We start from the raw sequence: 46,557 nt of genomic DNA, 5'->3' as shown, positions 1-46,557 counted from the left end.
GTATTGGTCCGTTGCAGAAGATTCGCTACTACCACAACGATCTGAACGGGTTGCCCGAGCAACTGACCGAGGCCGATGGGCACAGCGTCTGGCAGGCGACTTATCGGGTGTGGGGCAACACGCTGGAGGAAGTGCGCGAGCCTTATTACATTGAAGAGCAGAACCTGCGGTTTCAGGGGCAGTATCTGGATCGAGAGACGGGGCTGCATTTCAACACGTTCAGGTTTTATGATCCGGATGTTGGACGGTTTACTACTCCGGACCCCATCGGGCTAGCCGGGGGTCACAACTTCTATCAATATGGGCCGAACCCGGTCTCATGGATCGACCCTTGGGGATGGGCCAGCTCAAATCCCGGGGTCTATGACGTATCGTACGAAGCACACATCAACAAAGAAATCTGGCGCTCCAAGGACTCCGTACATTTCGCCGAATCCAACAGACAACTGCATTACGCAATGAAGAACGATCCCGCATTGCAAGCTACTGTCGAAGCAAAACACCCAGGCATCTCAAAATGGGTTGCGCCGAAGAAAAATGGCAAGTTCAGAACAACAGCAATGAAAGGCTCGACCTGGCATCACCACCCTGTAGTAGGCGGCAATTTGCAGTTGGTCAGTCACGAGGACCATAAAAACCGTCACGGCGACTACCACCCGAAAGGCCGTAACGGAAAACGAGTAGGCGGCAGAAAAACCTGGGGTGGCGGGTCATCTTGTAGAAAATGAGGAGTCACTGATGAAAAAGATGCAAGGCATCACCAACCTGTTCAGCACCGTCAACTCCCATACCGATAACGACTGGGTCTATACCAACTTGGATAAATGGGAAGAAGAACCAAGAAATGCAATTTTCTACCTCATTTCCGAGGAGGAAATTGACGATCTCGAGGAAGACGATAAAACAGTCGAGAATTCTGCCGGCGAGCTTATCCCCAAGTCCCTAGAAAAAGAAAACGTCGAAACCTGGTTGGATGTGCAAACTCTACAAGCCATATTTGAAGTCATTCAAAAGAAGGTTAACGCGCCAGATAATGATATTTTGATCCGAGCAATCAATCACTATCGGGAATACGACGACTTCATGGAAGGCTGATTCCTATCCAACAAAAATGGGCACCCGACCCAGTCGGCGTGCCCATTTTTCATACCAACCCGCTTCCCTTCAGGCGGTACCGCTTTTACGGATTGACGCTGTCTTTGAGCGATTTACCCGGCTTGAACGCAACGGTATTGCTGGCCTTGATCTTCACCGGCTCACCGGTTTGCGGGTTTTTGCCGGTGCGGGCGCCACGGTGGCGTTGCAGGAAAGTGCCGAAGCCGACCAGGGTGACGCTGTCCTTGCGGTGCAGGGCGCCGGTGATTTCTTCGAGAACGGCGTTGAGGACGCGGTTGGCCTGTTCCTTGGTGAGATCGGCCTTTTCAGCGATGGCGGCGGCGAGTTCTGGTTTACGCATATGTGAAGCCTCTTTGACGGTTTTTTGTTGTTATGTCCGTGCTGCTCTCTGGTGGAGCAGCGCCAAGGCGCCGCAGGCTCTACTCTGCGGCAGACGGGAGTGAGGATGGCATGCCGTCGCACGCTCCGCCAGCCTAGCCGCGACCTTTCTACGGGTAAGAAGAGGCTGATTCCGACAGAACGACCGACATTTACGCCAGCAGTGGCGGAAGTTCCTTATTCAACGCCAGTTTTTCCATCACGGCGCTGCCGGTCAGCGCGTAGCCCAGCAGGCGACCGCTGGCGTCACGGCACAGGGCCTTGATGTCGGCGCCCTCGCCTTCGATACTCCATACGCCTTCGCTACCCCGTGGCGGCGGCGAGACCACCAGCGGGCAGACCGGGGTTTTCACGGTGATGGGCATCGGACCGTAGCTCACGGCCGTAGCGTTGCCGGCCAATGTCTGGGCCAAGGCGCGGGCGCAGGTCATCAGGGGCATGACGTACAGCAGGTTCAAGCCATCGACCTCGGCGCAGTCGCCCAGGGCGTAGATATTGGCGTGGGAGGTCTTGAGGTGGCGGTCCACCATGATGCCGCGGTTGATCTGCAGGCCGGCCGCCGCCGCCAGGTCGATGCGTGGGCGCAGACCGATGGCGGAGACCACCAGGTCGCACTGGACCACTGCGCCGTCCGACAGATGGGCTTCGAGGCCATCGGCGCTGCGTTGCAAGCGATTGAGCACGGGGCCCAGGTGGAAACGCGCGCCAATGCCTTCCAGCCCGGCTTGCACCGCAGCGGCCGCCGCCGGGTGCAGCAGGGTTGGCATGACCTGCTCGCACGGCGCGACCAGATCGACTTCATAGCCGCCCTGGATCAGGTCGTTGGCAAATTCGCAGCCGATCAGGCCGGCGCCGAGCAACAGCACGCGGCGTTTGCCGGCGGCGGCGGCGCGAAAGCGCGCGTAGTCTTCAAGATCGTTGATCGGGAAAATCAGCTCGGCGGCGTCACCCTCGACTGGAACGCGCACGGTCTCGGCGCCCCAGGCCAGGATCAGGTCGCGGTAGGCCACCGCCTCCTCGCCGATCCATAAGCGCTTGTGACCTGGGTCGATGCCGCTGATACGGGTGTGGGTGCGCACCTCGGCCTTGAGTTGCTCGGCCATGGCGCCAGGTTCGGCCATGCTCAGGCCGTCGGCTTCCTTGTTCTTGCCAAAGCCGGTGGAGAGCATGGGCTTGGAGTAGGAGCGCCCGTCATCCGCGGTGATCAGCAGCAAGGGGGTGTCGCTGTCGAGCTTGCGAAACTCCCGGGCTACGTTGTAACCGGCCAATCCTGTGCCGATGATCACGACAGGTGAGTTCATTCCTTTCTCCTTGTAGTACGTTTCTTAAATTGAGAGTCAGCCGATTTGGATCATTTCGAAATCCATTTTGCCCACGCCGCAGTCCGGGCACAGCCAGTCTTCCGGGACGTCCTGCCACAGGGTGCCCGGAGCGATTCCGTCATCCGGCCAGCCATCTTTTTCGTCATAGATCAGGCCACAGACTACACATTGCCACTTCTTCATTACGTACTTCCTCAGGGTCCAGGCATCTTGGCCGGCGGTCGATAGACCCGCGCTGCCGCTCGGCTCAGGGCGTTTTGTACTGATCGCAGCCGGCAGATGCAAGCACGATCGGCGCAAACGGCGGGTTCAGCGCGGCAAAAGTTCAGGACGCCATGGTAAGCTCGCCGCCTCTTTTGCCGCCAATATTGACTTGCCGTGCCGCACTCAATTGCCCCTTCCGATGCTTGCCGATGGCTGCCTCAGAGCCTGCTGAGCCCGATGCCTGCGCCCTTGATCCTCGATTGGCTGTTCGATGAAGGCTCGCTGACCCGGCGGCTGACAGGGCTGTCCGATGACGGCTTCAGCGTGACGCCGCTGCTCGAAGGCTGGCAACCGTTGCGCAACGATGAATGTGCGGCGCTGGGCCTGCCCCACGCCACGGTCGGCTGGGTGCGTGAGGTGTATTTGCGCGGGCATGGCCAACCCTGGGTGTTTGCCCGCAGTGTCGCGTCGCGTGGGGCATTGCAGGGCGACGGCTTGCATATGGATGAGTTGGGCAGCCGCTCGCTGGGCGAGTTGTTGTTCTGCGACCGTGCCTTCACCCGCCAGCCGATCGAGGTGTGCCATTACCCGGCACATTGGTTACCCGCTGCGGATCAGGCCGACGGGCTGTGGGCGCGCCGCTCGCGCTTCGACCGCGCAGCGCTGAGCGTGCTGGTGGCGGAAGTCTTCCTGCCGAGTTTCTGGCAGGCGTTGCATGACCATCCGGAGAACCGCTGATGTACCAACGTGTGCTCAAATCCTTGAATCGCCTGAACCCCAGGGCCTGGGACTTCATTCAACTGACGCGCATGGACAAGCCCATCGGCATCTACCTGCTGCTGTGGCCGACGCTGTGGGCGCTGTGGATCGCCGGCAAGGGCTCGCCGTCGCTGCTCAATATCGTGATTTTCGTGCTGGGTGTGGTGCTGACCCGTGCCGGTGGTTGCGTGATCAACGACTGGGCCGACCGCAAGGTCGACGGGCACGTGAAACGCACCGAGCAACGCCCGCTGGTCAGCGGCAAGATCAGTTCGAAAGAAGCGCTGGTGTTTTTTGCGCTGCTGATGGGCGTCAGCTTCCTGCTGGTGCTGCTGACCAACGCCAGCACCATCCTGCTGTCCCTCGGCGGTTTGGCGCTGGCGGCAAGCTATCCGTTCATGAAGCGCTACACCTATTACCCGCAGGTGGTGCTGGGCGCGGCTTTTTCGTGGGGCATGCCGATGGCGTTCACCGCCGAGACCGGCCATCTGCCGGCCGAGGCGTGGCTGCTGTACATCGCCAACCTGTTGTGGACGGTGGGTTACGACACCTATTACGCGATGACCGACCGCGACGACGACTTGAAGATCGGCGTGAAATCCACCGCGATCCTGTTCGGTGATGCTGACCGTGTGATCATCCTGACCCTGCAGGGCCTGGCGCTGGTGTGCCTGTTGCTCGCCGGCGCTCGGTTCGAGCTGGGCGGCTGGTTCCACTTGGGGTTGCTGGGGGCGGCGGGCTGTTTTGCCTGGGAATTCTGGTACACCCGGGACCGGGACCGCATGAAGTGCTTCAAGGCGTTTTTGCACAACCACTGGGCGGGGTTGGCGATATTTGTGGGGATTGTGGTGGATTACGCGGTTCGCTGAGAGGTTTGCGGTGGCTGTTGCGGCGCCATCGGGGGCAAGCCCCCTCCCACATTTGAAGGCGTTCACTCATCAACTGTGGAGGGGGCTTGCCCCCGATGATTTCAGCAGCGCCGCGCAGTCAAGGCTTGATGATATGCCAAACCCCACCCTTGCCATCCCCGGTCTTGTCACCGGCTTTCTTGTCATCCTTGTAGGTATAGACAGGCTTACCTTCATAGGCCCACTGGCTGGTCTGATCGTCGCGTGTGATAACTGTCCATTTGCCCATCGACTTGTCGGTGGACTCCGCCTTCAGCGGCGGCCAGTTGGTCGCGCACTGGTCCTTGCACACGGACGTGCCATCGGCGTCCTTGTCGAAGGTGTAGAGCGTCAGGCCTTTGTGATCAACCAAAATCCCGTCTTTCGTCATCGCAGGTTCTGCGGCAAAAGCCAGGCCCGGCAGCGTCAACGCGGCGGTTACCAGCAGGGCTTTCCAGGAAATCGTGCTGTAAGTCATCGGAACCTTCCTTTTGCGGTTGTCAGGATTCGGACCCCTAGCGTAGTCCAGAGAGGCGCAGAATGCTCTAGCGACTAAATTACTGTCACACGACTGCAATAATTCCGTTATCTAATGCGGCGCAAGACAGTTAAATGACAAAGAGGATTTTTGAGCATGGTTGGCAGGAGCATTCTGATTGTTGACGACGAAGCGCCCATTCGCGAGATGATCGCCGTTGCGTTGGAAATGGCCGGCTACGACTGCCTGGAGGCGGAGAACTCCCAGCAAGCCCATGCCATTATCGTCGACCGCAAGCCGGATCTGATCCTGCTCGACTGGATGCTGCCCGGCACCTCCGGTATCGAACTGGCCCGGCGCCTCAAGCGTGACGAGCTGACCGGGGATATCCCGATCATCATGCTCACCGCCAAGGGCGAAGAGGACAACAAGATCCAGGGCCTGGAAGTCGGTGCCGATGACTACATCACCAAGCCGTTTTCCCCTCGAGAGCTGGTAGCGCGCCTCAAAGCCGTACTGCGCCGAGCCGGCCCGACCGATGGCGAAGCCCCCATCGAAGTCGACGGCCTGATCCTGGACCCGATCAGCCACCGCGTGACCATCGACGGCAAGCCGGCCGAAATGGGCCCGACCGAATACCGTTTGCTGCAATTTTTCATGACCCACCAGGAACGCGCCTACACCCGTGGCCAGCTGCTGGACCAGGTGTGGGGCGGCAATGTGTACGTGGAGGAGCGCACCGTGGACGTGCATATCCGCCGCCTGCGCAAAGCCTTGGGCGATGCCTACGAGAATCTGGTACAAACCGTGCGCGGCACGGGCTACCGGTTTTCCACCAAGGGCTGAGCCAGCCGGTCGCAGACTCAAGCGCCTGACTTAACAGCTGACAAGGACGCATGTTCAAGTGAACCAAAACTGGCATGGCACCCTGATCCGCCACATGCTTCTGTTGATCACCGGTTGCCTGCTGGTCGGGCTGATCAGTGGTTATTACGGCTGGAGCCTGGCCATCGGCATCGCGCTGTACCTGGGCTGGACTCTCAAACAACTGCTGCGCCTGCATGAATGGCTGCGCCAGCACAAACCCGACGAAGCACCACCCGACGGCTACGGCCTGTGGGGCGAAGTGTTCGACAGCATCTACCACCTGCAGCGCCGCGACCAACGGGTGCGCGGGCGCCTGCAGGCGGTGATCGATCGGGTACAGGAATCCACCGCCGCGCTCAAGGACGCGGTGATCATGCTCGACAGCGACGGCAACCTGGAATGGTGGAACCGCGCCGCCGAAACCCTGCTGGGCCTCAAGACGCCCCAGGACAGCGGTCAGCCGGTGACCAACCTGGTACGCCACCCGCGCTTCAAGGAGTACTTCGAGCAGGACAACTACGAAGAAGCCCTGGAAATCCCCTCGCCCACCAACGACCGCGTGCGTATCCAGCTGTACCTGACGCGCTACGGCAACAATGAGCACTTGATGCTGGTGCGCGACGTGACCCGTATCCATCAGTTGGAACAGATGCGCAAGGACTTCGTCGCCAACGTCTCCCACGAGCTGCGCACGCCGCTGACGGTGATCTGCGGCTACCTGGAGACGCTGCTGGACAATGTCGAGGAGATCAACCCGCGCTGGAGCCGCGCCCTGCAGCAGATGCAGCAGCAAGGCTCACGCATGCAGACCCTGCTCAATGACTTGCTGCTGCTGGCCAAGCTTGAGGCCACCGATTACCCCTCGGATAACCACCCGGTGGCGGTGCAAAGCCTGCTGCAAACCATCAAGAACGACGCCGAGGCGCTCTCCCGCGAGCGCGGCCAGCAGATCACTCTGGAAGCCGACCAGACGGTGCTGCTCAAGGGCAGCGAGGGCGAGCTGCGCAGCGCGTTCTCCAATTTGGTGTTCAACGCGGTGAAGTACACCCAGGACAAGGGCAATATCCGCATCCGCTGGTGGGCCGACGAACAGGGCGCGCACCTGAGCGTGCAGGACTCCGGCATCGGTATCGACGCCAAGCACCTGCCGCGCCTGACCGAACGCTTCTACCGCGTCGACTCCAGCCGCAACTCCAACACCGGCGGCACCGGGTTGGGCCTGGCGATCGTCAAGCATGTGCTGCTGCGCCATCGCGCGCGCCTGGAGATCAGCAGCGTGCTGGGGCATGGCAGTACGTTTACCTGCCATTTTCCGCCAGCGCAGGCGACCCGTTCGCGGCTCGTCGGGGATGATGAATAACTCAGCCACAGCACCCATTTTTAAATGTGGGAGGGGGCTTGCTCCCGATAGCGGTGTATCAGGACCAGATGTGCTGGCTGAGACTCTGCTATCGGGGGCAAGCCCCCTCCCACATTGGTTTTGCATGAATCTGTGGAATGCATTCCAGGCTCCGCCCGGCAGCAACCACTAGGCAAGCGCCCCGTCAGCCGCTACATTGGCCGACTTGCGCCTGCCTTTCAGGCCCGCCTTCCCCCTATTGAACATACGGAACCTGCAAAACCCCATCATGGACCCTTCCCCTGGTATCACCCTCGCGACACTTTTCGCCGATTTCGGCATGATTCTTTTTGCACTGGTCCTGGTACTGCTCAACGGTTTTTTCGTTGCGGCGGAATTTGCCATGGTCAAACTGCGCTCGACCCGGGTCGAGGCCATCGCCCACACCAACGGCTGGCGCGGACAGATCCTGCGCACCGTGCACAGCCAGCTCGACGCCTACCTATCGGCCTGCCAGCTGGGCATCACCCTCGCCTCCCTCGGCCTGGGCTGGGTCGGTGAGCCGGCGTTTGCGCATATCCTCGAGCCGTTGCTGGGCGCCGCAGGCGTGGAGTCGCCGGAGGTGATCAAGGGCGTGTCGTTCTTTGCCGCCTTCTTCGTGATTTCTTACCTGCACATTGTGGTCGGCGAGCTGGCGCCCAAATCCTGGGCCATCCGCAAACCCGAACTGCTGTCACTGTGGACTGCCGTGCCGCTGTACCTGTTCTACTGGGCGATGTATCCGGCGATCTACCTGCTCAACGCCAGCGCCAACGCTATCCTGCGCATCGCAGGCCAGGGCGAGCCCGGCCCGCATCACGAACACCATTACAGCCGCGAAGAGCTCAAGCTGATCCTGCACTCCAGCCGTGGCCAGGACCCGAGCGACCAAGGCATGCGCGTACTCGCCTCCGCCGTGGAAATGGGCGAGCTGGAAGTGGTGGACTGGGCCAACTCCCGGGAAGACCTGGTCACCCTGGATTTCAACGCCCCACTCAAGGAAATCCTCGCGCTGTTCCGTCGCCACAAATTCAGCCGTTACCCGGTGTATGACGCCGTGCGCAATGAGTTCGTGGGCCTGCTGCATATCAAGGACCTGCTGCTGGAACTGGCGGCCCTGGACCATATCCCCGAGTCGTTCAACCTGGCCGAACTGACCCGCCCGCTGGAGCGCGTGTCGCGGCACATGCCGTTGTCGCAGTTGCTGGAGCAGTTCCGCAAAGGCGGCGCGCACTTTGCGCTGGTGGAGGAAGCCGATGGCAAGATCATCGGCTACCTGACCATGGAGGACGTGCTGGAAGTGCTGGTGGGCGATATCCAGGACGAACACCGCAAGGCCGAACGCGGCATCCTCGCTTACCAGCCGGGCAAGCTGCTGGTACGTGGCGACACCCCGCTGTTCAAGGTGGAACGCCTGCTCGGCATCGACCTGGACCACATCGAAGCCGAAACCCTGGCCGGCCTGATCTACGACACTTTGAAACGGGTGCCGGAAGAGGAAGAAGTGCTGGAGGTTGAAGGCTTGCGGATCATCATCAAGAAGATGAAAGGGCCGAAGATCGTGCTGGCCAAGGTGCTGATGCTGGACTGACAACCCATTGTGGGAGGGGGCTTGCCCCCGATAGCGGTGGTCCAGTCAGAATAGTTTTGACTGACATACCGCAATCGGGGGCAAGCCCCCTCCCACATTGGTCAGGCGTTGCCCTGTAAATCAAGCACCCGGCACGAAGTGCTTCTGCGCGGTACCACGGGCGATCAGGCGGGAGATGTAGTCCAGCTTCTGCGCATCCTGGTCGATAAACCGGAAGGTCAGTTGCAGCCAATCGCTGTCGGGCCTGGGCTCGTAGGCAACGATGGCGTGCAGGTAGCCATTGAGGCGTGCCACTTCAGCGTTTTCGCCCTGTTCGAGGTCGAGCACGGCACTTTCCAGGACCTGGGGCAGGACCTCACCGCGACGCACCACCAACAACGCCTCCTTGATGCTCAGCGCCTTGATCACGCACTGCTGGGTGCCGCCGGCCAGGCGCAGCTGGCCCTGGCCACGACCGCCGGCAGGCGACGCAGCCGGGGCGGCGGCCACAGGCGCGCTGTTGAGCAGGCCTTTGCTCGGGGCTGCCGCCACTGGCGCCTGCTTGACGGCTTCGGGCTTGCCACCGGTCAGCGCGCTCAGGGAGTCGTTGCCGAAGGCCGAGTTCATCTTGGTCGGCGCGCTGGCGATCAACGCATCGAGGCGGCCGATCTTGTGCAGGGCCTGCTTGACCTTGTTCAGCAACTGCTCGTTGGTGAACGGCTTGCTGACGTAACCGGACACGCCGGCCTGGATGGCCTGCACCACGTTTTCCTTGTCACCACGGCTGGTCACCATCACGAACGGCATGGCTTTCAGATGGGCCTGCTCGCGGCACCAGGTCAACAGCTCAAGCCCGGACATCTCCGGCATTTCCCAGTCGCACAGCACCAGGTCGAAGGTCTCGCGCATCAGAATGGATTGCGCCTTCTTGCCGTTCACCGCATCTTCGATCTTGATCCCCGGGAAGTAGTTGCGCAGGCACTTCTTCACCAGGTCGCGAATAAACGAGGCGTCATCCACCACCAATACACTGACTTTACTCATCGACCCTTCATCCTATAAAACCTTGGCTGGCAGTACGCCTGACTGATGGCATTTTGCCAAAACTCTGCAGTCACGTTAGGGCTTATTACGCCCCATCCGCAATGAATTCCGCTCGCCACAAACGAAAACGCCCGACCAATGGCCGGGCGTTAATTTCTCGGGCAACCTTACTTATCGTCAGATTCGCCCGGAACATTAGGGATAAGATCGGCGCTGCCTTCAACTTCGGCTTTCATGCGCTTGAGGCCCATGTGCCGAACGTCGGTGCCGCGTACCAGGTAAATCACCAATTCCGAGATATTGCGCGCGTGGTCGCCGATGCGCTCCAGCGAGCGCAGCACCCAGATGATGCTCAAGACCCGCGAGATAGAGCGCGGGTCTTCCATCATGTAGGTGGCCAGCTCACGCAGGGCGGTCTTGTATTCGCGATCAATGACCTTGTCGTACTGGGCCACCGACAGCGCCAGGTCCGCATCGAAACGCGCAAACGCGTCGAGGGCATCGCGCACCATGTTGCGCACCTGGTCGCCGATGTGGCGCACTTCCACGTAACCACGCGGCGCTTCGCCTTCTTCGCACAGCTGAATGGCGCGGCGGGCGATCTTGGTGGCTTCGTCGCCGATACGCTCGAGGTCGATCACCGATTTGGAGATGCTGATGATCAAACGCAGGTCGGAGGCCGCAGGTTGGCGACGGGCCAGGATGCGCAGGCATTCTTCGTCGATGTTGCGTTCCATCTGATTGATCTGGTCATCGATCTCGCGCACTTGCTGAGCCAGGCCCGAATCGGCCTCGATCAGCGCGGTGACTGCATCGTTGACTTGCTTCTCCACCAGGCCGCCCATCGCCAGGAGGTGGCTGCGCACTTCCTCAAGCTCGGCGTTGAACTGCGCGGAGATGTGGTGGGTAAGGCCTTCTTTGCTAATCATGTTGGCGTCCTTGGAGCGTCCGGTAAGGTGCGGAGAACCGCAGCGTCAGTGCATTCAGAACCACGGCTTCCTAGCCGTAGCGACCGGTGATGTAGTCTTCGGTCTGCTTTTTCGCCGGATTGGTGAACAGGGTATCGGTATCGCCGAACTCCACCAGCTTGCCCATGTACATGAACGCGGTGTAGTCGGACACCCGCGCCGCCTGCTGCATGTTGTGGGTCACGATGACGATGGTGAACTTGGACTTGAGCTCGTAGATCAGTTCTTCGACCTTGAGCGTCGAGATCGGGTCGAGGGCCGAGCACGGTTCGTCGAGCAACAGCACTTCAGGTTCCACGGCGATGGTACGGGCGATCACCAGACGTTGCTGCTGGCCGCCGGACAAGCCGAGGGCCGACTCGTGGAGGCGATCCTTGACCTCGTCCCACAGCGCTGCGCCCTTGAGCGCCCATTCAACCGCTTCATCGAGGATGCGCTTCTTGTTGATGCCTTGGATGCGCAGGCCATAGACCACGTTTTCATAGATGGTCTTGGGGAACGGGTTGGGCTTCTGGAACACCATGCCCACGCGGCGGCGCAACTCGGCCACGTCCTCGCCCTTGCGGTAGATGTTGGTGCCGTAGAGGTTGATGGCGCCTTCCACGCGGCAACCGTCCACCAGGTCGTTCATGCGGTTGAAGGTGCGCAGCAGCGTGGACTTGCCGCAGCCGGACGGGCCGATGAAGGCGGTCACGCGCTGCTTGGGGATGTTCATGCTGACGTCGAACAGCGCTTGCTTGTCGCCGTAGTAAAGGCTCAGGCCGGGCACTTCGATGGCCACGGTTTCCTGGGCCAGGTTCAGGCTCTGTTTGTCGCGACCCAGGACAGACATGTTGATGCCGTGGGAATGGGTGTCGTGTTGCATGGGATGCTCCCTGTGCTACCAATTCATTTCAGTGAGCCGCGGCGGTAGGCCTGCGGTTACATCATTCTTCTGTAGGAGCGAGCTTGCTCGCGAAGCTCGTTAACGATAACGCGGGGCGCCTGGATGAACGCGGTGCCCTTGCGTTTCTCGCGAGCAAGCTCGCTCCTACAGGGTTATCAGCTGTCCAGCGCTTTGTATTTCTCGCGCAGGTGGTTACGTATCCACACCGCCGACAGGTTGAGCGTGGCAATCACCATGACCAGCAACAAGGCAGTGGCGTATACCAGCGGCCGCGCCGCTTCGACGTTGGGGCTCTGGAAGCCGACGTCATAGATATGGAAGCCCAGGTGCATGATCTTCTGGTCAAGGTGCAGGTACGGGTAGTTGCCGTCCAACGGCAGCGACGGGGCCAGTTTCACCACGCCGACCAGCATCAGCGGCGCCACTTCACCGGCGGCACGGGCCACGGCGAGGATCATGCCGGTCATCATCGCCGGGCTGGCCATGGGCAGCACGATCTTCCACAGCGTTTCCGCCTTGGTGGCGCCGAGCGCCAGTGAGCCTTCACGCACAGTGCGAGGAATCCGCGCCAAGCCTTCTTCGGTGGCCACGATCACCACCGGCACCGCCAGCAGCGCCAGGGTCAGCGAGGCCCACAGCAGGCCCGGCGTGCCGAAGGTCGGCGCCGGCAGGGCTTCGGCGAAGAACAGCCGGTCCACCGAGCCACCCAGTACGTACACGAAAAAGCCCAGGCCGAACACGCCGTAGACGATGGCCGGTACGCCCGCCAGGTTGTTCACCGCGATGCGGATGATCCGCGTCAGGGTGTTCTGCTTGGCGTACTCACGCAGGTACACCGCCGCCAGCACGCCGAACGGGGTGACGATCATCGCCATGATCAGGGTCATCATCACGGTGCCGAAGATTGCCGGGAAAATCCCGCCTTCGGTGTTGGCTTCCCGTGGGTCATCGCTGAGGAATTCCCAGACCTTGCTGAAGTAGAAGCCGATCTTGGTCATCGTGCCCATGGCGTTCGGCTGGTAGGCGTGCACCACTTTGCCGATGCCGATTTCCACTTCCTTGCCGTTGCCGTCGCGGGCGGTCAGCGCGTCGCGGTTGAACTGGGCGTGCAGGTCGGCCAGGCGCGCTTCGATGTCCTGGTAGCGGGCATTCAGTTCGGCGCGGTCGGCGTCCATGTCGGCCTGGGCAGCGGCGTCGAGCTTGCCTTCGAGCTCCAGCTTGCGACCGTGCAGGCGGACGCGCTCGAGCCCTGAGTTGATCGCGCCGATATCGGTTTTTTCCAGGCTCTTGAGCTGGGCGGCGAGCGTGTTGACACGCTCCACACGCGCTTGCAACTCCGGCCACGCGGCCTCGCCTTCGGCGATGATCTTGCCATCCTGCTTGACGTTGACCAGGGTGCCGTAAAAGTTGCCCCATTCACGTCGTTCGATGGTCATCAGGTTTTTCGGCGTGGTCTGGTCCTTCAACCATTCGCCGACGATCCAGGTGAAGTCGTTGCCGTTCAAGTCGCGGTTGCCGACCTTGATCAGCTCACGGGTCATGAACTCCGGGCCCTCATCGGGCACCGGCAGGCCCGCGCTTTTAAGACGCTCGCGCGGGACTTCTTCCTTCTGCACCACTTCGCCGATGACGATATGGTTGGCCTGGCCCGGTACGTTGTAGTTGGCCTGGATCAGGTCGGCCGGCCAGAAGTGGCCCAGACCGCGCACCGCAATCACCGCCAGCAAACCAATGGTCATGATGACCGCGATGGACACCGCGCCACCGCTGATCCAGACGCCGGGGGCGCCGCTCTTGAACCATCCATTCAGGGAGTTCTGTTTCACAGACTTCTACCTTTCTTAAAGCGACGAGTATTTCTTGCGCAGACGCTGACGGATCAGCTCCGCGAGGGTGTTCATGATGAAGGTGAACAGCAGCAGCACCAGCGCCGAGAGGAACAGCACGCGGTAGTGACTGCCGCCCACTTCCGACTCGGGCATCTCCACCGCAACGTTGGCCGCCAGGGTGCGCAGGCCTTCGAACAGGTTCATCTCCATCACCGGCGTATTGCCGGTGGCCATCAGCACGATCATGGTCTCGCCCACGGCGCGGCCCATGCCGATCATCAGCGCCGAGAAGATGCCCGGGCTGGCGGTCAGGATCACCACGCGAGTCATGGTCTGCCAGGGCGTGGCGCCCAGGGCCAGGGAGCCCAGGGTCAGGCCGCGCGGCACGCTGAACACGGCGTCTTCGGCGATGGAGTAGATGTTCGGGATCACCGCAAAGCCCATGGCCAGGCCGACCACCAGGGCGTTGCGCTGGTCGTAGGTGATGCCCAGGTCATGGGAGATCCACATGCGCATGTCACCGCCAAAGAACCAGGTTTCCAGGTACGGGCTCATGTACAGCGAGAGCCAGCCCACGAACAGGATCACCGGGATCAGGATCGCGCTTTCCCAGCCATCCGGCACCCGCAGACGGATCGACTCAGGCAAACGGCTGAACACAAAACCGGCCACCAGGATGCCAATCGGCAACAGCATCAGCAGGCTGAAAATCCCCGGCAGATGCCCTTCCACATACGGCGCCAGGAACAGGCCGGCGAAGAAGCCGAGGATCACCGTCGGCATCGCTTCCATCAGCTCGATCACCGGCTTGACCTTGCGGCGCAGGCTCGGGGCCATGAAGTAGGCGGTGTAGATGGCGGCGGCCACGGCCAGCGGCGCGGCGAGCAGCATGGCGTAAAACGCGGCTTTCAGCGTACCGAAGGTCAGCGGCGCCAGGCTCATCTTGGGTTCGAAGTCGGTGTTGGCGGCGGTTGATTGCCAGACGTACTTAGGTTCGTCGTAGTTCTCGTACCAGACCTTGCTCCACAGCGCGCTCCACGAGACTTCCGGGTGCGGGTTGTCGAGCAGCAAGGGTTGCAGCTTGCCGCCGGCCTCGACGATCACGTGGTTGGCCCGTGGCGACAGGCCGAACACGCCCGGGCCGTCGACTACGGGGTCGACCAGCAAGGTGCGGTGCGCGGTGCTGTGGAACACGCCGAACTGGCCGGAAGCGTCGAGGGCAGTGAAGCCTTTGCGACGTTCTTCAGCGGTGATTTCCACGATGGGCGCAGTGCCCATCTGGAAGGTACGGATTTGCTTGAGGCGCTGCTCACCATCCGGGTCACGGGCCATGAACCATTGGGCCAGACCGCCCTTGGAGTTACCGACGATCAACGAGATGCCGCCCACCAGCTGGGTGCTGGCGGTGACTTCGGCATTGCCGTCTTCCAGCAGTTTGTAGCGACCGTTGAGGCTCTTGTCGCGCAGGCTGAACACGTCGGCCAGGGCGCGACCGTTGATCACATACAACCATTGCTGGCGCGGGTCGATGAAGATCGCCTTCACCGGTTCGGTCATTTGCGGCAGCTCGACACGCTTCTGCTCGCTGGTGACTTCGCCGGTCATCATGTTTTCTTCGCGGCTCAGGGTCAGCACGTTCAAGTGCGAACCGGCCGAACCTGCGATCACCAGCTTGGTATCCGTGGCGTTGAGCGCTACATGTTCCAGCGGGCGACCCGCGTCATCCAGGACGATCGGGGTTTCGCCGTAAGGGTATTCGATCGCCGGGCTGATGGTCTTCTTGCCGTCGGGGTAAGACACCTTATAGGTGTGGCGGAACACCATGGACTGGCCATTGGACAATCCGAGGATCACCAGCGGGCTGCCGGGCTGGTCTTCACCGATGGACGCGACGCTGGTCCCGGCCGGAAGCGGCAGGTCGACGCGTTTGAGCTCGGCGCCAGTCTCCAGATTAAAGAACAGCGCCTGACCCTTGTCGGAAACCCGCATGGCGACCTGGTTCTGTTCTTCGATGGAGATCATCAGCGGCTTGCCGGCGTCCTGGATCCAGGCCGGGGTCAGTGCGTCTTCCTTGGTCAACGATGCACCTTGGAACAAGGGCGCGACGACATAGGCCAGAAAGAAGAAGATCAGGGTAATGGCGCCGAGAACGGCGAGACCGCCGACCAGCACGTACCAACGGGTCAGGCGATCCTTGAGCGCGCGAATGCGGCGCTTGCGTTGCAGCTCAGGCGTATTGAAATCAATGCGCTTGGGGGGAGAAGTCGTCGTCATGGTGGAATTGGCCAGATCATTCATGCGCACACCCTAGCGGTCCTGTATGACAGAAAGATGACAGTGCAGTGACGCAGGAAATCCGCCGCGAAGCAGGGCTGGCAGCGGATAAAAAATTAGAAGTTTCTGTAGGAGCGAGCTTGCTCGCGAAGGTCGTCAACGATAACGCGCCGTTTCTGAATAACCGCGGCGCCCTATCGTCTTTCGCGAGCAAGCTCGCTCCTACAAAAAGGCTGGTTTACCCAGCTCAGCTACTTAGTTGCCTTCTTTCAGACCCAGGTCAGCCAGGGCCTTGGCGGCCACTTTGGCTGGCAGCGGGATGTAGCCGTCTTTCACTACAACTTCCTGGCCCTGCTTGGACAGCACCAGTTTCACGAACTCGGCTTCCAGCGGAGCCAACGGCTTGTTCGGGGCTTTGTTGACATACACGTAGAGGAAACGCGACAGCGGATACTTACCGTTCAGGGCGTTTTCTTCGCTGTCTTCGATGTAGTCGGTGCTGCCTTTCTTGGCCAGGGCCACGGTCTTCACGCTGGCGGTCTTGTAGCCGATGCCCGAATAACCGATGCCGTTCAGCGAGGAGCTGATCGACTGCACGACCGAGGCCGAGCCTGGCTGTTCATTGACGTTAGGCTTGTAGTCGCCTTTGCACAGGGCTTCTTCCTTGAAGTAGCCGTAGGTGCCGGACACCGAGTTGCGGCCGAACAGTTGAACCGGCTTGTTGGCCAGGTCGCCGGTCACGCCCAGGTCGCCCCAGGTTTTCACGTCGGCTTTGGCGCCGCACAGGCGAGTCGAGGAGAAGATCGCATCGACCTGTTCCATGGTCAGGTGCTGGATCGGGTTGTCCTTGTGCACGAATACCGCCAGGGCATCCACGGCCACCGGGATAGCGGTTGGCTTGTAACCGTACTTCTGCTCGAAGGCCGCCAGTTCCGTGTCCTTCATCTTGCGGCTCATCGGGCCCAGGTTGGAGGTGCCTTCAGTCAGCGCAGGTGGCGCGGTGGCAGAGCCGGCCGCTTGAATCTGGATGTTGACGTTCGGGTATTCCTTTTTGTAACCCTCGGCCCACAGGGTCATCAGGTTCGCCAGGGTATCGGAACCGACGCTGGACAGGTTGCCCGACACACCCGTGGTCTTGACGTAAGCCGGGATCGCCGGGTCAACGCCAGCAGCCACCGCGTTGGCGGTCGCGACGCCAGCAGCGACAAACGTCATTGCCGCCATCAAACGTTTCAGTTTCATGCCTTGCTCCTAGCAGATAGGGATAATTGGATCGGGGCCAAGTATCGAGAGGCCGTGTGACTACTCTATGTCTGGAATATGACAATTAGATGAAAGGCCAGCATTGGGTAGGGATTTGCATTTAATAAGAAAAATTTCAGAAATACAGGTTTGAGTGGGTAGATGAACGTGACGAGAGCCCTGGCTTGAAACCACTGTGCAATAGCAGATCGGAGATTTCCCACACCTTTTTAGGGTTGTCGCTCGGAACTGGCCTTATTAATAGTCTTTCCGCCCCGCTGCAAACTCAGCGACCAGGACTGCAAGCCCGAATCGTTTAGGAGCTTTTCCCGAAATTAAAGCCTGAGCGACTCACGGTGAACCTCAGGTTGACAAAATCAAACCAAAGCATAGTCTTGTCAACCTAAGGAGACCCCACATGATCAATGACCGAATTCGTCGCGCAAGGTTATTGCGTGGCATGTCGCTAGAAGCACTGGCACTGCGTCTCGGCGACATTACCAAGCAAGGCCTGAGCAAATATGAAAAAGGGTTGAGTACCCCAAACTCTCGGCGCCTTTTGCAATTGGCAAAGGCGCTGGAGGTGAGCCCGGAGTATTTTTTTCGTCCTCAAGCACTGCCACTCGCGCCGCTGGAGTTCCGCAAACTTGCGAAGATGCCTCAATACCGTCAGGTCCAGGTTGAGGAACAGATTCGAGAGCATCTGGAACGCTATATATCTCTGGAAGAGTGTTTCGATCCACAAGATATCAAGACTGCCGAAACCCCAGCACAGATGCTGCCAGTATCCTCTATAGCGGAAGCGGAACGAGCGGCGGATGAGCTCCGTAAGTATTGGGGTATAGGCGAAGATCCTATCGCTCACCTGACTGAGCAGTTGGAAGAGCACGGCATTAAAGTGGTGATGCTGGAGGGTCCGGATGATTTCGATGGCGCTTGCGCCGCCACCAATGACGGCAAACATGTGCTGATTGCTTTAAATGCTCAGAGAGCAGGCGAACGTATTCGCTTCACCGCTGCTCATGAATTGGGGCACTGGGTGATGAAGCTGCCTGAGGATATGCCCGAGCGCGATAAAGAAAACTGCTGTCACCGTTTCGCAGGCGCTTTCCTTTATCCAGCTAAAAGCGTCACCGGGGATTTTGGGAATCACCAACGCTCTCGCGTCCACCCTAGAGAACTATTGATCGCTAAACGCCAATACGGGCTCTCAATGCATGCAGCGCTGCGTCGATTAAAGGACCTTAAACTGTTAGGGGAAGGCGGCTACAAGTCCCTGACTATTCAGTTCAGTAGCAATGGCTGGCGCAAAGCAGAACCTGAGCCGCTACCTTGCAAACCACCTCAGCGTTTTGAGTCACTCGTTTTCTGGGGGTTAGCGGAAGGCCTTATCACCAAATCACGAGCGGCCGAGTTGCTGCGTCGTCCGGTGAGGGCTTTAGACCCCAACTTTCTGGGCTCACTGGAGAGTGCATGAGCCTGATCTATATCAGCGACACCAACATCTGGATTGATTTCAGAAACGCGGGATTGCTGGAGCATATGTTCAGGCTGCCATTCACCCTCTGCTGCACCGATTTCGTCATGCAGGAGCTTGAGGATTTTCCCCATGATGAACTGCTCGTCCAAGGGCTGGTTGTCGAATCATTTGACGAGGGAGGCGTGCAAAAACTCTTAGAGCTTAAGGTCGAACACAACAACAGCTCCTTGGCCGACGTTTCTTGCTACCTACTGGCACAAACAACCGGAAGACCGTTACTCACTGGCGATGGGAAGCTACGTCGTCAGGCAATTCGGGACGGACTGCAGGTACACGGTGCGCTTTGGTTACTCGACCTAATGGTCGAACATCAAGTCCTCAACGCCACTGACGCAGCAGTGGCGCTGGAACATATGCTGACTGGCGGCGCCCGTTTACCGGCATCAGAATGCCAAATAAGGATCTCCGGTTGGAGATCCACGTAGACCACTTTTCTAACAAGTACATCCGTGTACATAGCATGCCCCTGAACTGATTACCGCTTGTGCTTCCACAGATACCCGCCCACCACCATCCCCATCACACACAGGGCAGCCACGTAGTAGGCCGGCCCCATCGGGCTCTCCTTCATCAGCAGCGACACCGCCAGCGGCGTCAGCCCGCCGAACACGGCGTAGGCCACGTTGTAGGAAAACGACAAGCCGCTGAAGCGCACCACCGGCGGGAAAGCCTTGACCATCACGTAGGGCACCACACCGATGGTGCCGACAAACAAGCCGGTCAGGGCGTACAGCGGAAACAGCCAGTCCGGATGGGTCATCAGGCTGTGATACAGCGTCCACGAAGTTGCCAGCAATAATGCGCAGCCGCTGATCAACACGCGGCCGGCGCCGAAGCGGTCAGCCAGTGCGCCGGATGCGATGCACCCCAGGCTCAGGGTGACGATGGCCAGGCTGTTGGCCTGCAACGCAACCGTAGGGCTGAAGTGGTAGACGGTTTGCAATACGGTCGGGGTCATCAGGATGACCACTACTACACCGGCCGACAGCAGCCAGGTCAGCAGCATCGACAACACGATCGCGCCACGGTGATCGCGCAGTACCGCGCGCAACGGCAGCTCGGCGGCCAGGGTCTTGCGTTGCTGCATTTCGGCAAAGATCGGCGTTTCATGCAGCCAGCGACGCAGGTACACCGACAGCAAACCGAACACACCGCCAAGCAGGAACGGAATGCGCCAGGCGAAATCCGAGACCTGCTCCGGGCTGTAGATCGAGTTGATAGCCGTGGCCACCAGCGAACCCAGCAAAATGCCGGCGGTGAGGCCGCTGGTCAAGGTGCCGCAGGCGTAGCCGATATGGCGTGGTGGAACATGTTCGGAGACGAATACCCAGGCGCCCGGGACTTCACCGCCAATCGCCGCGCCCTGGATGATGCGCATCAGCAGCAACAGGAGCGGCGCCCACAGGCCGATCTGCGCGTAGGTCGGCAGCAGGCCCATGATCAGGGTCGGCACGGCCATCATGAAGATGCTCAGGGTGAACATTTTCTTGCGGCCCAGCAGGTCGCCGAAGTGCGCCATGATGATGCCGCCCAGCGGGCGTGCGAGGTAGCCGGCGGCGAAAATGCCGAAGGTCTGCATCATGCGCAGCCATTCGGGCATGTCGACGGGGAAGAACAGTTTCCCGACCACGGTGGCGAAAAACACGAAAATGATGAAGTCGTAGAACTCCAGCGCCCCGCCCAAGGCAGACAGCGACAGGGTTTTGTAGTCGTTGCGGGTCAGCGGGCGCGACGGTTGCGCGCTGCTTGCGGGCACGGAGGACATGGCAAGGCTTCTCTTATAGTAGTCATCGTAAAGGACTGCGGGCCCGGGACTTGCGGCGGGGTCTGGCAAGATAGCAAATCGCTTGAAAAAGCACAGCGCCATGAAAACAGTTGCGCGCAAAAGCCCCGATACAGCGTCTATTTACCGACCAAATGAGCCTCAGGTGGTCGTCGTCACGCCAGCGTCCCGATATACTCGCCCGTGCAAGCGCAGGAACCCCAGTCTTGACGGGCTGCTGTGCCAAAACGTTGTTGGGTGCCATCCAGCCGATTTGGCAGAGTTTCCCTTTAGTTCGCCTTACGAGAAACGCATCGAGCGGTGTATGTTGGTGCTGAAACGTTTTTCCAGAAGACGGCTATCCACTTGAAATACCCATGAAGCGTCACGGGTCAGAGGCACCCTCGGCATGATCGAACTCGAACAAGAAGATCCTATCCCGCAAGGCGATCTCGCCCTGCAAATCACCGCGCTTCCGCGTGAAACCAATGGTTTTGGCGATATCTTCGGCGGCTGGCTGGTCGCGCAGATGGACCTGGCCGGCACGGCAATGGCCAGCAAGGTGGCCGGCGGGCGCGTGGCCACCGTGGCCATAGATCGCATGGCATTCCTGGTACCGGTCGCGGTGGGCGCGCAATTGTCCTTCTATACCCAGGCCCTGGAAATTGGCCGCAGCTCGATCCAGATGATGGTCGAAGTGTGGAGCGACGACCCGCTGTCCAGCGAATGGCGCAAGGTCACCGAGGCAGTATTCGTGTTCGTCGCCATCGATGGCAGCGGGCGCACGCGCTCGGTTCCGTCGCGCGCGCGTTAAACCTCATCAGGTTTTCACGGTCAACTGCCCCATTGTCCATTGCCTGCCATTGAGAGTGCCTTGTTATGCCCACGCCTCACGTTGAAACCCTGAAAATCGACGAGCTGGACTGCTGGCGCATCCGCCACAACGGCGCCGAATTGTTGGTGGCCCAACAGGGCGCGCATCTCTTCAGTTACCAGCGCGACGGCGAGCAGCCGCTGATCTGGCCCAACCCCGAAGCGGTGTTCAAGCAGGGCAAAGGCATTCGTACCGGCGTCCCGGTGTGCTGGCCCTGGTTTGGTGTGTTCGACCGCAACCCGCAGAGCGTCAAGGCCATGCGCCAGAGCGATCAGCCGGCCGGCGCCCACGGTTTTGTGCGTACGGCGCTGTGGGAATTGGTCGCAACCGAGCTTGAAGGCCAAGCGTTGCGGGTGGACCTCGCGCTGCCCGTACCGCCAGGCGGCTTTCCTGGCTGGCCTCATCAGGTCGACTTGATGTTGAGCCTGGTGCTGGACGACCAGTTGCATATCCACCTCACCAGCCATAACCGTGGCACTGACACCGTGACCCTCAGCCAGGCACTGCACGCCTACTTCGCCGTCAGCGATGTGCGCACCGTGCAGGTCGAAGGCCTGGACGGGTCGGCCTATATCGATACCGCCGATGGCTGGGCCGAGAAGACGCAATCGGGCCTGCTGCACTTCACTGCCGAGACTGACCGTATCTACCTCGACACCCCCGCACAGCTGAATATTATCGATAAAGACTGGCAACGTCGCATCCAGCTCACCAGCCAAGGTTCGAAGTCGACCGTGATCTGGAACCCGTGGACCGAACGCGCCAAGGCCTTCGACGACATGGCCGACGATGGCTGGCAGGGGATGTTGTGCATCGAGACGGCGAATGTGCTGGATGATGTGGTGACGCTGGCGCCCGGCGAAGCCCACACCCTGGGCGTGAGCATCGGCGCTATCGCCCTGTAGATGAAGTTCAACATGTGGGAGGGGGCTTGCCCCCGATAGCGATGGTTCAGTCAGAACATTTTTGACTGGCATACCGCAATCGGGGGCAAGCCCCCTCCCACATTGTTATGTGTTGGCTTTTAGAGATCGGACTCCTTTACCACCCGCACCTTCCCTGCATCCAGCGCATACGCCGCATCCGCCAGGTCGTTATTGACCTTCTCCACTTTCAACGTGCCGGTGACCCACAGCGGCGTGTAGATATCATCCAGCTTCAAGCCCTTGGGATAGCGCACCAGCACCAGTTGGTTGGGCGGCGGTGGCGGCACATGGATGCACGCGCCGGGGTATGGCACGAGGAAAAACAGCGTGCTGCGGCCCTTGGCATCGGTTTCCAACGGCACCGGATAGCCGCCAATACGGATGTGCTTGCCGTTCATGGCGGCCACGGTCTTGGTGGAGTACATCACCGCCGGCAAGCCTTTGCTCTGCTTCAGGCCGCCCTTGTCGGTAAAGGTGCCTTGGGCTTCGGGCGAGTTGTGATCGATCTCGGGCATGGCCTCGAGGGCTTTCTGATCCGACAGCGGCATCAGCTCGAGCCAGTCGGTTTCCGGCAGTTCGCCAGCGTGGGCCAGGCCTGGGGCCAGCAAGAGGAGAGTCAACAGAAGACGGCGCATGGAGAGGCTCGGCAAGTACAAGTGCCGAGCATTCTAGCCCTCTGCGCCTGCGCAGCGCAGAGGACTTTGTCGGCTGATTACTTTCTTTTGATCAGGCCGTAGATCACCAGCAGCACGATCGCGCCAACCAGCGCACCGATAAAGCCTGCGCCTTGACCGGCCTGGTAGATCCCCAGCGCCTGGCCACCGTAGGTTGCCGCCAGGGAGCCGGCGATACCCAGCAGGATGGTCATGATCCAGCCCATGCTGTCATCGCCAGGCTTGAGGAAACGCGCCAGCAGGCCGACGATCAAGCCGATAAAGATGGTTCCGATGATACCCATGGCATTTCCCTCTGATTGGTGTGAGTCATGCCAAAGCCTAGTCAGACTTTGGCATCCTGCAATCAGAGGGACATCGGGCCTCAATGGTTCCCGCGGCGACGCGGCTTATTGTTCGGCGATCAGTGCTTCGACCTTGAGGATCTGCGCCTGAAGGGTCGCGCGGTCCTTGCAGCGCAGGTTGACGTGACCCACCTTGCGCCCTGCCTTGAACGCCTTGCCGTAGTGATGCACATGGCAATCGTCGATCGCCATGACCCGCTCGACCGGCGGCACCACGCCGATGAAGTTGAGCATGGCGCTCTCGCCAACCTTGGCCGTGGAGCCCAACGGCAAGCCCGCCACCGCCCGCAGGTGGTTTTCGAACTGGCTGCACTCGGCGCCTTCGGTGGTCCAGTGCCCGGAGTTGTGCACGCGCGGGGCGATTTCGTTGGCCTTGAGGCCACCGTCGACTTCAAAGAACTCGAACGCCATCACGCCGACGTAATCCAGCTGCTTGAGCACGCGGCTGGAATAGTCTTCCGCCAGGGCCTGCAGCGGGTGGTCAGTGCTGGCCACGGACACTTTCAGGATGCCGTTGACGTGGGTGTTGTGCACCAGTGGATAGAAGCGGGTTTCGCCATCACGGGCACGCACGGCGATCAGCGAGACTTCACCGGTGAACGGCACGAAGCCTTCCAGCAGGCAGGCGACGCTGCCCAGTTCGGCGAAAGTACCGACCACATCGGCCGCGGTGCGCAGGACTTTCTGGCCCTTGCCGTCATATCCCAGGGTGCGGGTTTTCAGCACGGCCGGCAGGCCGATGCTGGCGACGGCGGCTTCCAGGTCCGCCTGGGACTGGATATCGGCGAAGGCCGGGGTCGGAATGCCCAGGTCCTTGAACATGCTCTTCTCGAACCAGCGGTCGCGGGCGATGCGCAGGGCTTCGGCGCTCGGGTACACCGGGACGAACTGCGACAGGAAGGCCACGGTTTCGGCCGGGACGCTTTCGAATTCGAAGGTCACCAGGTCGACTTCGTCGGCCAGCTGGCGCAGGTGATCCGGGTCGCTGTAGTCCGCCCGCAGGTGTTCACCCAAGGCGGCCGCGCAAGCGTCCGGCGCCGGGTCCAGGAAAGCGAAATTCATCCCCAGCGGGGTTCCCGCCAGAGCCAGCATGCGGCCCAGTTGGCCGCCACCGATTACACCGATTTTCATCAATCAACACCCTCAGGCGATGCGTGGGTCTGGATTGTCCAGCACGCTGTCTGTCTGCTCAGCACGGAATTTTTTCAGCACCACATGGAACTGCGGGTGCTTGGCGCCCAGGATACTGGCGGACAGCAACGCGGCGTTGATCGCGCCGGCCTTGCCGATCGCCAGGGTTGCCACCGGAATGCCGGCCGGCATCTGCACGATGGACAACAGCGAATCCACGCCCGAGAGCATCGACGACTGCACCGGCACACCCAGCACGGGCAGGTGAGTCTTGGCCGCACACATGCCGGGCAAATGCGCCGCACCGCCGGCACCGGCGATGATCACCTCGATGCCACGGGATTCTGCTTCATCGGCATACTGGAACAGCAAGTCCGGAGTGCGGTGGGCGGAGACCACCTTCACTTCGTACGGAATGCCGAGTTTTTCCAGCATATCGGCGGTGTGGCTAAGGGTGGACCAATCGGACTTGGAGCCCATGATCACGCCAACCAATGCACTCATCGTCGTGCCTCTTCTCTCTGGGCGCCCGCAGGCGCGTCAAAAAACAACAAGCCACGCGGGAAATCCGGCGTGGCTTGGTGTACGAATTAAGGCCGATTGGACCGGCCGAAGGCCGCGCAGTATACCGTAATAATCCAGATAAACAGCCCCTGGGATGACCATCTGTCTTACCGCTCAAACCGGCAGTTTTATTGACTCAAGAGTCAGTCCCAAACACCGCAAAACCTGTGGGAGGAGGCTTGCCCCCGATGAGGGCGTGTCAGGCACTTATCTGTCACTGACACACCGCAATCGGGGGCAAGCCCCCTCCCACATTTGCCCTGCATTGGGCCTGAGATTGGGCCCGAGATGGGGTTCAGGTATTTTGCGCCGCGCCACCTTCCAACTTGCGCCACAACAACCGCACATTCGCCTTGCGCACCAGCGCGCAGCGATACAGGCGAATCTCCAGCGGCACATGCCATTGCGACCCGCCGCACACCACCAGCTCGCCACGGGCCAGTTCCGCCCGCACGCTCAACTGCGGCACCCAGGCGATGCCCAGCCCTTCCAGCGCCATGCTCTTGAGGCTGTCGGCCATGGCGGTTTCATAGATGGTGGTAAAACGCAGCGCGCGCTGGCGCAGCAGCAAATTCACCGAGCGTCCCAGAAACGCACCGGCACTGTAGGCCAGCAGCGGCACACTGCCCTCACCTTCCAGGTCGAACAGCGGCTTGCCATCGGCGTCGGCGGCGCACACCGGGAGCATTTCGGTGTTGCCCAGGTGCAGCGAGGGGAAGATCTCGGCGTCCATCTGCATCGCCGCGTCCGGGTCGTAGAACGCCAGCATCAGGTCGCAGCCGCCTTCGCGCAGGGCGTGTACGGCGTCACCCACGTTGGTGGCGACCAGCCGCGTGGCGATGTTCAGGCCTTCGTTGCGCAGTTGGGCGATCCAGCGCGGGAAGAACCCCAATGCCAGGGAGTGGGCCGCCGCCACCTGCATGACTTCGCCCTGCCCGCCTTCCAGATGATGCAAATGGCGCAACACTTCACCGAGCTGCTCGACCACCGTGCGCGCGGTGACCAGGAACAATTGCCCCGCCGCTGTCAGCTCCACCGGCGTGCGCGAGCGATTGACCAAGGTCAGCCCCAACGCCGCTTCCAGGCTGCGAATACGTCGGCTGAACGCCGGCTGGGTGACAAAGCGCCGCTCCGCCGCCTGGGAAAAGCTGCGCGTCGCCGCCAGGGCGCTGAAGTCTTCCAGCCATTTGCTCTCAAGGTTCATCACTGCCTCCCACGGGTATGCACCATTTTGGCACACACGCCCGTCATGGTAACCGGGTCACATCCACATTATGCCGTTTGTGCATAGGCCAGTGCTTAACAGCATTGGCCCAAAAACTTCCACAAGCCTAGCATTCGCAGCGTTCCGGCCAGTTCCGGGTCCTTATCGAGATGATTTCCGTCATGTCCTCTGCTGCATCTTTCCGTACAGAAAAAGACCTGCTTGGCGTACTCGAAGTACCGGCTCAAGCGTATTACGGCATCCAGACCCTGCGAGCGGTGAACAACTTCCGTCTCTCGGGCGTTCCGATTTCGCATTACCCGAAATTGGTGGTCGGCCTGGCAATGGTCAAGCAAGCAGCGGCGGACGCCAACCGCGAACTGGGTCAGCTCAGCGAAGCCAAGCACGCTGCCATCAGCGAAGCCTGTGCCCGGCTGATCCGTGGCGATTTCCACGAAGAGTTCGTGGTGGACATGATTCAAGGCGGCGCCGGCACTTCGACCAACATGAATGCCAACGAAGTCATCGCCAACATCGCGCTGGAGGCCATGGGCCATCAGAAGGGCGAATACCAGTACCTGCACCCCAACAACGACGTGAACATGGCGCAGTCGACCAACGACGCCTACCCGACCGCGATCCGTCTGGGTCTGCTGCTGGGCCATGACGCGCTGCTGGCCAGCCTCGACAGCCTGATCCAGGCGTTCGCCGCCAAAGGCGTCGAGTTCGGCCATGTGTTGAAAATGGGCCGTACTCAACTGCAAGACGCCGTGCCGATGACCCTCGGCCAGGAATTCCGCGCCTTCGCCACCACCCTGAGCGAAGACCTGGCCCGCCTGAAAACCCTGGCGCCGGAGCTGCTCACCGAAGTGAACCTGGGCGGCACCGCCATCGGTACCGGCATCAACGCCGACCCGCGTTACCAGGCCCTGGCCGTACAACGCCTGGCCACCATCAGCGGCCAGCCGCTGGTACCGGCGGCCGACCTGATCGAAGCCACCTCCGACATGGGCGCTTTCGTGCTGTTCTCCGGCATGCTCAAGCGTACCGCCGTAAAGCTGTCGAAGATCTGCAACGACTTGCGCCTGCTGTCCAGCGGCCCACGCACCGGCATCAACGAGATCAACCTGCCGGCACGCCAGCCAGGCAGCTCGATCATGCCCGGCAAGGTCAACCCGGTGATCCCGGAAGCCGTCAACCAGGTGGCCTTCCAGGTGATCGGCAACGATTTGGCCCTGACCATGGCGGCCGAAGGCGGCCAACTGCAGCTGAACGTGATGGAGCCGCTGATCGCCTTCAAGATCTTCGACTCGATCCGCCTGCTGCAACGCGCCATGGACATGCTGCGCGAGCACTGCATCGTCGGCATCACCGCCAACGAAGCGCGCTGCCGCGAACTGGTGGAGCACTCCATCGGCCTGGTCACCGCGCTGAACCCCTACATCGGCTATGAAAACGCCACCCGCATCGCGCGTATCGCCCTTGAAAGCGGCCGCGGCGTGCTGGAACTGGTGCGCGAAGAAGGCTTGCTCGACGACGCCATGCTCGACGACATCCTGCGCCCCGAAAACATGATCGCTCCACGCTTGGTCCCGTTGAAGGCCTAAGTGTTTGTTGCACCGCTCACCAGGTTGAGGGACTAGACACCTCTCACCTTTTGAGGGCCTGAAGGCTCGTTCTTCAGGCCCTTTTTTTTGAGTACGCCAAACACGCGCAAAAACCAGAAACGCCAAGGCCCGGCCTGGGCGCGTCAACACCAAAGTCGATAAATCGGTTCGTTGCAAGCAAACGCTTCTCTAAACCACTTTCACATTCTCAGCATTACTCGCAACCCCGTGGCACCCGCAGGACAAGCGGTGCCCTTGCAACACTAGCGCAATACCGTTCATACGCCTTCGTGGATGCCCTTCAACAAAAGCAAACTCCCCCGCATGCAGCGGGCATGTTGCCTTGTCGCCCAGTACCGCCGGCGTTCGCCCATTTACCGTATGCGTACCTGCCAACTGGCAGGAAACGACGGTGCCGCCGCTGCTGGTGCTATCACCCAGGCAGATGGGATTAGTCATGAGCCACCTCCCGGTGCGCCATATTTGAACGGATCACTGCCACGGTTTTTTTGGTTCATTGCCTTACGCGCCTCGTTCGGTGGGCTCACCATTTGCACGGTGACGCTGCCATCGGCTCCCGCGTAAACCACTGCGCTGGCTCCGCCCTCCTTGTAACTGGCGATTGTCGCGAGGTTGATTTGCACAAGGGTGCTGCTGACCCCGGTGTTACCCAGCCGGCGACCGATGTCGTAGCCCTCTTCGACATTGCCCAGGTCAAGGCCATGACCGTCGGTATTCAACGTGTTCAGGGCAACGGTCAAGGCGATTTCGCCGGCGGTGTTGTTGGTGCTGTCGTAGAACACACGCACTGGTTTCTGGTCTTTGGGCAGAGTGTCGAGCGCTTTGAGCCAAGCCCCCTGCTGTGCTTTGGCCTGTAGGGCGGGTTTGAGCCGCTTGCCGGTTTCGTCGTGCATCGAGACTTTGATGGGGCGGTGCAGGTAGCCGAGTACCGGTGCAGCGTCGAACTCGGCTACTTGGTGGCGCGCCCAACGGGCCGGGAGCCAGGGCGAGGGAACGAACTCGCCGGGGCCTCGGTTGCTCAGGGTTCGCCAGAGATCGGGGAGTTGGGCGTGCCAGTAGGCGGAGGACATGGTGCCGGGGGCGTCCGGCTCTTTAAACCCTTTGGCACGCTCGGCGTCTTCATACCAATCAAAAAATGAACGATCGCGATTCCAGTAGAACGCCCACAGCTTGCCCATGTCGGTGTTCTTGTTTTGATTGTCCTCGGAGTCATTGGTGGCATACGGGCGGATATAGCGATCAACCCGGTCCGAGCGCGTTACCAGCAGGCCGGTCATGCTTTCAAACACGGAAGGGACGACTGAAACGTTTTGCAGGCCAGGAGTGCCAGCAACTCGGTAACCATTTCGAGTGACATCACCATCTTCACTGACGATCAATGCCTGTGGCACCTTCGGATTCTCATCGAAAAACTGAAATAACCGCTCCACCATGCCCTGAGCATGTAAGGCGTTTTCCGCGTCCTGCCATAGGACTAAGGTCACTCCCAGAGTCGCGGCGTTGCGGCCACTCATGATATTGCTAGCTGCGCCTGTATCTTCAGGTTGCTTGGGCGGTGCAATTGCAAATACCGGTATCGGCCAGTAGGCCACTGAGTCGCGGGCTGAGTGCTTGAAGGCCGCTCGAATGTTGAGATCACGAATAATTTGCCGGTAAGTTAAAGAGGGCCTGTAGTCATTAGGGTTCTGCGAATAAATCGAAGCAAAGTTGTCATTTTTCTTTTGGATCAACTTCCAAATAGTGGAATTTTGGTCTTCATCCACCGCGATCCCTACCCCCCGAATCTCCAGCGAATACGTGCGCTCCTGCTCGGCCATCTGCTCCGCTTTCTTGCCCATAACACGGGATCGGTAATCGGCCAGCTGTTTTTCCTCAGAGGCCACAGCCTTGCCCCACCAATGACCGCTGTAGGCCAGTATCAATGCCCCAAAGACGCCAATGATCCCCTTACCAATCATTACGCCTATGCCTCGACTTTCCATGTTGTCTACCTGTGAAATCGGCTCAATAAACCAGACATACCCGAGCCAAAGGGCTATCAATATCGCGGCTATCCAGAAGTAGCCTGTAAGGCTCGGTCTCAGCTCCATGTAAGACTGACGATCACTCATTGGCTCGCTCCTTTTTCGAGGCACCAGTGACTAGCGTTGGTGGCGTCAGCGACACCAATTCGGAAGAAGGGAATACTCCATAGTGGTAATACTTGTGACAGGCGCTGACCAATAATCGAGCCTGAGTACTTAACCGCGACCAACCCGGTAGTTTTTCAACTATCCCAAATTGCTTCTTATCCATCTTCCAATCTGCAATCGCCACCAACACCTCCCGCATCACCGGATCATCCAGGCACCTGGCCTGCCCAATCGCAATGTCCATCGCCGTCACCCAGCGATGGTTTTCCGGGCTGCGCAATACCCCCGAGTGATAGGAGTTCTCCTCCCAAGCGTTGCTGTCCATGTCCATACGCGCACGCGCTTCCCGTGGCGTTTCTTCACGCTCATGGTGCGAATGCTTCGTGGACTTTCGAACCGCACGGGTGTGGTCTTCCGGGTCATCGCTTTGCGCGTTAAAACGCGCCAATGCTTCTCGCTGGGTGGTCAACGGAGGGTCATACTCGTCCGGCATTTGAACCCACTGAAACTTGGCCGCCTCCTTGCCCAGCGCCACGCTCTTGCCTACATCGTCGGGCCGGTCCAGGCCCGAGGTCGTTGGCGTACCGCTTATTGCCTCGCCACCGAACATGTGCGGGGCATGGGGTGGATGCAGCGCCTCGGCATTGATGTGGCGTTCCTGACCTGCGCGTATGCCGGCCCGAGAGACAAGTGCAGGAAGCGACCATCCACCTGGATGGTAGGATTCTCCGCCAGCCCGCATCTGTTCGGGCTGAGCAGTTTTACCTACGAGTACGGGCTCGCCGTCCCGATGGCGCTTGGTCCACATCCGCTGATAGAAGCGCAAGGAGTGCAACGCCGTCATGGCCGGCGTGCCGTTGGGTAATACATCCGGCATGCCAAAGGTGCCGATGCCTTGCACGTCTTTGAGTGCGACGGTGGTGTCGTCCGGGCAGAAGTACAAGTAAACCTTGCCGCGATTGTCGCGCTCGGGGAAGACTGTCAGCTTCTGGTTTTTGTCCAGGCGAGTGCCCTGTTCCGGTGACCATCGCGGGCCGGAACGGCCGCCGTAGGTTTGCGGATTTCTGAGGTTGGCCAGAGGCGGTTGGCCGTGAGGGGCCTGGGTAATTGCAGTGACGATGCGTATCAGTGTCGCCAAGGTGTCGCTGCCCTTGGGAGTAACCTCGGGCAATACGCTATAAGGCGAGTCCACCATGATGACCGTGTCAGCGCAGCGCTGGTTGTCATCCACCAACAGCGCCTGGGCCAACAGACTGATCAGGGTGCCCTGGCTGTGGCCCATAATGGTGATGGTTTCATCTGGAGAGAGGCGACGTATCTCCCGAACAAGCATCGCTAACCGGTGCGCCGCCATCACGAAATAGTGCCGCAACGGTGCATGGTCGAAGTACAGGTAATTGCTGGTTTTGTTGGCCGCCCAGGATTTAATGTTTGGCTTGAACCCCTCGCCGTACGTCTCAATCAGGTTGTTGGTGGCGTTCGTGAAATAACCACCGGCCTTGGCAAAGTGGCGGTCCAGCCGATTGCCATGCACATCCTGGTACTGGTTGCGCATTTTGAAGGGGTCACCGGCATCATCGCGCTTGATATGTTCCGGTGCCGCTCGGTAGCCCCAGTAGAATGGGATCAACAGGCTACGGGTTTTGGAATCATCTTCGTCACGCTGGTAGAGGTAGGTGTCGGGATCGTCAAGGATATCCCTTTGACTTTGTCGCCGTTCTTCTGGGGGGAGCGCTTTGGCGGCACTGTAATATGCCCCATATCGCCCCGCTTTAAGATCCGGCCGATCCAACCGCTCATTAACTCCCTGGCACAACCCGGTTTCCACCGATTCGTAAGACGCACCCGGATCGTTAACGCCGTGCAAGAAAATCACCACGCCAGGCAGGTCGGCAGGCACTTCCAGTTTGCGCGGTGTGATGCAGTTGGGAAGCAAACGGGTGTTGCACTGTGCCACGGTGTAAAAGCCGAAATTACTCATTGGATTTATCCCCCTTGCGCGACGCGGTCACCTGAGCACGATGCATGACCTCCCGTTCAACCCGCTCCGTCAGTCCTGCCGCATCAGTCACGCCCTGCATCACGCTGCCGTCGCCAACGTCAATCTGATAAGCGTGATCACCCGCAAGACGAGGATTTTTGTCATCGTGGCCCGGATAGTGAAAGGCCAAACACTGCGCCGCCGAATCCCTTCCAAACACCGCAGGCACCACACTATCGGCCTTGGGCCCAACCCAATCATGCTCACCGGCATGCACGATAGCCTTGCCTTGCGTGCCTATTTCGACGCCGCCACCGATCTTGATGTAACTGCCGTCATCGGCCACCAGCCGAATAGTCGGTGCGCTGATGACCACCTCGCCTTCGGTAGCCGACAGTTGCAGGTTCTTTTGCGCATTCAGGGCAATGTCGTCCTCTTGGGCTTGCACTAAAACCTTGCCGCGATTGGCAATGACGTTGATGCCGTCATCCTGGGCAAATGCTGAAATGCCTTTACCCGCATGCAAGTGCATCGCCGCACCGCTGGTCATATGCAGGTTGTCTTGTGCGAGGGTGTCGTGGTTTTGCCCGGCGTAATGCACCTGCGAGCGCGGTGTGGCGCTGACAATGCCTGCCTCTGCCGCGAGGGCGGCAATAGGGGCACCTGCTTGGTTGCTATCAGCGGTTGGCCATTGATTCAAGGATTGGCGCAAAGCCTCGATGCCTTGGCTGTCCACCTGCTGCCCACCACGTGCCGCTGCGGTCTGCCCGAGTGACTGGAAAAGATCGCCACAGTCCTCCAGCAGCGCGAGCAACTCTTCGCGGTCTAATTGCGAACCTTGCGCGCCGTGGCGCGCATAGGTGGTCAGCAGCATTCCTTGAGCGGCCCGCAAGGCAATGGCAGCGTCGGTGCGCAACTCGGCACCGTTACCACGAGGTTGGGCTTCGCCATCTGTACGCGGCATGGCCAACTTGCCCAGATTCAGTTCGGTGGCATGATGAGTGGTGGCCACCCGAGCACGCAATTCGCCGGGGGTGTCGTCAAAGAGCAGCTCGTTGAAACCACGCCCCTTATGTTCGCGGGTCTGGATGCCAGACAACGTTCGATTGCCCGGCAACCCCGCCGCGTTAGTGAACCGTGGCGGCGAGTGATCGCCGTTGTAGAGCACCGAAGTAACAACCGGGCGGTCGATATCCCCCGCAAGAAAAGTTACCAGCACTTCCTGCCCAATGCGCGGCAGGAATTGATGACCGAAACCTTTACCCGCACTGGGCATGGCGACCCGCAGCCACGTCGTATCCCTGGAAGGGTCTTGCTCACGTTGCCAATGAAAGCGCACCTGTATCCGCGCCCATTCGTCCGTAAACACTTCCTCACCTTCGGGCCCTACCACAATGGCGGTGAGCGGCCCCGAAATAATCGGACGCGGGACCTGGACCAGAGGCCGAAAGGGAATCTTGTGACGGATACACTCAAAGCTGTTGTGGTAGCTGGCCGGTTGGTCTGACAGATAGTTATTGCTGCCTCGGTGCTCGACCGACAGCAGCAGAAACTGACGGTCTTCCCGAATATCGCGGTCGTGATCAAAATGCTGGGTCAGCTCAAAGGTGTAACCACATCCCATAGCCCGACAATTACTCGCGCCTTTGAACGTCTTGCCTTGTACTTCAATGGCTTCCAGGCGCCGCCGGGCCAGTACCTCACCTTGCTGGCCAGTGGCATGGGTGTAATGCCCCGATAAATCATAGATTTCGTAAGGGTCCACCGTACCCTGCTTATTCACACTGGCTATGCCAACTGACAACGCATTTCGGGGCTGCTTGTAGTCAAAGGTCCTTAGGGACATACGGCCGGACTGCAGCGTCCGATGGCTGCTCCACTGCGTAATAGAGTCCGCAAGTTCGGTGACCGACGCACTGTGATGGCGGATCTGTGGCTGCTGCGGTATCGGTGTCAGCGACGGGGAGTGGTCGCTGACGATCAGGGTGTGTCTATCTTTTTCGTGGACGAAATAGAAGAACAAGCCTTCCTGCTCAAGCAGCCGCATGACGAACGCTTGGTCACTCTCACGGTACTGTGTGATGTAACTATGGACTTTGAGTGGCTGTATCAGCCGAAACTCGAATACCGGCAACGTACCGTAACCGGCCAGTACCGAACGGATTATGGCTTCGACCGTCTGCTCTTGAAAGACCCGAGAGTCTTGACGCCGTGACAGCATCCACAACCAGGGGCTTAGTGTTGCGGTGTAGCGCGCCAGACCGTTATCGCTGTCTTGCAGGCTGAAACGGCTTATAAAGCCATGGATATAGCGCGGCTCTCCCGTCGCCAGTTCAATTTCCAATTGCGCCGGTTGGCCGATCAGTGACTTGAGTTCCAGCCGAGCGTCCTGACTGAGTAGGGTTAGCTCGAAACTGAACAGTGCCGACAATGCTTCAGTGCCCGAGAAACTTTCCAGCAAGAGTTCCTGTTCATTAACGACGGGGGTAGTCAGTTTGACCAGTCGTCGGTTTTGTGCAGAGAACAGGCTGGACGGATCGACGCCGCGTACCCCCTCCTTCAACTCGTTGGAAATCATTCCTTTGCTCCTGGATTTCACAAGAGCGCAGAGGGTAAAGAATGAATATCTGGAAGCGATGTCGGAAAAATTCCCTTTTTTGGTCGGGCACTTCCCGATCTAACTTCAGTGCCACAATGTGCCGATGCTTGACTATCAACGAGCTCGTTTCACATAGCTCTCGCGACAGGCACTAATGAGGGGTACACATGTCGGCATCGAGGCGATGACGATGGGCTTGGCAGCGCTTGGAGTCAGGATGCGGTGCCGCTGCCAGACAGCTGCTCTCACATTGGCTTGTGGCGTTTGTTCGCATTGTGGTGAAACCTTTAATCGCCCCGTGCAGACGGATCACGCTCGCCTAGGTATAGTGCCGCCCCTCTTCGCGTCTGCAGCCGTCGGTAACGAGGCCCGGATACCACGCGAAAGCGCATGAATAACAACACCCGCAAAAGGATGGGGATCGAGCGTCGTGCACTGCCTGGTGCCGAGCGATGTGTCGGACCGTCCTGCGTTTGCCATTAGAAAATCAGCGAGGAACACTCCATGCTCGAAGTCATCAACGACTTCCTCTCAGGGAAAGTACTGATCGTGCTCATTGTCGGGCTCGGCGGTTATTTCACGATCCGCTCGCGTTTCGTTCAATTGCGTCACTTTTTCCACATGTTCTCGGTGTTTAAAGACAGCCTGAAAAGCAGCTCCGGCCAACTCAGCTCGTTCCAGGCGCTGATGCTCAGCCTGGCCGGCCGTGTGGGTGCCGGTAACATCGCAGGTGTCGGCATTGCCGTGACCCTGGGTGGACCGGGTGCAGTGTTCTGGATGTGGGTCACCGCGCTGGTGGGCATGTCTTCGAGCTTTATCGAGTGCTCCCTTGGCCAGTTGTACAAGCGCACCGACGCTGAAGGCACCTACCGTGGTGGCCCGGCCTATTACATCCAGCACGGCCTGCACAAACGCTGGCTGGGGATGGTGATGGCGTTCCTGCTGCTGGTGACCTTCGGCTTTGCCTTCAACGGCCTGCAAGCCCACGCCGTGACCCACTCGCTGAACAACGCCTTTGGTCTGGACACCACCTACACCGGCCTCGCGCTGGCGGTGTTGCTGGGCCTGGTGTTCATCGGCGGGATCAAGCGTATCGCCTCGATTGCCGACCTGCTGGTGCCGGTCAAGACCCTGGTCTACATCGCCGTGACCCTGTACGTGATCGTGCTGCAATTCGACCACGTGCCGGCCATGCTCGCGACCATCGTCAAGAGCGCCTTCGGCCTCGACCAGGCCTTCGGTGGCCTGGTGGGCAGCGCGATCATCATGGGCGTGAAACGTGGCGTGTTCGCCAACGAAGCCGGTTTGGGCAGCGCGCCTAACGTGGCCGCCGTCGCTTCGGTAGAACACCCGATCGCCCAAGGCGTGGTGCAAGCGTTCAGCGTGTTCCTCGACACTTTCGTGATCTGCACCTGCACCGCGTTGCTGATTCTGCTCTCCGGTTTCTACACCCCAGGCTTTGAAGGCGACGGCATTGCCCTGACCCAGAACTCCCTGGCGGCAGTGGTCGGTGACTGGGGCCGCATGTTCATCTCGGTGGCCCTGGCGTTGTTCGTGTTCACCTCGATCATGTACAACTACTACCTGGGCGAGAGCAATCTGCGCTTCCTGGTGGGTAACAACCGCAAGGTGCTGATGGGCTATCGTGCGCTGGTATTGGTGCTGATTTTCTGGGGCTCGATCGAGAACCTGAGCACCGTGTTCGCCTTCGCCGACATCACCATGACCCTGCTGGCGTTCGTCAACCTGTTCGCCCTGGCGTTCCTGTTCAAGATCGCCATGCGCATCCTCAACGACTATGACAACCAGCGCGCAGCGGGCATCAAAACCCCGGTGTTCGACTCCAGCCAGTTCCCCGACCTGGACCTGGACCGCAAGGCCTGGCCGGCCAACCCGGTGAAAACCCAAGCAGCTCCGGCAGCTGAACTGAGCGCTCAAGCGCAACGTTAATCACCGCTAGATGACACGCCGCCCGGCCTTGGGCATGCTCTGGGCCCGGCGGCGTTTTTCGTTCAGGAGATTTCTTATGCAACCCGCTAACAACGTGATGGTGCTCTACACCGGCGGCACGATCGGCATGCAGGCCAGCGCCAATGGCCTGGCACCCGCTTCAGGTTTTGAAGCGCGCATGCGCGAACAGCTTGCCGACGCACCCGTGCCCGCGTGGCGCTTTCAGGAAATGTCGCCACTGATCGACAGTGCCAATATGAACCCCGCCTACTGGCAGCGCCTGCGTACTGCCGTGGTTGAAGCCGTGGACAACGGCTGCGATGCGGTGCTGATCCTGCACGGCACTGACACCCTGGCCTACAGCGCGGCAGCCATGACCTTTCAACTGCTGGGCTTGCCGGCACCCGTGGTATTCACCGGCTCCATGCTGCCGGCCGGCGTGCCGGACAGCGATGCCTGGGAAAACGTCAGCGGCGCGTTATCCGCACTCGGCAAGGGCTTGGCGCCAGGCGTACATTTGTACTTCCACGGCGCACTGATGGCACCGACGAGCTGTGCAAAAATCCGCAGTTTTGGACGCAATCCGTTTGCGGCCTTACAGCGCCGGAATGATTTCGCCCGTGCCGAGCCCCTGCCCCCAGCTCTGCATTACCGTCAGCCCAAAGCCTTGGCGAACGTCGGTGTACTGCCGCTGGTACCGGGTATCGGCGCTGCACAATTGGACGCAATGCTCGGCAGCGGTATTCAGGCTTTGGTGCTGGAGTGCTTCGGCAGCGGCACCGGGCCAAGCGACAACCCGCAATTCCTCGCCAGCCTGCAGCGCGCGCGGGAGCAGGATGTGGTCGTGGTTGCCATTACCCAATGCCATGAAGGCGGCGTGGAGCTGGATGTCTATGAAGCCGGCAGTCGCTTGCGAGGCGTCGGTGTAGTGTCCGGCGGCGGGATGACCCGAGAAGCGGCGTTCGGCAAGTTACACGCCTTGCTCGGTACAAGCCTTGCCATCGAAGACGTTCGACGCTTGATGGAGCTGGACTTGCTCGCCAAGCCGAACTGAACCCACCAAGCCCCGCTACATAAGCACCCCCAGCCCCGACCTGCCGCTGCCTAGCATGGGAACCCCGAGCACCCGCCTCGGGATGTTCCCATCCATCGGCAAAACAGGGCTGCATAATGACCACTTCAGGCTCCACCTCACAGGGCGACAATCAACAGGATAAACTGATCGCTCTGCTGCTCAACGTCGCACCGTCTTTCACGGAAACCGCCCGTGAGCTGTTGCGCCAGTCCTTGCAAGAGCAGTATCCGGACCTGCACATCGACCCGAACAACACGCTGATAGGCACCCCGACCTGGGAACTCAGCGATGATCGGATCGTTGCCGGGCAGACTCACTACCAATCCCTCAGTACCGTACTCGCCAGACAGTCCGTCACCTGGACACCCACCCTGTGCCTGGAGGGCGAACACTTTCTGACCCGAGCGCCGGTGGTGGAACCGCCGGTCCACCTGCCGGTGCGCATTGTAGAAATCGCCAACACGATCAATATCCTGGCCAAGGTCATGCCCCGCGCCTATGAGGAGCAATTAGTCGGCTTCTGGAACCAAAGCAACGGCAACGGCCCGCGCTGGCACAAGCTCTCCAGCACACTGCGCGATATCTGGAATGTCCAGCACGTCGACGGCTGGACCGAAGAAGATTGCGCCTTGGCCCGCAGCCTGTTCCATAGCCCGGACCGGGCGATTCGCCGGGTCAACGACCGCTTCCAGAGCCGCGCTTATCTAGTGGATGTCGAGCTGGTCAGGGGCACGAATACCCAGCACACCGACCTGGTATTCAATGCCGTACTCGTGGGGCAATCGCAAGGGCAGACCCGCATTCTTAGCTACTCCATGGACAACGGGTACGAAAAATTCGCCTCCATGGCGCAGTTGGGGGCATCTTTGTCGGCTCAATTGGTCGGCGTTGCGGCCTACGATCGTCTGGAGTGGCGCCTGCATGAGCCCGATGACAATTATTTTGATCACCTGGCCTTCAAGCTCATCGCCCTCCAGCTTGAAGGCACCCGGCAAGTGACCGTCTCCTATGACACACCCGCCACGGCGATAAGCGCCCCCCCAGACAGGATGGAGCAGCCTCATCCCGATGGGCCCGGCCTGGGCTGGTATCAGACGGCATTGCCGCACTGGCTGGCCGAAGCCTCCACCATCGACCAGGCCTCCTATTCGCGACACCTCAAGGACTTGGCCACACTGCACCGCCTGAATGCCGGCAATACCTATAGGGACGGCATCCCCGACATAGGGCAGTACGCGCTGGACCGCATGAAAGCCGAAATCATCAAGGACCACCCCGAGGCGCAACACCTGGCACTGGACAAGTTGCGGGTTCGGGTTGAAAACCAAATAGTGTGGGGCCTGTTCCCCGTGCCCGGCCAGACCGAAACCACCACCTTCAGCCTCGACGACCTGGCCCTGCAAAACCTGACCGGGTTGCCGTGGGGCAACACTTCACTGGTGACGGACGCGCGACACTCCATACCGGCGTGGTTGACCGTTGATTACGTCCAAACGCTCATCACCCGAATCGATATCGGCACCACCTACCCGGCGTTGATACGCAGCAAACTGGTGGATGACCCTGTGGAGTCGGCCAGGCGCAAGGCTTTGTATGGTCAATACCTGCGCGTGGAACTGCCGATGCTGGCCTTGCAGAACAAGATTCGTCAGCAGGCCGGCATTGATGAGCGTGGCTACCGCTATGTCGCCGCGGTGATGCAGACCCAAAGCAGCGACCGCTACGTCGACGGACAGGCCATCGTGATGCGACGCTTGAGTTTCGTGCCCCAGCGCCGGACCACCCAGGACCATGACGTGGTCACCCACATGTATGTCATCGGGCCCAAGCGCGCAGAGGACGGTCCCTGCCTGTTGTATCTCCCGCTGTTCGAACCGGTGCTGACGCAATTCCCTTCGCCGGCCAACCTGCTGTATGCAATCACTCAGTCCCCGGCACTGCGCAATGCCGTGGTCGCCTGGCTTCCGGACTCGGTGCGCAGCGACTACACCAACTACGTGTTTCCCAGCACACTGCCCTCGCCCTGGGCGGTCATCGACTCTGTGGTGGAGCCCGACAAACTCTGGATCTACAGCGGCCCTATGAGCCTTGGCGAAGAGGTACTCAACGGCGATCTTTTCAACACACTGTTCGACAGCAATGCCGGCGCGTTGATCGACCTGGCGGACCGTCAATCCCTATCGAACGTCGAAAACCGCTGGAACTCGCTGGCCAAGGCCAGTTGGCGGCTCTTCAACGCCTCGTCGCCGTTTATGAACCGCGCGGAGAGTACCGTCGCCTGGTTCTGGCAGATCAACGATGATGTGCAAGCCTTTTCCGAGGCCCATGAGCACGGTGATCAACCGGCTAAATGGTCGGTCCTGACCGATGTGTTGCTCAACCTTGGCATGGCGCTCGCCTTGCATGCGACCCGACGCAAGAGCCCGTGTGTCGAGCCGGCCAGGGACCAGAGCCAGGCACCTGATACGTCTACTGACGCGGCCGAAACCACCCTGACTTTTACCGTGGAACAATTGCCTGAGCGCGAGTCCCTTGCACCGCCTCCAGAGCATACCCAGCCGCTGAACACCACTGGCGCAGTCAAGCGCACCGCCGCCAGCCTGGCTGCCGCGCTGGACCGTTACAAAATCGCTAAACCCGCGGCCCTCAAAGACCCAATCAGCGCACCCGGTGTCGACCAGCACCTGTATCGGCACGAGCAGCGTTACTACGCTCAGGTCGGCGCAGACTGGTTCGAGGTGGCGCTGCAGGATGGCGGCACGGTCGTGATCGTCGACCCCGCTCAGTCAGCGCCCACGGGCTTGTCGGTGATCCACAATGCCAGAGGTGCATGGTTCGTCGATTCCCGGATCAGCCTGCGCGCTGAAAGCATCCAGGCCCAGACCCGGCGGGCCATCGACCAGGCAAAGATCAAGTCCGATGAACTGCGCGTTAAATTGGAGACGTTTGAAAATGCCAAAAAAGAGGCGCAGCGCGAGCTCAGCCAGGCCCAGAGGGCAATGTCTGAGGCCCCGGGCACCTCAGCCCAGGCCAAACGAGGGGCGTACCTGCAAAAGCTCGACAGCCAGAGCACAAGCTACGAGAAGGCACGACAACAACTGATGACCCTGAGTATCTTCACCCCGGTGAAAAAGTTTCAGGAAAAACTGCTCGGTTATCTGAAAGCTCAACTGGACCTCAATCAAACCGGCATCAATGAACAGCTGATTACCTTCGCACCCGCCATCACCAAGGTACTGGACCACCTCTCAAGCCGCGTGAAGCCGCCCAAGGCCGAGCATCTGGAGGACTTCCGACAACTGGCCGAGATGAGCCCGCCGATGATCGAGCGCCTGGCTTATGCGCAATCTCGCTTTACCGAACTGGAGTCCTTGTCGCGCGCGGGCATGGAACTGATCAGGAGCAGCAGGAAAAACCTGCGTTACAACATCGACGACCTCAAGGCCCTGCAAATTTCCATGGCGCGCAATTTATGCCTGCAGCCGGAAACCCTCGCCACCGACCCAGGCGCCTGGAAGATGCTCGGCGAAACCATCGACTACGCCGACATCGCGGTGCAAACCCTGCGCGACACCCTTAAAGAGCGCAGCGAGGCGCGCCTGGACGAACGCATCGAGGCGCTGGGCAGCCTGGTCGAACAATTCAAGTTCATCGACGAGCGCCTGGAAGATGTCGCCCAGGAGTTCCCCGAGCGAATCCTCGCTGAACCTCTCGCCAGCCTGCGAGAACAGTTGCGTGGTTTCTCCGCGCGGGCCAGCAGCGAACTTGCTCCGCTGCACGTTGAACAGGAAAGCCGGCGCATCCGGCCCACACCGCCCCCTTCACCACCACGACCGGTGAAAAAGTTCATCCACACCCGCTTCAACGGCACGCTGGCCGGCGACCCGCGGTTAACGCCACTGGGTCTGGAAACCGACCTGGTGGATATACGGTCACCGTTGACCGGCGAGGTGATCGCCACGTTTCATGAAAAAAACCCAGGGGAATGGGTTCAGCACGTCGAAGCGCAAGCCTCCGCGACCCCGCGGCCCGTGGTCACCGTCGATAGCAGCCTGGGCCGCGGCCAACAATTACTGGACGCGCTGCCGGCGTTTCAAACCAGTGTCACCGAGCAGGCAAGCGACCCTTCGCGCACCCCGACCGGCATCGAGTACAAGTTGCATCAGCACGCAAGATTGCTGGAGCAGGCCGTACAAGACATCGACGAGTCGCTGACGCAGTTGAACGTAACCGAAAGCACCGAGCACCCGGCTGTGGCCATGCGCAAGCAACTCGAAGATGCCGCGACAGGCCTTTATCACCAGGCCAATGAACGGATGCAAACGATGATCAAGCAACAGCCGCCGACCATGGCCGGTGTGGAATGGCTCAACAAACATAACCTGATCAGCATCAAGAAAACCGCCAGTCGGCGTCGACTCAAAAGCAGTACCAAGGACTATCTGGACGAATACACCCTCACCGACCCGACCACCCGCAACGTGATCTGGTACGCCCATTTCCATTACTCAAGCACAGTGGCGTTTGCCGACAGGTTTTTGTCGGCACGCTTGAAGACCCCGCAGGAGCACACGCTGGGTACAGCGGCTGACGACGTCAGCAGGCTCACTGCCGAACAACAGATCGCCTTCTACCGCAGCACCATCAACCTGACCCAGGCCAGGCAATTCTTTTTCCCCGCCAAACCTGAATGAACGTGCACAGGCATCACGGCACATAACTTGCTCCAGCCTGCTAAACCCAGGCTGGAAGCCACCATGCTGCATTCGCACCTGACCACACTCAATGCCGTTTCCCTGGTCCTCGACACGTTCAGCGCCGAAGGTATTCACCCCAATACCTTGTTGGCCGGCAGCGGCATCGGCGGCGCCGACCTGAGCCGCACCGACACGCGTATCACCACCCATCAGGAAATGCGCGTGTGTGCCAACGCCGTCGCGTTGCGCCGAGACATCGGCCTGGAACTGGGCCGGCGCATGCACGTGTCGTCCTACGGCATGCTCGGCTATGCGCTGCTCACCAGTGCCACCTTCGGTGACGCTTTGCGCCTGGCCTTGCGCTACCCGGCGTTGTTGGGAACACTTTTTGCGTTGAGCCTGGAAGAAGAGGGAGAGCGCGTCTGGTTCACGGCCAGCGATTACCGTGAGGACCCGGCCCTGACCGCGTTCAATGTCGAGTTCTGCCTGGTATCGCTGAAGGTCATCTGCAACGACCTGCTCGGCCGTCCCCTGCCCTTGCTCGGGGCGCGTTTGGCCTACAGCGCGCCGGATTACTGCGCACGGTACGCCGAGCAGTTTGACTGTTCGCTGCAATTTGACGCAGCCAGCCACGCCTTTGCCTTCGACCGACACTGGCTCAAACAACCCTTGCCTCTGGCCGATGCCATTACCCACTGCGCCATGGTAGAGCGTTGCCGCAAACAGAGCGCCGAGTTCACCGGCCGCCAGAGCTGGCTGGGCCGGGTGCGGCAGTTGCTCGCCGCGCAGTTGGGTGCCGCGCCAGGCCTGGACGGATTGGCCGAGCAGATGAACTGCTCGGCGCGCACTCTGCGCCGACATCTGCATGACCTGGGTTGCAGCTATCAGCAGTTGTTGGACGAATTGCGCTTCGAACGCGCCAAGCAATTGCTGGGGGACGATAAGTTGCCGATCTATCGCATAGCCGAGCAACTGGGCTTCAGCGAAACCGCAAGCTTTCGCCACGCCTTCTTGCGCTGGAGCGGTGTGGCGCCGAGTCAGTTCAGGCCCTAGGCAGGGGCGAATAACGGACAGATACATTGGCCATATCGATCCCTTTTTGGCCGTTTCTACCATTCTCCAAAACGCCGGTCTGTCGCAACACTGCAAGGCATCCCAGCCAGCCTTCGGAGAACAACCACATGCTGACGATCTATTCGGATGATCATCATCTGCACCATGGCCGTTGCGAACTGATGGACGGGCAATTGATGCCCTGTTTCGAAATGCCTTCGCGCGCCGATCACGTGCTGCAACGGGTCAAGGACCGCGAACTGGGCCCTGTGCAGGCACCCGACGACTTCGGCCTGGCGCCGTTGCAACGCATCCACAGCCCTGACTACCTGGCGTTCTTCAAAGGGGCGTGGGAGCGCTGGACCGAATTCGGCCAGGACGGCGACTTGCTGCCCTATACCTGGCCTGCGCGTACCTTGCGCCGCGTGTTGCCGACCAGCCTGCACGGTCAATTGGGTTATTACAGCTTCGACGGTGGCGCACCGATTACTGCCGGCACCTGGCAAGCCGCCTACAGCGCAGCGCAAGTAGCACTCACCGCGCAACAAGCGATACAGCGCGGCGCACACAGTGCCTTCGCCCTGTGCCGTCCGCCTGGGCATCACGCCGCCAGCGACTTGATGGGCGGGTATTGCTACCTCAATAACGCGGCCATCGCGGCGCAGGCATTTCTCGATCAAGGCCAAAAGAAAGTCGCGATCCTTGATGTGGACTATCACCACGGCAACGGTACGCAATCGATTTTCTATGCGCGCAGCGATGTGCTGTTCACCTCGATCCATGGGCATCCCGAGGCGGAGTTTCCGTTCTTCCTCGGCTATGCCGATGAGCGGGGCGAAGGTGCCGGTGAAGGCTTCAACTGCAACTATCCACTGGCGGCAGGCTCCGGCTGGGCCTGCTGGAGCGCGGCATTGGAACAGGCCTGCGCAGAAATCGAGCGCTACGCTGCCGACGTCGTCGTTGTGTCCCTGGGCGTCGACACCTTCAAGGACGACCCCATCTCCCAGTTCAAGCTCGACAGCCCCGACTACCTGGCCATGGGCCGGCGCATTGCCAGGCTCGGCAAGCCCACGCTGTTTGTGATGGAGGGCGGCTACGCCGTGGAAGAAATCGGCATCAACGCCGTCAACGTTCTCGAAGGTTTTGAGGAAGCAGCCCAATGAATATGCTCAAGTCATTTGCCCTGTGCGCGGCCATCGCCAGTAGCGCGGTGCACGCCGAAGAAAAACCCCTCAAGGTCTACAACTGGTTCGACTACATCACCCCCAAGGCGCTGGAAGACTTCAAGGCCCAGAACCCGAAGATCAAGCTGGTCTACGACATCTTCGACACCAACGAAGCCCTCGAAGCCAAGCTGCTCACCGGCAATTCCGGCTATGACGTGGTGGTGCCGTCCAACGTGTTCCTCGCCAAGCAGATCGAAGCCGGCGTGTTCCAGCCCCTGGACCGCAGCCAGTTGCCGAACTGGAACCACCTCGACCCCAAGCTGATGAAGCTGATCGAAGCCAACGACCCCGGCAATAAATTCGCCGTGCCCTACATGTACGGCACCATCCTCATCGGCTACAACCCGGCCAAGGTCAAAGCAGCCCTGGGCGACAATGCGCCGGTAGACAGCTGGGACCTGATCTTCAACGAAGAGAACATCAGCAAGCTCAAGCAATGCGGGGTTGCACTGCTGGATTCACCTTCGGAAATCCTGCCCCTGGCCTTGCAGCATCTGGGCCTGGACCCCAACAGCAGCAAGCCTGCGGACTACGTCAAGGCCGAAGCGCTGCTGATGAAAATCCGTCCGTACATCACCTACTTTCACTCGTCCAAGTACATGGCCGACATCGCCAACGGTGACATCTGTGTCGCGGTGGGTTATTCCGGCAGTTTCTCCCAGGCCGCCAACCGCGCCAAAGAGGCCAACAACGGAGTGACCGTAGACATGCGCCTGCCCAAAGAGGGCGCGCCGATCTGGTTCGACATGCTCGCCATCCCCAAGGGTGCGCAAAACCCGCAGGACGCCTATACCTTTATCAATTACTTGCTGCAGCCTGAGGTGATCGCGCCCATCAGTGACTTTGTCGGCTATCCCAACCCGAACAAGGACGCCACGGAGCGAGTCGATCCATCGATTCGCAACAACCCCAACCTCTACCCGACCGAAGCGGCGATGGCGACGCTGTATACGTTAAAGCCTCTGGGGCGTGATGCGGAGCGCGCCAGGACGCGGGCCTGGACCAAGATCAAGTCGGGCACCTGATCACACTCGCCAGGCCTGGCGCAACCGCGCCAGCGCCTGCGCGATGCCCGCTTCAGGCACGGCGGCGAATCCCAGCACCAGGCCGGCGCGCTGATCCGGCGGCGCGCTGGAGTCTGGTAGCCAGTAGCTGCTCAAGCCGTTGATCTCGACCTCCACTGCGCGGGCTTGCTCGAGCAACTGCTGCTCGCGGGCCAGGCTGTCGACGCGCACCGTCACGTGCAGCCCCGCTGCAACGTTGGGCAATGGGCCAACACCTTGCAATGCCTCTGGCCAGCCGGCCAACAAGGCATTGCGACGGCTCAACGCCGCACGGCGCATGCGCCGGACATGGCGCTGGAAATGCCCCGCCGCCATGAACTCAGCCATCACCGCCTGGGTGCTGACCTCGGAATGACGCATGTCCACGGCGCGGCGCCGGGCGAAGGCCTCTACCAGACCCGGCGGCAATACCAGGTAGCCCAGGCGCAAGGCCGGGAATGCCACCTTGCCGAAGGTGCCGACGTACAGCACTCGACCATTGCGATCCAACGCTGCCAAGGGCGACAAGGGTGCGCCGGTGTAACGGTACTCACCATCGTAGTCGTCCTCGACGATCCAGCCGCCGGTGCGCTCGGCCCAGGCCAGCAGTTCCAGGCGCCGGGCCAGGCTCATCACCACGCCCAGCGGGTATTGATGGGAAGGCGTGACATAGGCCACTCGGCAATCGCCCAGGCTGTTCAATACCTGGCAGTCAATTCCATCGCCGTCCACCGGCACACCCAGCAACCGGCCGCCCGCCAACGCGAAGGCATGACCTGCCGCGCGATAACCGGGGTTTTCCACCGCCACGCCATCCCCAGGCTCCACCAGCAACTGTGCACAAAGGCTGATTGCCTGTTGCGCGCCACTGGTGATCACTATTTGCTCAGTGGTGCATTGCATACCCCGCGCAGTGCGCAGGTAAGCGGCGATCAGGCCGCGTAGACGCTCG

At 60.3% G+C, this 46,557-nt stretch carries 39 protein-coding genes (1 of these 39 cut by a window edge); 18 read left to right on the top strand and 21 right to left on the bottom strand.

Annotation, left to right across the window (positions count from 1 at the left end):
- The coding region (locus tag TU82_RS26130; protein WP_211269739.1) for an RHS repeat domain-containing protein at positions 1–728 on the top strand (728 nt) is incomplete at its 5' end.
- Positions 729–738: 10 nt separating this feature from the next.
- The gene (locus TU82_RS26125) at positions 739–1,095 is read left to right on the top strand and encodes a DUF7716 domain-containing protein (protein WP_057726105.1); all 357 of its coding nucleotides are present in this window, start codon (positions 739–741) and stop codon (positions 1,093–1,095) included.
- A gap of 85 nt (positions 1,096–1,180) precedes the next feature.
- Here TU82_RS26125 and TU82_RS26120 read toward each other — a convergent pair whose 3' ends face one another.
- The 3 genes from TU82_RS26120 to TU82_RS26110 form a co-directional block, all read right to left on the bottom strand.
- Entirely contained in the window at positions 1,181–1,456 is a 276-nt protein-coding gene (locus tag TU82_RS26120) for an HU family DNA-binding protein (protein WP_003213368.1), read from the bottom strand.
- Between the two features lie 190 nt (positions 1,457–1,646).
- The gene (locus TU82_RS26115; protein WP_057726104.1) at positions 1,647–2,795 is read right to left on the bottom strand and encodes an NAD(P)/FAD-dependent oxidoreductase; all 1,149 of its coding nucleotides are present in this window, start codon (positions 2,793–2,795) and stop codon (positions 1,647–1,649) included.
- A 36-nt stretch (positions 2,796–2,831) separates the two neighbouring features.
- The gene (locus tag TU82_RS26110) at positions 2,832–2,999 is read right to left on the bottom strand and encodes a rubredoxin (RefSeq protein WP_057726103.1); all 168 of its coding nucleotides are present in this window, start codon (positions 2,997–2,999) and stop codon (positions 2,832–2,834) included.
- Between the two features lie 195 nt (positions 3,000–3,194).
- Here TU82_RS26110 and TU82_RS26105 point away from each other — a divergent pair, with 195 nt between their 5' ends.
- Positions 3,195–3,758, top strand: coding sequence for a chorismate--pyruvate lyase family protein (locus tag TU82_RS26105; protein WP_057726102.1), 564 nt, complete (start codon positions 3,195–3,197; stop codon positions 3,756–3,758).
- Positions 3,758–4,648: a 4-hydroxybenzoate octaprenyltransferase gene (gene ubiA / locus TU82_RS26100; RefSeq protein WP_057726101.1), complete on the top strand. Its 891-nt coding sequence runs from the start codon at positions 3,758–3,760 to the stop codon at positions 4,646–4,648. Before TU82_RS26105 ends, ubiA begins: the two co-directional genes overlap by 1 nt.
- A gap of 118 nt (positions 4,649–4,766) precedes the next feature.
- Here the strand turns inward: ubiA and TU82_RS26095 are convergent, their stop codons facing one another.
- Entirely contained in the window at positions 4,767–5,144 is a 378-nt protein-coding gene (locus tag TU82_RS26095; protein ID WP_057726100.1) for a COG4315 family predicted lipoprotein, read from the bottom strand.
- A gap of 156 nt (positions 5,145–5,300) precedes the next feature.
- Here TU82_RS26095 and phoB point away from each other — a divergent pair, with 156 nt between their 5' ends.
- The 3 genes from phoB (at position 5,301) to TU82_RS26080 (ending at position 8,980) form a co-directional block, all read left to right on the top strand.
- Positions 5,301–5,990: a phosphate regulon transcriptional regulator PhoB gene (gene phoB / locus TU82_RS26090; RefSeq protein WP_003195617.1), complete on the top strand. Its 690-nt coding sequence runs from the start codon at positions 5,301–5,303 to the stop codon at positions 5,988–5,990.
- Positions 5,991–6,084: 94 nt separating this feature from the next.
- Complete coding sequence (phoR, locus tag TU82_RS26085; protein ID WP_231982809.1) at positions 6,085–7,371, top strand: phosphate regulon sensor histidine kinase PhoR; 1,287 nt, start codon at positions 6,085–6,087, stop codon at positions 7,369–7,371.
- 268 nt (positions 7,372–7,639) lie between these two features.
- On the top strand, positions 7,640–8,980 hold the full coding sequence (locus tag TU82_RS26080; protein ID WP_057726098.1) for a hemolysin family protein: 1,341 nt from the start codon (positions 7,640–7,642) through the stop codon (positions 8,978–8,980).
- Between the two features lie 120 nt (positions 8,981–9,100).
- Here the strand turns inward: TU82_RS26080 and TU82_RS26075 are convergent, their stop codons facing one another.
- From TU82_RS26075 to TU82_RS26050, 6 genes are all read right to left on the bottom strand, one after another.
- Positions 9,101–10,003 carry a response regulator gene (locus TU82_RS26075; protein WP_057726097.1) on the bottom strand — a complete coding sequence of 301 codons (903 nt, stop codon included), beginning with the start codon at positions 10,001–10,003 and terminating at the stop codon, positions 9,101–9,103.
- A 167-nt stretch (positions 10,004–10,170) separates the two neighbouring features.
- Positions 10,171–10,932: a phosphate signaling complex protein PhoU gene (gene phoU, locus TU82_RS26070; protein ID WP_057726096.1), complete on the bottom strand. Its 762-nt coding sequence runs from the start codon at positions 10,930–10,932 to the stop codon at positions 10,171–10,173.
- A 70-nt stretch (positions 10,933–11,002) separates the two neighbouring features.
- On the bottom strand, positions 11,003–11,836 hold the full coding sequence (gene pstB / locus TU82_RS26065) for a phosphate ABC transporter ATP-binding protein PstB (RefSeq protein ID WP_057726095.1): 834 nt from the start codon (positions 11,834–11,836) through the stop codon (positions 11,003–11,005).
- A gap of 176 nt (positions 11,837–12,012) precedes the next feature.
- Entirely contained in the window at positions 12,013–13,683 is a 1,671-nt protein-coding gene (pstA, locus tag TU82_RS26060; protein WP_057726094.1) for a phosphate ABC transporter permease PstA, read from the bottom strand.
- 15 nt (positions 13,684–13,698) lie between these two features.
- The gene (locus tag TU82_RS26055) at positions 13,699–15,732 is read right to left on the bottom strand and encodes an ABC transporter permease subunit (protein ID WP_173667500.1); all 2,034 of its coding nucleotides are present in this window, start codon (positions 15,730–15,732) and stop codon (positions 13,699–13,701) included.
- Between the two features lie 483 nt (positions 15,733–16,215).
- Complete coding sequence (locus TU82_RS26050; protein WP_057726092.1) at positions 16,216–17,202, bottom strand: phosphate ABC transporter substrate-binding protein PstS; 987 nt, start codon at positions 17,200–17,202, stop codon at positions 16,216–16,218.
- Positions 17,203–17,620: 418 nt separating this feature from the next.
- Here TU82_RS26050 and TU82_RS26045 point away from each other — a divergent pair, with 418 nt between their 5' ends.
- The gene (locus TU82_RS26045) at positions 17,621–18,679 is read left to right on the top strand and encodes a helix-turn-helix domain-containing protein (protein ID WP_057726091.1); all 1,059 of its coding nucleotides are present in this window, start codon (positions 17,621–17,623) and stop codon (positions 18,677–18,679) included.
- Entirely contained in the window at positions 18,676–19,167 is a 492-nt protein-coding gene (locus tag TU82_RS26040) for a PIN domain-containing protein (protein WP_057726090.1), read from the top strand. The genes TU82_RS26045 and TU82_RS26040 overlap by 4 nt, the downstream gene beginning before the upstream one ends.
- Before the next feature lie 50 nt (positions 19,168–19,217).
- Here TU82_RS26040 and TU82_RS26035 read toward each other — a convergent pair whose 3' ends face one another.
- Complete coding sequence (locus tag TU82_RS26035) at positions 19,218–20,507, bottom strand: MFS transporter (RefSeq protein WP_057726089.1); 1,290 nt, start codon at positions 20,505–20,507, stop codon at positions 19,218–19,220.
- 406 nt (positions 20,508–20,913) lie between these two features.
- Between TU82_RS26035 and TU82_RS26030 the strand changes: the two genes are divergently transcribed.
- Positions 20,914–21,318: an acyl-CoA thioesterase gene (locus tag TU82_RS26030; RefSeq protein ID WP_003176975.1), complete on the top strand. Its 405-nt coding sequence runs from the start codon at positions 20,914–20,916 to the stop codon at positions 21,316–21,318.
- A gap of 65 nt (positions 21,319–21,383) precedes the next feature.
- On the top strand, positions 21,384–22,283 hold the full coding sequence (locus TU82_RS26025) for a D-hexose-6-phosphate mutarotase (RefSeq protein WP_057726088.1): 900 nt from the start codon (positions 21,384–21,386) through the stop codon (positions 22,281–22,283).
- A gap of 119 nt (positions 22,284–22,402) precedes the next feature.
- Here the strand turns inward: TU82_RS26025 and TU82_RS26020 are convergent, their stop codons facing one another.
- From TU82_RS26020 to TU82_RS26000, 5 genes are all read right to left on the bottom strand, one after another.
- On the bottom strand, positions 22,403–22,939 hold the full coding sequence (locus TU82_RS26020; protein WP_057726087.1) for a DUF3299 domain-containing protein: 537 nt from the start codon (positions 22,937–22,939) through the stop codon (positions 22,403–22,405).
- A 77-nt stretch (positions 22,940–23,016) separates the two neighbouring features.
- Positions 23,017–23,262 carry a GlsB/YeaQ/YmgE family stress response membrane protein gene (locus TU82_RS26015; protein WP_057006311.1) on the bottom strand — a complete coding sequence of 82 codons (246 nt, stop codon included), beginning with the start codon at positions 23,260–23,262 and terminating at the stop codon, positions 23,017–23,019.
- Positions 23,263–23,367: 105 nt separating this feature from the next.
- On the bottom strand, positions 23,368–24,453 hold the full coding sequence (locus tag TU82_RS26010) for a 5-(carboxyamino)imidazole ribonucleotide synthase (RefSeq protein WP_057726086.1): 1,086 nt from the start codon (positions 24,451–24,453) through the stop codon (positions 23,368–23,370).
- 12 nt (positions 24,454–24,465) lie between these two features.
- Positions 24,466–24,957 (bottom strand): 5-(carboxyamino)imidazole ribonucleotide mutase, encoded by a 492-nt coding sequence (gene purE / locus TU82_RS26005; protein WP_057726085.1) that lies wholly within the window; start codon positions 24,955–24,957, stop codon positions 24,466–24,468.
- Between the two features lie 355 nt (positions 24,958–25,312).
- A complete protein-coding gene (locus TU82_RS26000) occupies positions 25,313–26,221 on the bottom strand; it encodes a LysR substrate-binding domain-containing protein (RefSeq protein WP_057726084.1) in 909 nt (302 codons plus the stop codon).
- Between the two features lie 182 nt (positions 26,222–26,403).
- On the opposite strand from TU82_RS26000, the gene aspA reads away from it, so the two are divergent.
- On the top strand, positions 26,404–27,828 hold the full coding sequence (aspA, locus tag TU82_RS25995; protein WP_032884466.1) for an aspartate ammonia-lyase: 1,425 nt from the start codon (positions 26,404–26,406) through the stop codon (positions 27,826–27,828).
- Positions 27,829–28,017: 189 nt separating this feature from the next.
- On the opposite strand, the gene TU82_RS28445 is transcribed toward aspA, so the two are convergent.
- Genes TU82_RS28445 through TU82_RS25980 form a run of 4 tightly spaced genes read right to left on the bottom strand, consistent with a single transcriptional unit; the run spans position 28,018 to position 34,540 of the window.
- A complete protein-coding gene (locus tag TU82_RS28445; RefSeq protein ID WP_082632096.1) occupies positions 28,018–28,287 on the bottom strand; it encodes a PAAR domain-containing protein in 270 nt (89 codons plus the stop codon).
- On the bottom strand, positions 28,284–29,960 hold the full coding sequence (locus TU82_RS25990; protein WP_057726083.1) for a type VI lipase adapter Tla3 domain-containing protein: 1,677 nt from the start codon (positions 29,958–29,960) through the stop codon (positions 28,284–28,286). The genes TU82_RS28445 and TU82_RS25990 overlap by 4 nt, the downstream gene beginning before the upstream one ends.
- The gene (locus TU82_RS25985; RefSeq protein WP_057726082.1) at positions 29,953–31,962 is read right to left on the bottom strand and encodes a T6SS effector phospholipase Tle3 domain-containing protein; all 2,010 of its coding nucleotides are present in this window, start codon (positions 31,960–31,962) and stop codon (positions 29,953–29,955) included. The genes TU82_RS25990 and TU82_RS25985 overlap by 8 nt, the downstream gene beginning before the upstream one ends.
- Complete coding sequence (locus TU82_RS25980; RefSeq protein ID WP_057726081.1) at positions 31,955–34,540, bottom strand: type VI secretion system Vgr family protein; 2,586 nt, start codon at positions 34,538–34,540, stop codon at positions 31,955–31,957. Before TU82_RS25980 ends, TU82_RS25985 begins: the two co-directional genes overlap by 8 nt.
- Before the next feature lie 525 nt (positions 34,541–35,065).
- Between TU82_RS25980 and TU82_RS25975 the strand changes: the two genes are divergently transcribed.
- The 6 genes from TU82_RS25975 to TU82_RS25950 all read left to right on the top strand — a co-directional run bounded on the left by TU82_RS25975 (position 35,066) and on the right by TU82_RS25950 (position 45,587).
- Positions 35,066–36,511 carry an alanine/glycine:cation symporter family protein gene (locus TU82_RS25975; RefSeq protein WP_057726080.1) on the top strand — a complete coding sequence of 482 codons (1,446 nt, stop codon included), beginning with the start codon at positions 35,066–35,068 and terminating at the stop codon, positions 36,509–36,511.
- 76 nt (positions 36,512–36,587) lie between these two features.
- A complete protein-coding gene (locus tag TU82_RS25970; protein ID WP_057726079.1) occupies positions 36,588–37,565 on the top strand; it encodes an asparaginase in 978 nt (325 codons plus the stop codon).
- A gap of 116 nt (positions 37,566–37,681) precedes the next feature.
- The gene (locus TU82_RS25965) at positions 37,682–42,280 is read left to right on the top strand and encodes a coiled-coil domain-containing protein (RefSeq protein ID WP_057726078.1); all 4,599 of its coding nucleotides are present in this window, start codon (positions 37,682–37,684) and stop codon (positions 42,278–42,280) included.
- Between the two features lie 63 nt (positions 42,281–42,343).
- On the top strand, positions 42,344–43,336 hold the full coding sequence (locus TU82_RS25960; RefSeq protein ID WP_057726077.1) for an AraC family transcriptional regulator: 993 nt from the start codon (positions 42,344–42,346) through the stop codon (positions 43,334–43,336).
- 128 nt (positions 43,337–43,464) lie between these two features.
- Positions 43,465–44,499 (top strand): histone deacetylase family protein, encoded by a 1,035-nt coding sequence (locus TU82_RS25955; protein ID WP_057726076.1) that lies wholly within the window; start codon positions 43,465–43,467, stop codon positions 44,497–44,499.
- Positions 44,496–45,587 carry a polyamine ABC transporter substrate-binding protein gene (locus TU82_RS25950; RefSeq protein ID WP_057726075.1) on the top strand — a complete coding sequence of 364 codons (1,092 nt, stop codon included), beginning with the start codon at positions 44,496–44,498 and terminating at the stop codon, positions 45,585–45,587. Before TU82_RS25955 ends, TU82_RS25950 begins: the two co-directional genes overlap by 4 nt.
- On the opposite strand, the gene pdxR is transcribed toward TU82_RS25950, so the two are convergent.
- Positions 45,588–46,557, bottom strand: partial view of a MocR-like pyridoxine biosynthesis transcription factor PdxR gene (pdxR, locus tag TU82_RS25945; RefSeq protein WP_057726074.1) — the 3' portion only. 569 nt of this gene lie beyond the right edge of the window; the window shows 970 of its 1,539 coding nt (coding positions 570–1,539); its start codon lies beyond the right edge, outside the window; the stop codon is at positions 45,588–45,590. It lies immediately after the preceding gene.

The organism is Pseudomonas orientalis, assembly GCF_001439815.1.
GTDB lineage: Bacteria > Pseudomonadota > Gammaproteobacteria > Pseudomonadales > Pseudomonadaceae > Aquipseudomonas > Aquipseudomonas orientalis.
This window is presented reverse-complemented; position numbering and strand designations above follow the sequence as displayed.

What these genes read in the sequence shown, in the direction of transcription:
- TU82_RS26125 (WP_057726105.1), top strand. Translation starts at nt 739, where the DNA reads ATGAAAAAGATGCAAGGCATCACCAACCTGTTCAGCACCGTCAACTCC.
- TU82_RS26120 (WP_003213368.1), bottom strand. Translation starts at nt 1,456, where the DNA reads ATGCGTAAACCAGAACTCGCCGCCGCCATCGCTGAAAAGGCCGATCTC.
- TU82_RS26115 (WP_057726104.1), bottom strand. Translation starts at nt 2,795, where the DNA reads ATGAACTCACCTGTCGTGATCATCGGCACAGGATTGGCCGGTTACAAC.
- TU82_RS26110 (WP_057726103.1), bottom strand. Translation starts at nt 2,999, where the DNA reads ATGAAGAAGTGGCAATGTGTAGTCTGTGGCCTGATCTATGACGAAAAA.
- ubiA (WP_057726101.1), top strand. Translation starts at nt 3,758, where the DNA reads ATGTACCAACGTGTGCTCAAATCCTTGAATCGCCTGAACCCCAGGGCC.
- TU82_RS26095 (WP_057726100.1), bottom strand. Translation starts at nt 5,144, where the DNA reads ATGACTTACAGCACGATTTCCTGGAAAGCCCTGCTGGTAACCGCCGCG.
- phoB (WP_003195617.1), top strand. Translation starts at nt 5,301, where the DNA reads ATGGTTGGCAGGAGCATTCTGATTGTTGACGACGAAGCGCCCATTCGC.
- phoR (WP_231982809.1), top strand. Translation starts at nt 6,085, where the DNA reads ATGCTTCTGTTGATCACCGGTTGCCTGCTGGTCGGGCTGATCAGTGGT.
- TU82_RS26080 (WP_057726098.1), top strand. Translation starts at nt 7,640, where the DNA reads ATGGACCCTTCCCCTGGTATCACCCTCGCGACACTTTTCGCCGATTTC.
- TU82_RS26075 (WP_057726097.1), bottom strand. Translation starts at nt 10,003, where the DNA reads ATGAGTAAAGTCAGTGTATTGGTGGTGGATGACGCCTCGTTTATTCGC.
- phoU (WP_057726096.1), bottom strand. Translation starts at nt 10,932, where the DNA reads ATGATTAGCAAAGAAGGCCTTACCCACCACATCTCCGCGCAGTTCAAC.
- pstB (WP_057726095.1), bottom strand. Translation starts at nt 11,836, where the DNA reads ATGCAACACGACACCCATTCCCACGGCATCAACATGTCTGTCCTGGGT.
- TU82_RS26050 (WP_057726092.1), bottom strand. Translation starts at nt 17,202, where the DNA reads ATGAAACTGAAACGTTTGATGGCGGCAATGACGTTTGTCGCTGCTGGC.
- TU82_RS26045 (WP_057726091.1), top strand. Translation starts at nt 17,621, where the DNA reads ATGATCAATGACCGAATTCGTCGCGCAAGGTTATTGCGTGGCATGTCG.
- TU82_RS26040 (WP_057726090.1), top strand. Translation starts at nt 18,676, where the DNA reads ATGAGCCTGATCTATATCAGCGACACCAACATCTGGATTGATTTCAGA.
- TU82_RS26035 (WP_057726089.1), bottom strand. Translation starts at nt 20,507, where the DNA reads ATGTCCTCCGTGCCCGCAAGCAGCGCGCAACCGTCGCGCCCGCTGACC.
- TU82_RS26030 (WP_003176975.1), top strand. Translation starts at nt 20,914, where the DNA reads ATGATCGAACTCGAACAAGAAGATCCTATCCCGCAAGGCGATCTCGCC.
- TU82_RS26025 (WP_057726088.1), top strand. Translation starts at nt 21,384, where the DNA reads ATGCCCACGCCTCACGTTGAAACCCTGAAAATCGACGAGCTGGACTGC.
- TU82_RS26020 (WP_057726087.1), bottom strand. Translation starts at nt 22,939, where the DNA reads ATGCGCCGTCTTCTGTTGACTCTCCTCTTGCTGGCCCCAGGCCTGGCC.
- TU82_RS26015 (WP_057006311.1), bottom strand. Translation starts at nt 23,262, where the DNA reads ATGGGTATCATCGGAACCATCTTTATCGGCTTGATCGTCGGCCTGCTG.
- TU82_RS26010 (WP_057726086.1), bottom strand. Translation starts at nt 24,453, where the DNA reads ATGAAAATCGGTGTAATCGGTGGCGGCCAACTGGGCCGCATGCTGGCT.
- purE (WP_057726085.1), bottom strand. Translation starts at nt 24,957, where the DNA reads ATGAGTGCATTGGTTGGCGTGATCATGGGCTCCAAGTCCGATTGGTCC.
- TU82_RS26000 (WP_057726084.1), bottom strand. Translation starts at nt 26,221, where the DNA reads ATGAACCTTGAGAGCAAATGGCTGGAAGACTTCAGCGCCCTGGCGGCG.
- aspA (WP_032884466.1), top strand. Translation starts at nt 26,404, where the DNA reads ATGTCCTCTGCTGCATCTTTCCGTACAGAAAAAGACCTGCTTGGCGTA.
- TU82_RS28445 (WP_082632096.1), bottom strand. Translation starts at nt 28,287, where the DNA reads ATGACTAATCCCATCTGCCTGGGTGATAGCACCAGCAGCGGCGGCACC.
- TU82_RS25990 (WP_057726083.1), bottom strand. Translation starts at nt 29,960, where the DNA reads ATGAGTGATCGTCAGTCTTACATGGAGCTGAGACCGAGCCTTACAGGC.
- TU82_RS25985 (WP_057726082.1), bottom strand. Translation starts at nt 31,962, where the DNA reads ATGAGTAATTTCGGCTTTTACACCGTGGCACAGTGCAACACCCGTTTG.
- TU82_RS25980 (WP_057726081.1), bottom strand. Translation starts at nt 34,540, where the DNA reads ATGATTTCCAACGAGTTGAAGGAGGGGGTACGCGGCGTCGATCCGTCC.
- TU82_RS25975 (WP_057726080.1), top strand. Translation starts at nt 35,066, where the DNA reads ATGCTCGAAGTCATCAACGACTTCCTCTCAGGGAAAGTACTGATCGTG.
- TU82_RS25970 (WP_057726079.1), top strand. Translation starts at nt 36,588, where the DNA reads ATGCAACCCGCTAACAACGTGATGGTGCTCTACACCGGCGGCACGATC.
- TU82_RS25965 (WP_057726078.1), top strand. Translation starts at nt 37,682, where the DNA reads ATGACCACTTCAGGCTCCACCTCACAGGGCGACAATCAACAGGATAAA.
- TU82_RS25960 (WP_057726077.1), top strand. Translation starts at nt 42,344, where the DNA reads ATGCTGCATTCGCACCTGACCACACTCAATGCCGTTTCCCTGGTCCTC.
- TU82_RS25955 (WP_057726076.1), top strand. Translation starts at nt 43,465, where the DNA reads ATGCTGACGATCTATTCGGATGATCATCATCTGCACCATGGCCGTTGC.
- TU82_RS25950 (WP_057726075.1), top strand. Translation starts at nt 44,496, where the DNA reads ATGAATATGCTCAAGTCATTTGCCCTGTGCGCGGCCATCGCCAGTAGC.